Origin of the sequence: Gordonia amarae NBRC 15530 (genome assembly GCF_000241345.1) — a bacterium.
Lineage (GTDB): Bacteria > Actinomycetota > Actinomycetes > Mycobacteriales > Mycobacteriaceae > Gordonia > Gordonia amarae.
In genome coordinates this window covers 1-56,228 of the sequence record NZ_BAED01000052.1, presented here as the reverse complement: position 1 = coordinate 56,228, position 56,228 = coordinate 1, and the positions used below count along the sequence as shown (strand labels likewise).

The following is a 56,228-nucleotide window of genomic DNA, read 5'->3' as shown; positions in this document are numbered from 1 at the left end:
GTCCTGTGGACCAGGTCTATCCGGCCACCGGGCGGCGGGATGAGCACGGTCGCGGCATTGGACTGCGCCGACGGCAACACGCGCCGCACCGGATCGGCCCACGTGTGCCGGGCCAGGTTGAAGGTGCCCCAGTGGATCGGCATCATCACCGCATCGCCCACCGACGATCCCGACAGCATCCGGTGCACCGCGATCGCCTCCTCCGGGTTGAGGTGGATGTCGGGCCACAGCGGGTCGTAGGCGCCGATCGCGATGAGCGTCAGGTCGAACGGGCCCACCGCCGCGCCGGTGTCGGCGAAACGTTCGGTGAATCCGGTGTCGCCGGAGAAGAAGAAGCTGTGCGACGGCCCGCGGACCGCCCAGCTCGCCCACTGGGTGAGGTTGCGGTCGAGGAACCGGCCCGAGAAGTGGCGCGCCGGGCAGCAGGTGAAGGTCAGCGCCCGTTCGGCACGCCCGACCGTCAGCGTCAGCGACTGATCCCAGTCGGCCTGCCGGATGCGCTCCGGCGAGATCCCCCACGCCTCCAGATGCGCCCCGACGCCCAGGGGCGCCACGAACAGCACCTCGGGCCGGGTCGCGGCGATTGCGGCGATGGTCTCGTAGTCGAGGTGGTCGTAGTGGTCGTGGCTGATCAGGACGACATCGACCGCCGGCAGCGCCGCGACCGGGGCCGGGGCAGGATGCAGCCGGGCGGGCCCGACGAGTTCGCTCGGCGAACAGCGTCTGCTCAGTACCGGATCGGTGAGGATCCGCACCCCGTCGAGTTCAACGAGTACCGTCGCGTGCCCGAGCCAGGTGGCGGCCAGGTCGGCGCGGTCGTCGTCGAAACCCGGCGCGGTGAACGCCGGGGTGAGCACGCGCACCGAACGCATCGGCCTGCCGGGTCGGCGCAGCAGCTCCCGGAGCACCGACCCGTCGGACTCGATCGGGGGACTCGGCGGTTCGGCGTTGACGAAACGCCCGTGCCGCAGATGCGGCGAGCCCTCGACGTGCGGGCGGATCTGATCGCGTCCGGCGCCGAGCGCGCGGACCACCGGGACACCCGCCCCGGCCAGTCTCGACGCGGCACCGTCGGCGGCGTCGCGGGTGGCCGACGCGGCCGAGATCACGGCTCGCCGTGCCACCGCCGACGCGGCGCTCGATGAGGGGCTCGCTTTCATCCCGACAACATTAGCGCCGGGCGTCGTGGCCGCCGGGTTTCGACCCGCGCACCACGGTGAGATCCTGGCTCCGACTCGACGCGGGTCCGCCGTCCGCTGGTAGGCTCACACGGGCTGTCAGCGGCTGTAAGCATGCCCCGATGCCCCCGATGCGTCCACAGTGCCACCGAGAGTGAACCCATGACCCGCATGCCCGTCGAAGACCGCCGAAAGGCACTGGTCGAAGCGGCATTCGAGGTGATCGCCGAGCACGGCGTCGAGAACGCCACCACCCGCAGCATCTGCTCGCATGCGGGGATGCCGCTGGCGAGTTTCCACTACGCCTTCGAAAGCCGCGACGACCTGCTGCGGCGGGTGATGCTCACGATTCTGCCGGTGGCGATCGACGACTGGGTCGCCTCGATGCTGCCCCGCGCCGACAGCCCGCTGCACGGCCGGGCCGGACTCGAGAAGAACCTGCGCAAACACCTCGGGATGTTGCGTATGGTTCTCGAATCCGGTCCGGGCCGGATGCGCGCCTGTGTCTCATTGGCGTTGTACGCACACAATCACCCGCCGGTGGCGGCCGCGGCCAAGGAGATGTTCGAGAGCTTGTACACCATCGCCGACCAGGGGCTCGTCCAGGCTGCCCACAACATGGGTGTCCACTGGCTGCATCCGACAGATATCCTCGCCCAGCGCATCGTGGGTACGACCACCGCCGCCACCCTGGTCTACCTGGCCACCGGCGACACGGAAGTCGTCGACAACATCGTCGACGGCGCGATCGAGATGCTGATGAGTCATGTGGCCGACAACTGACCGCGCGACCGCATGGTGGCGGTCCGACCCCGACAGATACTGGCAGAGCATCGATGCCGCCGTGCGCGCCCACGGCTGTGACTCCCCCGTCGCAGTGCTCGACCTGACCGCCTTCGAACACAACGTGGCCGACCTGCGCCGCCGGGCCGGTGGTGTCCCGATCCGGGTGGCGTCCAAGTCGATCCGGGTGCGGTCGGTGATCTCCGAGATCCTTTCCCGGGACGGGTTCGCCGGGGTACTCGCCTACGACGTGTCCGAAGCCGTCTGGCTGGCAACCGAATCCGGCATCGGCGACGTGCTGCTCGGCTATCCGTCGGTGCGCCCGCACGCGGTGCGCGCCCTCATCGCCGACGACGTGGCCCGTTCCCGGGTCACCCTGCTCGTCGACTCCGCCGAACACCTCGACATTGTCGACGCCCTGGTCCCGCCCGCTCAGCGCGGCGACGTCCGGGTGGCCATCGATCTGGACGCCTCACTCAAACTGGGTGGCGGCCGTCTGCATCTCGGGGTGCGCCGCTCCCCCGTGCACAGCCCCGAGCAGGCCCGGACGCTCGCCGAAAGCATCGACAGGCGACCGGGTTTCGCGTTGGTCGGGGTGATGTCGTACGAAGCCCAGGTGGCCGGGATGGGTAACGGCGTGGCAGGCAAACCACTCACCAACGCGGCGGTGAAATTGCTGCAGCAACGGTCGATGGCCGAGCTCATCGAGCGGCGCACCGCGGCCATCGCGGCCATCAACACCGTCCGCGAACTGGAGTTCGTCAACGGCGGCGGCACCGGGTCCCTGGAGGTCACCGCCACCGATCCATCGGTGACCGACATCGCCGCGGGCAGTGGGTTTTTCGGCGGTCACCTGTTCGATTCGTACGCACACTTCCAGCCCGCCCCTGCGGTCGGTTTCGGTCTCGACGTGGTGCGGCTGCCCGCACCCGGCATCGCCACCTGCGCGGGCGGCGGCTGGATCGCGTCCGGGCCGCCCGGCGCCGACCGGCTGCCACTGCCGGTGTGGCCGGCGGGCCTGAAATACGTGGGCACCGAGGCTGCCGGTGAGGTGCAGACGCCGCTGCGCGGGGCCGGCGGGCTGACCGTCGGTGACCGGGTGTGGTTCCGGCACACCAAGTCCGGGGAGATTTGCGAAAGGGTCAACGAGGTGGTGGTCATCGCCCGCGACGCAGACGGGTCGGCCCGCGTCGTCGACCGGTTTCCCACCTACCGTGGTGAAGGGAAGTGTTTTCTGTGAGTCAGTCCACCGGGCAACGCTGGCACAACTGGGGCCGCACCGTCTCCTGCGCCCCGAGCCGTGTCGAATCCCCGTCCGACGCCCGGCAGGTTGCCCAGATCGTCACCGAGGCACGGGAATCCGGGAACACCGTGAAACCGGTGGGAGCCGGGCACAGCTTCACCTCCATCGCCGCCACCGACGACATCCGGCTGAGCCTGAGCAATCTGCGCGGGCTGTCCGGGGTGGACACCGACCGTAAACAGGTCACCCTGTACGCCGGTACGCACCTGCACGAGATCCCGGGACTGCTCGCACCACACGGACTTGCGATGGCCAACCTCGGAGATATCGACCGGCAGACCATCTCCGGGGCCATCTCCACCGGAACCCACGGCACCGGACTGGGTTTCGGCGGCATCGCCACCCAGATCGTCGGCGCGACGATCGTCACCGGCACCGGTGAGATCAGGACCGTCACCGCCGGTGACGGCGAACTGCGGGCGGTGGCCCTCGGTCTCGGCGCGCTCGGCGTGCTCGTGGAGGTCACGGTGCAGTGCGTCGACGCCTTCTGCCTGCGGGCCGAGGAACGGCCGAAACATGCCGACGAGGCGTTCAGCACCTTCCTCGATGAGGTTGCCGCACAGGATCATTACGAGTTCTACTGGTTCCCGCACACCAGCCAGACGCTCACCAAGACCAACACCCGGCTGCCCGCGGGCACCCCGGCAGACGGCCCGGGCAAGATACGCCGATACATCGACGACGAGTTGCTGAGCAACCACATGTTCCGGGTGCTGTGCGAAGCAGGGTCCAAGGCACCCAGGCTGGTCAAGCCGATCAACCAGCTCACCTCACGAGCCCTGTCGGCGCGCACCTTCACCGACATCTCCACCGGGGTGTTCACCTCCGAGCGCAACGTGCGATTCGGCGAGTCCGAGTTCGCCATCCCGCTCGAGGCCGTCCCCGACGCGCTGCGGGATCTGCGGAACATGATCGACCACAAAGGTTTCCGGGTCAGCTTCCCCATCGAGGTGCGGGCCGCCGGCGCCGACGACCTGCTGCTGTCCACGGCATCGGGCCGCAACAGCGGCTACATCGCGGTGCATCGTTACCACCGCGACGACCCGGCCGACTCGGCCGCGTACTTCGCCGGGTTCGAGGCCATCATGGTGGGCTACGGCGGCCGTCCGCACTGGGGCAAGCTGCACACCCGCGACGCCGCCTACTTCGCCGAGGCCTACCCGGGTTTCACGGAGTTCCTCGCGGTGCGCGACCGCTACGATCCGGACCGGGTGTTCGCCAACCCCTACCTGCGCAAGGTGCTCGGGGCCTGACCTTCCCCGGGCTGCGCGATCGGGTCACCGGGGCGACAATGGATTGATGCGCACCGTCCTCGACCAGCTCATCACCGGCCTGCCGGAGGGTCCGGTCGCGCTGGCGCGGATCGTGTCCGCCACCGGTTCCGCACCCAGCGCGGTGGGTACCGCGATGCTGGTCAGCGGCTCCGGCGAGGTGACCGGGTCGCTGTCGGCGGGCTGTGTCGACGCCGCCGTCATCGACTCCGCGGGCGAGGTGCTCGCGACGGGTGCGGCGGTGCTCGACGAATTCGGGGTCGACGAGTCCGGTGGTTTCGGTGTCGGGTTGCTGTGTGGCGGCACCATTGAGGTGTTCACCGAACGGGTGGACAGGTCCCGCTTGCCGATGCTGCACCGACTTCGCGACCTGATCGGAGCGGACTCACCCGTCGCCCTGGCCACGACGCTGTCGGAGTCGCCGGAGTGGCAGCTGAGGGAGACCGGCAACCGACCCGGGTGGCTCGGCCTGGACCGGGACATCGACGACCTGCTGGCCGCCGGACGGTCCGGGATCGTCGGTATCGCCGACTGCGACGACCCGGATGGCACGCCTCGCCCGCGTGCGCTGGTGCAGACCTTCGCCCCGCCGCGCCGCCTGATCCTGGTGGGCGCCAACGATTTCGTCCGCGAACTCGCCGCCCTGGGCAGGCAGCTGGGGATGCGGGTGACCGTCGTCGACGCCCGCCCCGTATTCGCCACCGCCGCACGCTTTCCCGCCGCCGACGAGGTGGCCGTGGAATGGCCCGACCGCTACCTGAGCCGGGAGATCGAGGCCGGCCGCATCGGTGCGTCGACAGCGGTGTGCGTCCTGACCCACGACACCAAGTTCGATGTGCCCGCGCTGATCGTGGCGCTGCGCGCCGCGGTCCCGCTCGGCTTCGTCGGCGCCCTCGGGTCGCGCCGCACCCACGACGACCGGCTGCGCCGCCTGCGCCAGGCCGGGCTCACCGACGCCGAACTGGCGCCGCTACGCTCCCCCGTCGGCCTCGACCTGGGCGGTCACACCCCGGCCGAGGCTGCGGTGTCGATCGCCGCGGAGATCATCGCCGACCGCAGCCACGCCACAGCGCAACCGCTGCACACACTTGCCGGCCCGATCCACCGCCGGTGAGGTTCAGCGGCCCTTGAATTCCGGCTTGCGTTTGGCGGCGCGGGCGGCCCTGGCCTCGGCCATGTCCTCGCTGATCCAGCAGCGCTGCATGGCCGCCACCCGCTCGGGTGCGGGCTCCTCGCGGGCCTCGGCGTTGAGCACGAGCTTGTAGTGCTGGAGGGTGAGCGGGGCCAGCTCGGCGATCTCGGCGGCCCACGCCTGGGCGGCCGCGAGATCACCGATGCGGTTGGTGAAACCGAGCTCGACACCACGCTCGGCGGACAGGGTCTCGCAGCCGATCAGGATATTGCGGGCCTGTCCCGCCCCCACCAGGGTGACCAACCGACGGATGGTCCATTCATCTACGGCCACACCGAGTTTCGCAGCGGGAATGGCCACCAGGGTGCCGGCTGAGAGCACCCGCAGATCGGCGGCCATCGCCAGTTGCAGCCCGGCGCCGATGGCCGCCCCGCTGACGGCGGCGATCACCGGCACCGGCACCGATTCGATCTTCTCCATCAGCGCCAGCAGATTGTCGAGGAACCCGAGATCGTAGACGGGGCCGGACAGGTCGGCCCCGGCGCTGAACACCGGCCCGCGACCGGTGAGCACGATGGCACGCGCACCCCCGTCGACGGCGGCGCTGAACGCGTCGGACAGCCCCGACAGCATGTCCTCGTTGAGTGCGTTGCGCTTCTCGGCGCGGTCGAGCTCGATGGTCACCACGGCATCGGTCTGGCTGCTACGAATCATGCACGCAGCCTACCGAGATGGGTGCCGGGCATGCCCGGTGGCGTCGGGTCCGGTACACAGGTGAGGGTGAGCGGCGAACGTGCGGACCATGTCGATGTGCTGATCATCGGCGGCGGACAGGCCGGCTTGTCGGCCGCGTACTTCCTGCACCGGCACGGCCTCGGCGACCGGTACCTGCTTGTCGACCACTCCCCCGGACCGGGCGGTGCCTGGCAGTTCCGTTGGCCCACACTCACATTGGCCGCCGCCAACCGAGTGCACGACCTGCCCGGGTACGGTCTGCAGGATGCGCTCGGCACCGACTGCGACGAACTGCCCGCCGCGAGTTCGGTCCCGAAGTACTTCGGCGACTACGAACAGCGGTTCGGTCTGCACGTCCGCCGCCCCGTCGACGTCCGTTCGGTGCGCCGGAACCCGCCGGGCGACGCTCTGCGCTACCACGTGGCCCTCGGCGGCGGCGCCGGCATGACCACCTCTACGATCATCAACGCCACCGGGACGTGGGACCGCCCATTCGTCCCATACGTAAGCGGCATCGACACCTTCCGCGGCCGGCAGCTGCACACCCACGACTACCGGCGGCCCGAGGACTTCGCCGGGCAGCGGGTACTGATCGTGGGTGCCGGGATCTCGGCCATCCAGTTGCTGATCGAGATCGCCCGGAAAGCTCCCGGCGTGGAGACGTTCTGGTGTTCGCGGCGCGAACCGGTGTTCACCGACGACCCGTTCACCCCGGAACAGGGCCGCGCGGCCGTCGCCAAGGTGGAGCAGCGGGTACGGGCCGGGCTGCCGCCCGCGTCGGTGGTGTCGGTGACCGGTCTGCACAACACGCCGTCGATCAACGCCGCCCGTGCCGACGGCATCCTGGCGTGGCGGCCGATGTTCACCGCCATCACCGAGACCGGGGTGCTCTGGGAATGCGCCGACGGGCCCGACGAGGAGCTCGCGGTGGACACCATCTTCTGGAACACCGGTTTCCGCAGCTCCCTCGATCACCTCGCACCCCTGCGCCTGCGGGCACCGGGCGGCGGCATCACGATGACCGGGCGGCTGGCCACCGTCGTCGCCGACGACCCGCATGTGCAGTTGCTCGGTTACGGCCCGTCCGCGTCGACGATCGGCGCCAACCGGGCCGGCCGGGCGGCCGCCGCACACGTCGCCGACCTCCTCGACACCCCATGAACGCGGAAGATCCGTGCGCGATACGCGCACGGATCTTCCGGACAGATGGTGACGGGCAGGCTCAGCCGACGCCCAGCAGGTCGATCACGAAGATCAGGGTCTTGCCCGACAACCGATGCCCGGCGCCTGCCGGGCCGTAGGCGAGGGCCGGTGGCACGGTGAGACGACGACGGCCGCCCACCTTCATGCCGGGGATACCCTCCTGCCAGCCGGGGATCAGCCGGGGCAGCGGGAAGTTGGCGGACTGACCGCGATCCCACGACGAGTCGAACTCCTCGCCGGTCTCGTACTCGACACCCACGTAGTGGACGTCGACGACGCCGCCGGGCTTGGCCTCGTCGCCGTCACCGACCACCAGGTCGACGATCTGCAGTTCGGCCGGCGCCGGACCTTCGGGGAACTCGACTACGGGCTTGGTCATGGCACTCTCCTTTGAGTTACGTGAAGTCGGAAAACATGAGGTCACAAACAAACACCACGCGCCGGGTGTGGCGCGTGGTGTTGGGTGACTAGCGGGCGCTGAGGTCGACGTAGTCGCGTTCGGTGTAACCGGTGTACAGCTGCCGCGGGCGTCCGATTTTGGTGGTCGGGTCCTCGTGCATCTCCCGCCAGTGCGCGATCCAGCCGGGCAGCCGGCCGAGCGCGAACAGCACGGTGAACATGCGGGTCGGGAAGCCCATCGCGCGGTAGATGACGCCGGTGTAGAAGTCGACGTTCGGGTACAGCTTGCGCGAGATGAAGTAGTCGTCGTTGAGGGCGACCTCTTCCAGGCCCTTGGCGATGTCGAGCAGGTCGTCCTGCACGCCGAGGGATTCGAGGATGGTGTCGGCGGTCTTCTTGACGATGGCGGCGCGCGGGTCATAGTTCTTGTACACCCGGTGCCCGAAGCCCATCAGCTTCACGCCGTCTTCTTTGTTCTTGACCTTGTTCATGAAGGCCTTGGTGTCGCCGCCGGACTGCTTGATGTCCTCCAGCATCTCCAGCACCGCCTGGTTGGCGCCGCCGTGCAGCGGGCCCCACAGCGCGTTGATGCCGCCGGAGATGGAGGTGAACAGGTTGGCCTGCGACGAACCGACGAGGCGGACCGTCGAGGTGGAGCAGTTCTGCTCGTGGTCGGCATGCAGGATGAACAGCATGTCGAGGGCCTGGGCGACCTTCGGGTCGACCTCGTACGGCTCGGCCGGGAAGCCGAACGTCATCCGCAGGAAGTTCTCCACCAGCGACAGCGAGTTGTCGGGGTACAGGAACGGCTGACCGGCCGACTTCTTGTGCGCGTAGGCGGCGATCGTCGGCAGCTTGGCCAGCAGCCGGATGGTCGAGAGCTCGACCTGCTCGGGGTCCTTCGGATCGAGCGAATCCTGGTAGTAGGCGCTGAGCGCGTTGACCGCGCTGGACAGCACCGGCATCGGGTGTGCGTTGCGCGGAAAGCCGTCGAAGAAGCGCTTGAGATCCTCGTGCAGCAGGGTGTGCCGCTGGATCTTGTTGGCGAAGTCCTCGAGCTGGGCCGGGGTGGGCAGCTCACCGTAGATCAGCAGGTAGCTGACCTCGATGAACGTCGACTTCTCGGCGAGCTGGTCGATCGGGATACCGCGGTACCGCAGGATGCCCGCGTCGCCGTCGATGTAGGTGATGGCCGACTTGGTGGAGGCCGTGTTGACGAACCCACCGTCGAACGTGGTCAATCCCGTATCCGCCAGCAGCTTGCCGAGCGCGATCGAATCGGTGCCCTCTGTTGCTTTGAGGATCGGGAGTTGCAGCTGTCCACCGGGGTAAGTGATGGAGGCCGTGTCGGTTGCCTGGTCGGCAGGGACTGTTTCAGCGGACACGCGATCCCCTTCTTGCATTGAAGTGAATTTTGTTGTGGCCCGGTAGGGACCATTGGGTACAACCTAGTCGGTTCTCAGCTCGCTCGCCCACGGAGGGTCCGCACCCGACCTGGAAACTGTAACGGCGGCGACCCGTCCGGCGAATGCGGCGACCTCCCGCCAGTCGTCGGCCGTGAGGGCGACAAGCCCCCGCGCCGACAGCGCCTCACGCAGATCCAGCGCGCGCACCAGTGCCCCCATGACGCTGTCACCGGCACCGATGGTGTCGGCGACGGCAACCTCACAGGCGTCTACCTGCACGGTGAAGCCGGGTGTGGTCACGGTGATCCCCTGCTCGCCGGCGGTGGTGACCACCGCACCGACCCCCGCGTCGAGCCACTGCGCGACCGTCGAACCGGACGGTCCCGCCTCAAGCCAGCGTTGATCCTCGTCCGACAGCTTGAGCACGTCGACGTCGGGCAGCCAGGAGGCGAACCGCCTCCGGTAGGCGTCATGGTCGCCGATGGCCGCGGGCCGGATGTTGGGGTCGAGCACCACCAGACGTCCCTGCGCGTGGGCGCGCCGCATCATCGCCTCGTACGCCGACGCGCCCGGTTCCAGCGCCAGCGACAGCGTCCCGAAGCAGACGGCCGCCACCGACGGCGCGAAGTCGCCCGGATCGGTCATCTGCCGGTCGGCGGTCGCGTCGAAGTAGAACGAGTACCGGGCGGAGCCGTCAGGACCGATCGTGGCCAGCGCCAGCGTGGTCGGCTCGGGTCTGCGGACCACTGGTCCGGTACCGACCCCGGCCGCTTCGAGGGCGGCGATGATCGCATCTCCGTAGGCGTCCTCGGACACGGCCGAGCAGAACGAGACGGCACCGCCGAGCCTGCCGATGGTGACCGCGACATTGAACGGGCCGCCGCCGAGCGCCGGCTGCAGGGGCGGCAGCGCACCGGTGCCGGCGACCGACGCGGCGGGCGTCAGCGGCGCTGATTGCACGACGTCGACCAGCGCCTCACCGCACACCACGATCTCGCGCACGCCCGACCCTTCTACTGCCTGTCCCCGTGCTGTCTGTGCCCCCGTACTTTCTGTTTCCCGCGCCCCATCGTGCCAGTAAGCCGGGGTGCGCGTGGCGAATTGGTGACGATCGGGTCAGGGCACGGGCGGTGGTGGTGCGCGGACACTACCCTCGGCGGTATGCGTGTACTGCCTGCGGGACCCGACGCGCTGCTGCTGGATTTCGGCGCGGAAGTCGATCCGGCGGCCGCGGGTGAACGTGCGCTGCGGGCCCTCACCGAGGCGCTGGCCACCGGTGCCCTGCCCACGATCCGGGATCTGATCCCCGGCGCGCACACCCTGCTGGTGCAGGCCGAATCCGGAGGCGGCGTCGACGATCTGGGGGTGCACCGCGCGCTGCGTTCGGTCACCGACGAGGTGACCGCGGCGGCCGATCCCGAGACCGTACCGATCCCGGTGCGCTACGACGGCGACGATCTGGAGGCCGTCGCCGGCCTCATCGGGGTCACCGCCGCGGAGGTGGCGGGCATCCATCAGCGCACGCTCTGGCAGGTTCGGTTCATGGGTTTCGCCCCGGGGTTCGGCTATCTGGTGCCCGCGCGTTCACCGGGTGCCGTCGACGTCTCACCGCACCCGTTCGATGAGGTGGGCCGCCGCCCGGAGTCACGCCCCCGGGTGCCCGCGGGATCGGTGGCGATCGCCGCCGGGTACAGCGCCGTCTATCCACGGCCGAGCCCGGGCGGCTGGTATCTGTTGGGGCACACCGACATCGAACTGTGGAATGCACACGCCGAGCGACCCGCACTGCTCACCCCGGGCTCGCTGGTGCGCTTCGTACCGGAGGACGGTCGGCCATGACATTGCACGTGCTGGCCACCGGGCCGCTCGCGACCGTGCAGGATCTCGGCAGGCACGGGCACGCCCATCTCGGTGTGCCCCGGTCCGGCGGGGCCGATCGCGGGTCGCTGCGGCTGGCGAATCGTCTTGTGGGCAACCCCGAGTCGGCCGCCGCCATCGAGGTGACCCTCGGCGGGCTGCGGGTGCGTGCCGACCGGCGCGTCCTCGTCGCCGTGACCGGGGCGGTGGGCACCGTCGCCGCCGACGGCGACCCCGTCGGCACCGGCGCCCGAATCGACCTGCCCGCCGGATCCGTGCTGAGCATCGGGACGCCCGTCGCCGGCTGCCGCAGCTATGTGGCGGTGCGCGGCGGTATCGACGTCGCGCCGGTGCTCGGTTCCCGCTCCACCGACATCCTGTCCGGTCTCGGCCCACCGGCGCTGTCCGCCGGCGATGTGCTGGATGTCGGCGACGAACAGGCCGAGCTGCCGTCTGTGTCGTCGGTGCCGATGGACTCACGGTTCGAGCGCATCACCGTCGTCGACCTGTTCGACGGACCGCGCCGCGACCTGCTCGCCGACCCGTCGTCGTTGTTCGACGGGCTGTGGGAGGTGGGTCCCGACAGCAACCGGGTGGGGGTCCGGCTGTCCCGGCCCGACGGCGCCGCCGAGCCGCCCGCCGTGCATCGCGACGATGCCGGCGAACTGGCCTCGGAGGGCATCGCGCACGGCGCCGTCCAGGTGCCCCCCAGCGGCAACCCGGTGATCTTTCTCGCCGACCATCCGGTGACCGGCGGTTATCCCGTGGTCGGTGTGCTCACCGCCCGCGGCCTCGACGCGGTGGCGCAGCTGGTGGCCGGATCCCTGATCCGGTTCCGCGCCGGCTGAGCGTCAGGCCCGGTGCCCGACCCGGTACCGGATGAACGACGGGATCAGCGCCGCGGCCACGAGGGTGGCGAGGATGACCCCGACACCGCCCATCGAGGTGGCCCAGGCGACCCCCACCGAGGCGGCCGCGGCGCCGTGCGCGACGTCGGCGATCCGCGGCCCGCCCGCCACCACCACGATGAACACGCCCTGCAGCCTGCCGCGTACCTCGTCGGTGGCGGCGGCCAGCATGATCGACTGCCGGAACGCCGACGACGCCATGTCGGCGGCGCCGCCGATCATCAGCAGAGCCAGCACCACCGGCAGGATCGGCAGCGCCGACCCGCCCGCGAACGCCACCGCCAGCCCGGCCCCGGCGACGGCCGCACCCCAGACGAGGATGCACACGATCACCGCCAGACCCTGCCGCCGCACTCTGCTCACCCAACCGGAGAACACCCCGCCCAGGACCGCGCCCGCCGAGATCGCGATGAACAGCAGCGCGAACGCCCAGCCACCCTCCTGCGGTCCGCCGAAGTTCTCGTGCGCCATCTGCGGGAACAACGCGCGCGGCATCCCCAGGATCATCGCGATCAGATCGACCACGAACGAGGCGAGCAGGATCTTCTCCCGCGACAGGTAGCGCAGTCCGTCGATCACCGACCGCAGACCCGCCGCCCTGGGTGCGTCGGTGTCCGGCTTCATCGACGGCAGGCGCAGGACCGCGAACAGGGTGGGCACCTGGAAGATCGTGTCCAGCAGGTACAGCACCGGAAAGCCGAGCGCCGGGATCAGGGCACCGCCGACGAGCGGCCCGGCGATGGCACCGGCCTGGGTCACCGTCATCGACAGACTGAGCGCCGCCGGCAGCTCCCGTGCGGGCAGCAGCCGGGGCAGGATCGCGGTACGGGTGGGCTGGTTGACCGCGAAGAACGCCTGCTGCACCGAGAACAGCGCCAGGATCAGCCACACATTGTCGATGCCCACGGCGGCCTGTGCCCAGAACAGCGCACTGCACGCAATGAGCCCGATCGTGGTGCAGATCAGCAGCACCCGGCGGTCCATCGCGTCGGCGAGCGCGCCGCCCCACAACCCGAACACGACCAGCGGCACCAGGCCGAACACACCGGTCAGACCCACATAGGCCGAGCTGTCGGTGATCAGGTAGATCTGGGCGGGCACCGCCACGATGGTGAGCTGCGCACCGACCACCGTGATGATGTTGGCCAGCCACAGCCGACGGAAGTCCGGGTTCTTCAGGGGTGCGGTGTCGGCGAGCAGTCCCGCCACCTCAGGGCTGCAATCGCTGTGCGTGCCAGCCGTCGTCGGTGAGGGTCAGTCGCACCCGGTTGTGCAACCGGTTGGCCCGGCCCTGCCAGAACTCGACCACTCGCGGCCGGATCCGATAGCCACCCCAGTTGCCGGGCACCGGAACCGGTGCGCCCGAATCGAATCCACCGAACCGCGCGGCCTCCTCGGCCGCCCTGTCCTCCAGATCGGTGCGGCTGCCGATGGGCCGGGACTGCGCCGACGCCGACGCCGACAACTGCGACCCGCGCGGCCGCTTGTTCCAGTACTCGGCCGTCTCCGCCGCGGACACCTTCTCGACCGGACCGCGCACATGCACCTGCCGTTCGAGTGCGATCCACGGGAAGGTCACCGCCGCGTACGGGTGTGCGGCCAGGTCGCGGCCCTTGTCGGAGTCGTAATTGGTGAAGAAGGTGATGCCGTCGGCGTCGGCCCCCTTGCACAGCACGGCCCGCGTGACGGGCAGGCCGTCTGCGTCGACGGTGCCGAGCACCATCGCGTTAGGTTCGGGGATGCGGGCGTCGAGCGCCTCATGCAGCCACACGTCGAACAGTTCGAGCCAGGGCGGGTCGCCGTGCAGCCAGCTCGGGTCGAGGTTCTCGCCGACTCCGTCGGCTCCGGCGGCCCGGTCGCCCTCGCCCGCGGTGGACGGGGTGCCGCCGCCGTATCCGACACGCAGGTTGGGCAGGTCGACGCGGAACCGGCGTGCGCCGGGCAGATCTTCGGTCACGTAGTGCCAGGTTACTCCCCTCACCGCGTGTGTCCGATCGGTGGAAGCCCGGCGCCGGACCTGGTTACAGTCGTCAGCAGGTGACACCCGCCGCAGCCCCGGCGGACAGCACAGGCCTGCAGCGATGCGGCCCCGACGTGACGAGGTGAGGGCCGATGCCCGCAAGTGTGCGCAAAGAATTCTCCGCCGAGGGATTCTCCGCCGGACTCGAGGGTGTCGTCGCCTTCACCACCGACATCGCCGAACCCGACAAGGACGGCGGCAACCTGCGCTACCGCGGCGTCGACATCGAGGATCTGGTGGAGAACAAGGTCACCTTCGCCGACGTGTGGGCGCTGCTGGTCGACGGGAAGTTCGGCGACGGGCTGCCGCCGGCCGAACCGTTCCCGCTGCCCATCCACACCGGCGACGTCCGCGTCGACGTGCAGGCCGCGCTCGCCATGCTGTCGCCCATCTGGGGGTACCGCCCGCTGCTCGACATCGACGACGCCACCGCCCGCGAGAACCTGGCACGCGCCTCGGTGATGGCGCTGTCGTATGTGGCGCAGTCGGCGCGCGGCATCTACCAGCCCGCGGTCCCGCAGCACATCATCGACGACTGCCCCACCGTCACAGCACGTTTCATGACCCGTTGGAAGGGTGACCCCGACCCGAAACACGTCGCGGCCATCGACGCCTACTGGGTGAGCGCCGCCGAACACGGCCTCAACGCCTCCACGTTCACCGCCCGCGTCATCGCCTCCACCGGCGCCGACGTCGCCGCATCGCTGTCGGGGGCGATCGGTGCGATGTCCGGGCCGCTGCACGGCGGCGCCCCCGCCCGGGTGCTGCCGATGATCGAGGAGGTCGAACGCACCGGCGACGCCCGCGCCCTGGTCAAGGGCATCCTCGACCGCAAGGAAAAGCTCATGGGTTTCGGGCATCGGGTGTACCGGGCCGAGGATCCCCGTGCCCGTGTATTGCGCCGTACCGCAAAAGAACTCGGCGTCCCCCGCTATGAGGTGGCCGCCGCCCTCGAACAGGCCGCGCTCACCGAACTCCGCGAACGCCGCCCCGACCGCGCCATCGAGACCAACGTCGAATTCTGGGCCGCGGTGATCCTCGACTTCGCCGAGGTCCCCACCCACATGATGCCCGCCATGTTCACCTGCGGCCGCACCGCCGGCTGGTGCGCCCACATCCTCGAACAGAAACAACTCGGCAAACTCGTCCGCCCGGCCGCCGTCTACACCGGCCCCGGCCCCCGCCGTCCCGAGGACGTCGACGGCTGGGTGCCGCGCTGAGCGAAGTGCGCTCACCGCACCTGCGCGTCCGACGTCCACCGTTTCGCCACCACACTATTTGGCTTGGTACACCGAACGCATTGCCGCAGAGCGCAAGTGACTCGACAGTCGGACGTAGCCGGTTTCGGTCGGGGACGCGTCGAGCTGGTCATCGATCACCCTGGACAGTGCCCAGCGCAGTTCGGTGCGCAGCTTCGCATCGCGCCGGGTGGCCGAGCACAGCACCGCGTACAGCGGGGTGAGGAGCGGGTAGCTTCCCGGGGCGCGTCCGTTCAGGAGCGTGAAATCGTCGACGATCGTGCCCGCGGTGTTCTTCGATCCGACGATCCGGACCGAATTCAGCGCGGGTTCGGTCGTCGCGGCGGTGAGCGGGACGGGGCCGGAACCGAAGTCGATCTCGGCCATCGGCAGGTTGCGGCGCAGCGACAGAGATCCGAGGTGAAGGAAGGAGATGGTGCCGGGGGTGGCGTCGACCGCGTCCCGCACATCACCCGGGTTGTAGATCTTGCCCGTGGTGGGGACGAACGAACTCGGTGCCAGTTCCCAGGTGGGGCTCGCCCGCACGCGCAGGAAGCGTTGCAGCGCACGCAGTTCGGCCGTCTCTCCGGTCCGCTGCACCCTGCTGATGTGGCTGTCCGGGAGTGTGGTGGACGGATTGAGCGCGACGATCTCCGGATCGTTCCACCTCGTGATGCGCCCCCCGAAAATGCCCGCCATGGTGGGAATGTCGAGGACCAGCCGATCGACACCGGGCAGGTTGTAGACGATCGCGAGCGGCGCGACGGCAAGCGGGATGTGCCGGACATCGTCGGCGCCGCAGTACTTGCGCGCCTTGTCCAGTTCCGGCCCGGTCAGCGGTGCGTCCGTCCCCAGGAATTGGGCCGCCCCGGTTCCGAAGGCGATGTCGCCGAGTACCGTCCCGGCCCCGATATATCTCAGCCCCGAGTCACCCGGACCCAAACTCCTTGCCGCACTGGTCATCGCACTGTTGAGCACTTCGGTACCCCAGCCGGCGACCCCGGCCGGACGCGTCGAGGTCTTGGAGCTCTCGCCACCGACGACCCGATCGAGAAGCACCGCCGTAACACACACGAGCACCATCACGCACACGGTGATCACGGCAGTCCGGCGACCGGCGGCCAACCTGTCGGACTCGGACCGGATCGGCTTCCGGAGCGCAGGCGTTCGGGGTGCCTGCATTCGGGACGGTGCGGTCTCGGCGTCCGTGGCTGGGATTGGCGCCTTCGTTTCGGAACACCTTGTCTCGGACGGATTGTCAAGGTAATCCCGGCCACGGGACGACTTCTTGAGGGAGACCTTCCGGATGCCGGGACCAGCCGGTGCGGGCCCGGGTGTCGCGATTGCCTCGCCGCCGGCCGCCGTGCGGATGGCCGCGGCGGCACCATCTGCACCGGAAACTCCAATATCGGGGACATCACCATCAGGGTCCACCGATTCCAGGCCAGACCGCAGCGCCGCCGCGAACTCCGCACAGGTGCCGAACCGGCCGGACCGGCTCTTGGAGAGCGCCCGGACGAGTACCGCGTCGGCACCGGCGAGTTCGGGACGTACGCTGCTGATGCGCGGTGCCGGGGACGACGCGTGCGCGATCCGCTGGCCGGCCTCGTCGGCGGCGGCGAACGGCGGACGCCCGGTGAGCAGTTGCCAGGCGACGGCGCCCAGCGAGTACTGATCGGATTCGGCGGTGCACCAGCCGCTGCTCGACACCTCCGGGGCCGCATACAGCCAGGCCCGCTCGTGGGTCGCGGGATCGGTCAGCCCCACATCGGTCAGCCCCACATCGGCGACCCGGCCCTTCTCGTCGCGGCGGACAACGATCGCGGCCGGGGTGAGGGTTCCGCGGACCTCGCCGGCGTCGTGCCGAGAGTCCAGGACGGCGGCGACCGCCTCGATGATGCGGGCGACGTCGGCGGCGGGCAGGGCGGAGCCGTCCAGCGGTCGGCCTCCCTCAGCACTCACGGGTGCTCACGCTACCTATGCCCGGAACGTCGCGGCCGATTGATCATCCGGCCGGACGACGGCCGGGTATTACCACATCGCCGGGGACCACGCCGGTCAGTGGCCCCGGCCACACCGGTAAACTGCATGGCCATGAGCGAAACCGCGACCGCGCCGATCACGATCCCCGCCGACCTGCTGCCGTCCGACGGACGGTTCGGCTGTGGGCCTTCCAAGGTCCGCCCCGAGCAACTGCAGTACCTCGTCGACACCGGAGCGTCGGTGTTCGGCACCAGCCACCGCCAGGCTCCGGTCAAGAACGTCGTAGGCGCGATCCGCGAGGGTCTGGCGCAGCTGTTCTCGCTGCCCGAGGGCTACGAGGTGGTGCTGTCCAACGGCGGCACCACCGCGTTCTGGGACGCCGCCGCGTTCGGCCTGATCGAGCGCCGCTCGCTGCACCTGACCTACGGCGAGTTCAGCTCCAAGTTCGCCACCGTGTCCAAGAAGGCCCCGTTCCTCGACTCGCCCGCGGTGATCTCCACCGACCCGGGCACCGCCCCCGACCCGGCCGCTCTCACCGCCGACGACTTCGGCGGCGTCGACCTGATCGGCTGGGCCCACAACGAGACGTCGACCGGTGTGGCCGTTCCCGTGCTGCGTCCGGCCGGCTCCGATGACGCCCTCGTCGCCATCGACGCCACCTCGGGCGCCGGCGGTCTGCCGGTGAACGCCGCCGACACCGACGTCTACTACTTCGCCCCGCAGAAGTGCTTCGCCGCCGACGGCGGTCTCTGGGTGGCGCTGATGAGCCCCAAGGCACTTGAGCGCATCGAGAAGATCGGCCAGACCGACCGCTGGGTGCCCGAGTTCCTGTCGCTGCCCACCGCCGTGGACAACAGCTCCAAGAACCAGACATACAACACCCCGGCCCTCGCGTCGCTGCTGCTGTTCCGCAACCAGATCGACTGGATGCTGGGCAACGGCGGTCTCGACTGGTGCGTCTCGCGCACCGCCGACTCCAGCAAGCGTCTGTACGACTGGGCCGACGCCAGCGAGTTCGCCACCCCGTTCGTGACCGACCCGGCGTTGCGCAGCCAGGTGGTGGGCACCATCGACTTCTCCGACGATGTCGACGCCGCGGCCGTCGCGAAGACGCTGCGCGCCAATGGTGTGGTCGACACCGAGCCGTACCGCAAGCTGGGCCGCAACCAGCTGCGCATCGGCATGTTCCCAGCGATCGAGCCCGACGACATCACCGCGCTCACCCAGTGCATCGACTACGTCGTCGGAAAGCTCTGAACCCGGGTATCCCCGAAACACCGGCTGAACCCGGACGGGTCTGGATTCTTCTGCACCGGCATGCCCCGGTGCCTGTAGCATCACCTATCACTGCAATCACATGCGGAATGAGGTGCGTGTCACCGGGCACCGGGGACGCCTGTCTGATCTAGGCTGGGTCCGATGCCCGTACTCAAGGTCATGGAGGAGGAGCAGATGCGTGAACTCCGCGTCGTCGGTGTCGACACCGACGGCAAACGTGTCATCTGCCAGGACCCTGAGACCACCGAGCGTTTCGTGATCGTCGCCGACGAGCGGCTCCGGGCCGCTGCCCGCGGCGACCTCTCGCGGCTGGGGCAGATCCAGATCGAGATGGAGAGCTCGCTGCGTCCGCGCGAGATCCAGGCCCGCATCCGCGGCGGGGCCAGCGTCGCCGAGGTGGCGGCGATCGCCGGCGTCACGATGGAACGCATCGAACGTTTCGCCCATCCCGTGCTGCTCGAACGTCAGCGCGCCACCGAGCTGGCCGCGTTGTCGCATCCGCTGCGTGAGGACGGCCCGTCGTCATACACGCTGTCGGAGACGGTCACCGAGGCGTTCAACGCCTTCGGCCACAACCACACCGACATCGACTGGGACGCCTGGAAGGGCGACGACGGCGAGTGGGTCATCCAGCTCATGTGGGTGGTCGGGCACACCGACTGCTACGCGCACTGGCGGTTCCGGCCGGGATCGCACGGCGGCCTCACCGATCCGCTCGACGAGCTGGCGTACGAGATCACCCACCCCGAGTTGATCACGCCGCGGCGCAGGTTGTCGCCGGTGGTCGTCGACCCGTCCGGCTCCGCGGTGGCACCCTCGATCGAGGATCGGCCGCAGCAGGTGCTGCCCGCTCCCCGCGCCGACGACCCGATCGCCGACACCACGGGAATCGGAGACGCACCGGCGGACGACCGCTCCGACGACGCGCCCGACCCGGACACGCCTGACCGGACCGAGACCGCCCAGTACGAGTCCGGCCGGGCCACACCGCCCACCCCGATCACCCGCGGCCGCACGTCCGCAGCCGACACCGCCGCATCAGCCGGCAACACCGACACCGGCCGGGACCGCACCGTTCCCGCGCCGGCAGCCTCTGCACCCGCCATCCCCGATCCCGGAGACCACGAGGAGCCTGCGCGCGATGACCATGGTGACGATGCCAAAGTGAAGCCGCGACGTAAATCCCGCACCCCGTCGGTTCCCGCCTGGGAGGACGTCCTGCTCGGCGTCCGCGGCAACGGGCACAGCTGAGCCGTGTCAGCCCGTGCCACAGCCGTCTGGTTCATCGACACACCGGATGCCACGGTCCGCATCCGCGAGGGACTGATCAACAGCTCCGACGACGCCGGCAGGCTCATCCAGTCGATCTACGGCGACAAGGTGCTGGTACCCGCCATCGAGACCGACCTCGCGACCGCGGCGGCGATGTCCGAATCGGATCCCGACTCGGTCGTGTACGCCGGCTCGTACGGCGGCCTGGCCGTGGTGGTGTGTTCACTGTTCACCACCGCACGGCCGTCGACGCTCACCAAGACGATCTCGGCCGTGCGCAACAGTCACGTGGTGACACTGCTGCACACCGATCCCGAAACCGCGCTGGGCGCCTTCGCCCGGTGGGAGGCGGGCACGCTGCGCCGGTCGTTCTCGGCCGACCCGGTGGACATCCACGAGGACGAAGGTCTTCCGTTCGTGTTCGAGCGGCCGTTCTGGGCGGGCGAGCATCCCATCTACTACGCGCCCGGCACCCAGCCGGAGCTGATGGCGCTGCCGTTCCATCCGCAGGAACTCGCCGAACAGGCCAACCGCGACTGGCTCGGTTTCCGGTTCACCCATCCGCTCGCCGACACCGACACCGATCCGGCGACCATCCCGGTCACCGGTTTCCGGGTCCGCCCCGCCGGGTACGTCCCGACCGAGGACGACCTCATCACCACCGTGCCCGCGCCGTTCCAGACGCCGGTGCCGGTGACACCTGCCGGCGCGCCGGGGTCGCAGGATCCCGGCAAGCCCAAGGGCCGTTTCCGCAAACGCTTCGGTCAGTACTTCGGCGTCTAGCCCAGCCGGGTTCGGTTTGTGGGCCCGCCCCGTTCTGGACGACGGAGTGAGCCGGGCGACGAAGGAGCCCGCGCGAACGACGGAGGAAGAACGGGGGTCAAGGGCCCACAAACCGAGGCCCGGCGCATATTAATGCGGGATGAACGTCAGGACGATGCCTGATCCCAGGCCTGCGAGCAGGCCGATGTAGCTGCCGGCGACCAGCCAGCGCCACACCGGACGCATCCGCAGGTCCCACAGCGTCCAGGCGATACCGACGGCGACGATGGCCATCGCGAGCCAGCCGAACCACCAGCGGATGTCGCCGATCAGTTCGTTGATCCCCACCAGCAGGCCGGCGTTGAACACGGCCAGCACGGTGGTGACGATCAGGCCGAGCGCCCACGGTGTCGGCTCGCCCGCCACGTGCCCGTCGTCGTCGGCCCAGCTCATTGACCGGCCCTGACCCGTTCGTAGAAGGCGATGGCGGCGGCGGTGGCCACGTTGAGGGAGTCGGTGCCACGGGACATGGGGATGCGGGCGCGGACGTGGCTGGCGCGCATCGCGGCCCGCGTCAGTCCGGGCCCCTCGGCGCCCACCAGGAACGCGACCTTGTCTCGCGGCGCCCCGGTCGCCGGGTCGATCAGCGCTTCCGCGAGTGCGGGGGAGGATGGCTCGGGTGTCAGCGACACGGTCTGAAAACCGTTGTCGTGCAGGATGTCCAGCCCTCCTGGCCAGTCGGCGACGCCCGCGAACGGCACGAGCAGCGCATGGCCCATCGACACCCGGACGCAGCGCCGGTACAGCGGGTCGGCACACCCGGCGCCGAAGAGCACCGCGTCGACGCCGAGCCCGGCGGCATTGCGGAAGATGCTGCCGATGTTCTCGTGGTCGTTGACGCCTTCGAGGACGGCGACGGTCCGTGCGCCGGCCAGCGCATCGGCCACATCGAGTGCCTGCGGCCTGCGGGCCACGGCGAGCACCCCGCGGTTGAGGTGAAAACCGACGACCCGCGCCATCACGTCGGCACTCGCCCGGTAGAACGGCACCCCCGCGAGCGACGGGTCCCGCAGGTCCGCCGACAGCTCGTGCAGCCGCTTGTCGACACCGAGGAAGGCGTGCGGGGCGAACCGGGAGGCGATCATCCGCTGGGCGACGAGTACTCCTTCGGCGATCACCAGGCCCTTGCCGACCCGGCCGCCGGGCAGGGCGGGCAGGTCCGGCCTGCGGTCGACCGAGTTGAGGTCGCGGAAGTCATCGACGCGCAGGTCGTCGGGGTCGTCGATGTCGATGACGGTCACCGACAGCCCCGTTGGGACCGGCTGCCGATCGAGAACGGACTCGGAGTCGGTCACCTCGGGAACGATTTCTGGGGTCGACACATGCTCAAGTGTGCCAAACGACTTGACAGGCTGTGACAACGTGGAGCGGTGAGCACCCCAGCATTCCCTTTCGAACTCCGCCGTGCCGGCGACGACGACTGGCCGGACATCTTCGTCAACGACGCCCGCGCGTTCCTGCAGCAGGGACCGCTGTCGGAGGCCGAGCAGGCCAGGGCCCGCGCCATGTTCGGCGATGTGGTGGTGGTGCGTGACCCGGAGATCACGGCCGGGCAGTCGCTGGCCGGGGTGGCGGCGTTCTTCCGCATGCGACTCACGGTGCCGGGCCCTCCCGCACCGGCCCCGGCGCCCGTCGCCCGGGCCGCGGGCCTGACGTGGGTGTCGGTGGCTGCGACGCATCGGCGCCGGGGCCTGCTGCGGGCGATGATCAGCGAGTTGTTCGATCAGTGGGAGGCGGAGGATTATCCGTTCGCGATCCTGACCGCGACGGAGGCGACGATCTACGAGCGCTACGGCTTCGGCCCGGCCGTCCTCGCCGACAGGTACACGATCAACCTCGACAAGGCGCATCTGCGGGCGGAGCAGGACAGGTCCGGCACCGCGCCGGTGGTGTTCGCCGATCCGGCTGACTTGGCGAAAGTTCTTCCTGCACTGCATGATCGGTGGACTCGGACGCGGCCGGGCGCGGTGCACCGGGACGAGTTCCGCTGGCGGACCATCGTGCCTGACGACAACGCCGAACCGTCGCAGGCGCAGCCGGGCGGGCATTATCTGCTGCACCGGGACGGCTACGCGCACTACCGGACCACCGAGGACACCGGCACCCATACCGCCCGCGCCGAGGTCGTCGAGTTCTTCGCGACCACCGACGAGGCGCATCGTGAGCTGTGGCGGGTCCTGCTCAACCTCGACCTGGTGACCGCTCTGACCGTGGACGTCCCCACCGACGACCCGCTGCCGCTGTCGGTGACCGACGTGCGGTCGGTGCGGACGACCGCCCGCAACGACAAGCTGTGGCTGCGGATCCTGGACGTCCCGGCGGCGCTGGAGATGCGCGGCTACCGGGGCGACCTCGACGTGGTGATCGAGGTCGAGGACCGGTTCCGGGGCCATGGCGGCACGTTCCGGCTGCAGGTGACCGGCGGCACCGCCCAGGTGTCCGAATCGACAGCTGAACCTGTTGTGCGCATGGATATATCGGTCCTGGGCTCGCTCTACCTGGGCGCCTTCACACCGTCGGTGATGGCGGCGGCCGGGAGGCTGTGGACGGCGGGACCGGACATCACCGCGGCACTCGATCGAGCGTTGGCGACCGACCGGGCGCCGTTCGCCGGAACGTATTTCTGACCGGCCGGGCTGCCGGCCGGTCAGTAACAACCGGGGATCAGGCGACCGGGACGATGACGGCCGGCGGCGGCGGGACGGTGCCCATCGACGCGCGGGGCGCGATCGCATCGACGTCGTCGGCGCTGCGGATGATCTTGTCCATGATGCCGACCACCCGCTGCAGCGTCTCACGCTCGTCCGGGCTCAGTTCGGCCAGCCGGCGGCTGAGCCATTCCTCACGGGCGGCGAGTTCCTCGGCGATCGCGTTGACCCCGCGCTCAGCCAGCGACACGATCGCCTGCCGGCCGTCGGTGGGGTGCGGATCGCGCCGGACCATGCCCAGCTCGGCCAGGGAGGCGATCACCCGGGTCATCGACGGCGGCTGGACCCGCTCGGCCATCGCGAGTGCGCCCGGCGTCATCGGCCCCTCGTGGTGCAGGGTGTTCAGCGCCGACAATTGAGTCAGGGAGACGGACTTGGTTCCCCGGCGGCCCCGCAGGCGACGAGCCAACCGGACAACAACCAGAGACAAGTCGCCCGGCAACCGGTCGGCGTCGTAATTCTCGTTCACGATGAACAGACTAATCGACAACGTCGATGCAACGTATCAAAGAATCTACCCAGAGCCGTTTTTAGCCCATAGAGGGGACCAAGTGCCCACGACACGCCCCGGTCATGTAGCCCGTGTGGTCGCTTGCTAATCGAACAGGTTTGAGATGGGTTCTCGGGCAAAGTAAAGCACGAACACCGCGGCCACCAGCCAGAGCAGCGGATGCACCGTTTTCGCCTTACCCGACGCGGCAGCCAGGACCACCCAGCTGATGAACCCGACGCCGATTCCGTTGGCGATCGAATACGTGAACGGCATCGTCACGATGGTCAGGAAAGACGGCAATGCGACGTCGAATCGGGTGAAGTCGATATTGCGCACCTGAGAAATCATCATGCCGCCCACGACAACCAGCGAAGGCGCCACCGCCTCGAGCGGAATGATGCTGTAAAGCGGCGTCAAGAACATCGCCACGAGGAACAGCCCGCCGGTGACCACATTGGCCAGACCGGTGCGCGCACCCTCGGCGATACCGGAGGCCGACTCGACGAACACCGTGTTGGACGAGGCCGACGCGGCACCGCCGACCACCGCGCCCGAACCCTCGACGATCAGTGCCCGGCCGATGCCCGGCAGGGCACCGTCCTTGTCGGCCAGACCCGCCTCCTGGCCGAGTCCGGTCATCGTGCCCATCGCGTCGAAGAAATTGGACAGTACGAGAGCGAACACCAGCGCGCAGGCGGCGAACACCGAGATCTGGCTGAACGCGCCGAACAGGTCGACGTCGCCCACCAGGCTCAGGTCGGGCAGCCCGCCGACGCCGTCGGGGATGTCGGGTACCGACAGGCTCCACCCGCCCTTGCCCGTCGCACCCGATCCGAGTCCCATGACGGACTCGACGATGATCGACACCACGGTCATGATGGCGATGCCCAGCAGCAGCCCGCCGGGAACCTTCCATACCACCAGGACCGCCATCAGCAGTACTCCGATGACGAAGATCAGTGTCGGCACGGTGGAGATGGAATTGCCCTCGGTGCCCAGTTGCACGGGCACCGTCGTGTTGGCGGCGTCGGGGACGCGGTGCACGAATCCGGAGTCGACGAGGCCGACGAAAGCGATGAAGCAGCCGATGCCCGCCGCGATCGCGGCCTTGAGTTCGGTTGGCACGGCGTTGAACACGGCGGTGCGGAAGCCGGTGGCGGCCAGCACCACGATGATGATGCCGTCGATCACCACCAGGCCCATCGCGGCAGGCCACGACATCTGCGGGGCGATGGTCACCGCGAGCAGACTGTTGATGCCGAGGCCGGCGGCCAGCGCGAACGGATAGTTGGCGACGATACCGAAGATGATCGACATGACGCCCGCGACCAGGGCGGTGACCGCCGCGACCTGATCGAGTTGCAGGAAGTGCCCGTTGGCGTCGGTGTTGTGTTCGCCGCCGAGGATGATCGGGTTGAGCACCACGATGTAGGCCATCGTGAAGAAGGTGACGAGGCCGCCGCGAACCTCGCGGCTCAGCGTCGATCCCCGTTCACTGATCTTGAAGAACCTGTTGAGAGCTCCGGTACCGGACCCACCCGGTGTCGGGGCGTCGAGCGCAGACGAGTCAGCCACAGGGGAAAGCTACCCTGATCGCATGGCCGATGCATCCAAGTCCCCCGAGATTCCGGAACTGCCCGCCGCGGTGCGCGCACCCGGCCCGGTGATCGTGGTGGGCATGGTGGCCTGGCTCGTGGCGACCGTCGTCGTGGCCGTCACCGGGGTGGGACCCGACCGCGCGCTCACCGTCTGCTGGGTGGGCCTGGCCGTCGGGGTGCTCGGCACCGTGATCGTGATGGTGCAGCGTGGCGCGGTCCGCCGGGGCGCCAAGGGCGCTCAGCTCGGGCTGGACTGACCTGGCGGCGCCAGACCGGTGCCGGCCCGGTCGTGGCGGGCGGACCAGAACCGGGCGGCGAGCACGCACACCAGCACCCACAGGGCGCCCAGCATCCAGCCGGCGATCACATCGGTGGCCCAGTGCACGCCCAGATAGACGCGGGTGGCGCCGATGACCGCCACCAGCACCGGAACCAGCCATAGCGCGCCGCGATGCGCACGCAGCCATGCCGACGCCGGGACCAGGGCGAATGCGGCCAGCCCGTAGACGACGGCGCTCATCATCGAATGTCCCGACGGGAACGAGAAGCTGTCGATGGCGACCAGCTTGGTGACGTCCGGCGGGCGTTGTCTGCCGAAGAAGTGCTTGAGACCGATCATCAGGCCCAGCCCGGTCAGCGCGCCGGCACCCATCATCACCGCGTCGGCACGCCGGCCCCGCAGGAGCACGAACACGGTGACGGCGACGGCCACCGCGGTGAGTACGAGCGTCGATCCGAGGTGGCTGATCACCGGGACGACGGCGTCACCGAAGCCTGTGCGCCGCTCGACCACCCAGTCGGTGATCTCCCGGTCGATCGTCATCGACGTCATCGCGACGGCTCCGCCGCCAGGTGGGTGATGCCGCGCTCGTCGACCCACCACCGCACGATGTGCTCGACACCGGTGTCCCGCAGCCGCACCCGCAGCGTGTCGTGGACCCTGACCTCGCCGTGGCCCGGCGCCCGCCCGGTGTCGGCCGCGAATGCCACGGCGACGGCATCGTCCCAGGTCGCCGCGGCTCCCTCGCCGACGACGTCGGCCCGCAGGCGATCCGAGGCCACCGGGAGGTCGAGGATGTCGGCGAGCAGCGCCGCGGCGCCGGTGTCCACCGGCAGACCGCACAGCACCACCTGCCGCGCGGGGAGCACACCGAGCAGCCACGGATGGTCGAGCACGACGGCCCCCGCACCCGCCGATCCGTCCATCCGGCGGACACCCGCGGGCACGTCCAGGTCGTCGACGGCGAAGGCACCCGACGCGCAGGCCGCCAGGATCGCCCCGTAGGCGCGGACCGCGACGCCCGGGTCGATCGTCCGCTCCGGATCGGCCAGCCGGTCGAGCAGCAGTCGCGCGTCGGCCGACGATTCGACGACGCCGCCGAGCGCGGGCGCCAGCAGGTCCGCGTGCGGGTGGTCGAGGGGGTCGAGAACGCCGGCCAGCCGCGGGTCGTCGGGCGACCGGTAATCGCCGAGGCGATGTCCGTCGACGCGGGCGTGGTGACGCAACCACCACGCCGTGTACCCGTCGCGGTCGGCGAGCAGCGGCGCCGTGCGGTCGTCGGTCGCCAACAGGCTCAGCGCCTGTGGCCAGCGGCCGGGGTCGACGAGGTCGAGGTCGCGCACCGCGCGCAGGGTCTGCGGCGGCTCCGGCAGCCCGTCCCACCAGAGGTCCTCGTCGGGCAGGTCGTGGTCGGCGGCCACCGGCAGGTCGTCGGTGACGATCAGGAATCCCCAGCCCGCGCCGAGTCTGCGTAACGTCCCGATACCGTGCTCGGCCACGAACTCCGGGTCGACGGTGCCGAACGGCGAGTCGTCGTGCAGGACCCCGGCGAGCGGGCTGCCGGGCAGCAGCAGTTCGTCGGCGCACACCCACTCCCCGTCCTGATCGGGCAACGGCAGGGTCGCAAGCCATTCGGGGGCAACGGCATCCGGGTCGGCGGTGAGCACACCGAGCACCTCGTCGACGAGGGTCTCGGTGCCGGGTTCCTCCGGATCGTCGGCGCAGGCCGCGACTGCCGCCCGCAGTTCCGGCAGGTCCAGCAGGTCGCCGGTCGGGATCACCTGCGCACCAAGGCGTTCCAGCAGCGGATGGACGGCACCCGGATCGGGGGTGCTGATCCAGGAGGCGCGGATCCCGGCTACCTGTGGCAGCAGCAGGCCCCGGGCGCCGAAGTTGAGCCGGCCGTCGGCCCGGGGCACCGGCAGCGCGCCCAGCGCCTCGGCCTCGTGCGGCCCGGACACCAACGGCGACAGCGCATCATAGAGCTGCCACCACCACCGGGCCGGGCGGTCGACCCCGGCCAGGCGGTCGGCGATATCGGCCAGGCCGATCTCGGTGATTCCCGCCGCGCGTAGTTCGGGAAGGTAGTACGGCACCGAGATATCCACGGCGGCAAGGCCACCCACCAGGTCGCCGAGAGCCTCGGCGAGTGGTTCGGTGAGGTCGGCGAACAGTGTCGCCCGCCGGGGCGCCACGTCCCCGTCGGCCACGGTGGGCAGCCACCTGCCCTCCGACACCGCGGCCACCACCGCCGACGTGAGCCGGGCATCGATCTCGTTGCGCGCCAGCCCCGGTCGCGGCACCAGCAGCGGCCGGCCCGACGCCGGCAGCGCCCGCATCAGTGCGACGTAGCCGTCGGCGATCCCGGACAGGTCGGCATCGGGATGCACCCGGCGGCGGTCCGGGGTCAGCGCCAGGTCCGTGATACACCTCGCGGGCAGGGATAATTCGATGTCCGTCGGGGTCGGTGCCCGCAGCACGTCGCCCGCCGCGACCACCACCTCGTGCGCCGGCCCCGTCTCGATCAGCCAGGACGCCGAACCACCGCGGGACACCAGCCAGGTGCGGTCGTTCCCGCCGGGCACCCGCACCGTGGCCACCTCGACCTCCGGCTCCTCGGGATGCGGTCGCCTGTCGATGACGAAACATGTTCCCGCGATGTCGATCTCGGCGAGCGCCGTCAGTTCGAGCAGCAGATCCGGTGCGTCCGCGACCATCCGGTCGAGCAGCGCGCCGGGGTCGATGCCGGTCCGCACGGTGAGCACGATCTCGGTGGCGTAGCCGTCGGCCGGACGCTCCCGCGACGGCCACGCCAGACGCAGCAGCGGCGCCCGGGCGACGGTGAGTCCGGCGTCCGCGCCGATCGCGGTGACCTGCTCCCACGTGCGGGCACGATCGAAGACCACCGAACCCGACAGCGAACGGATCTCCACGGTGTCGGCGACCGTCGCGGTGGCGGTGAACCCGACCCCGAAGCGCCCGACCACCGGCAGGGCATGCTCGTCCCCGTCATGCTCACCGCCGTCGTGTGTGCGCTCGGCCGATACCCCCTGCTTTGCCGATACCCTCAGGGCCGTCAGCGACCGCACCCCGGCCGCCGTCAGCGGTTCTCCGGTATTGGCGATGTGCAGTTCCCGGTCCGTCACCCAGACGGCGACGGTCCCCGGCACCCCGGCGGCCGCGGCGGCGTCGGCGCCGTTGGCGGCGAGTTCGGTGAACAGCCGGTCCCGGTAACCCACCGACACCAGGTCGGACTCGGCGGCGCAGTCCTCGAGGAGCCGGGTCGGCGAGACCTGCCACGACTCACAGATCGCCGCGCGCAGCCCGGCGGTATCGAACGGATCGGAACCCGGGCCCGCGCGCTCAGCGGCGCGCATCGGTCACTCGGCGGAGACGCGGACCGGGGTCTGCCCGATGGCGGCCTGCCGTACCGCCGTCGACACGATCTCCACCGCGCCGTCGTCATAGGCCTCGTAGGCGGGCGAACCGGCGCCGTGCGGTCCGGTGATATCGGAATGGGCGCCGCAGCCGTATTCGGCGGACACCACCCGGCCGTCGGCCGAGTACTCGTTGGCGCACACACCGAAACCGGCGCGCAGCGCACCCGCGAGCGGGATGTAGAAGCCGCATGAGCAGCAGGCGTGGCCCGCGGCCAGAGCCATCGCCGACGTCGGCCCGAACTCACCGTCGTACCAGCGTTGCGCCGCGTCGTCGCGACCCTCGCGGCTGAGCAGGCGCTTGCGGCCCAGACCCAGCTCGCCGATGGCCTGTGCGATGTCGTCGGGGTCGGTCTGTTCGCTCTCGGCGCGGAACTCGTCGCCGGTGTCGACCTGGCCGGGCACCAGCCGCGGATCGTCGGGTTCGGCGGCCAGGACGTCGCCGGGGGTCAGGTCACCGGCGGCGATCCGCTCGTTCCACGGCACCCAGGCGGGGGCGAGCAGCGAATCGCTGCCGGGCAGCAGCGCGATCTCGCTGACCGTGATCTCATCGGATCCGGGAGCACCGGCCAGCACCACGCACCACTGCCAGCCGCGGTAGCCGACCAGATCGGCCTCGAAATAGTGGGCGACGGCCCAGGTGCCCTCGGCGACGGCACCCCGGTGCGCGCCGGGCTGCGCACCGTCGTCGACCAGCGCCTCCCGCGCCTGCGCAACAGCGTCGAGAAGCCGGTCACCACCAGTTGGATCAGTCACCGTACCAGTGTGCAATACGGAGCGCTCCGCATTCCACTCGCGGCCCCGATGCGGCGCCGACGCGGACCTCCGTGCGCCCGCCGCGGGGCAACATCACCTACGTGGTTGCGGCATGCCGTCACACCTTTAGGGAACAATCGACAGTGTGAATCGACGCAACCGGCCGCCGCATCCCCGGCGCGAGGAATCCGGCCAGGCCACCACGGACGGTGATCGCCTCGGCCGGGCCGGACGGACGTCGAGCCTCGGCAGCACCACGAGACCCGGCAGTTCGTCTCCCGCCCCCCACAGCACCCCGACCACCCGCCCGTTCGACGAGCATCCGGGCGCGGTCAACTACCCGCCGGATCGCTCCGCTGACGGGTATCCGGCCGAGGCCACGCGGCGCAACTCCCGCCAGAGCGGACGCACCGGCACGGGCCGGGGCCCGGCCGACCAGGCATATCTGCCGCCGCCCACCCACAACCCGCACCTGTCGCCGTTGCACCACCGGCAGTCCCACGCTCGTCCGGGTGAGGAACCGACCGACCCGATCGCACCCGGTCAGCAACCGAACGGGCCGTCGACGAAGCCCACCGCCTCGCCGTCGAAGCTGACCGTCACCAGGGTGGCGGCGATGCGCGGCAAGTACTTCTCCAAGATGCTCGCCGACAAGGTGTATCAGGCGGCCACCGCCGACGGCGCCGACCGTTCCGGCATGACCGCGCTGACCATCCCGGTGATCACCAACTTCGCGGTCGACGCCGCGATGGCCGTCGCCCTGGCCAACACGCTGTTCTTCGCCGCCGCCACCGGCGAGTCGAAGGTCAGCGTGGCCCTGTATCTGGCGCTGACCATCGCCCCGTTCGCGGTGATCGCCCCGCTGATCGGTCCCGTCCTGGACCGGCTGCAGCGCGGCCGGCGCATCGCGATGGCCACCACCTTCGGCCTGCGCAGCCTGCTGGCGATCCTGATCATCACCAACAGCGACTGGAACTCCGCGTCCGGTCAGCTGCACTACGACCCGTGGGTGCTGTACCCGTGTGCGCTGGGCCTGATGGTGCTGTCCAAGTCGTTCGGCGTGCTCAAATCCGCGGTCACCCCGCGTGTGGTGCCGCCCGCGATCGACCTGCCCCGGGTCAATTCGCGACTGACCACCTTCGGCCTGATCTTCGGCACCATCGCCGGCGGCGCCGTCGCCGCCGTGTTCGAGATGCTGCTGTCCAAGCTGCTGCCCCTGCATCTGCCGGGCGCCCTGGTGTGGCTGTGCATCCTCGGCGTCGCCGGCGCCGTGTACTGCATGCGCATCCCGGCGTGGGTGGAGTCGACCGAGGGCGAGGTGCCCACCACCTTCTCTTATCACGGTGAACCCGCCACCTCGCCGCCCCCGCGCGACGACGCGCGCTTCACGCACGGCGCCGAAGGCACCGGCGCGGGTGCCGGCACCATGTCCGCACGCGGCAGACAGATGGCCGGCGCCATCGCGCAGACCATCCGTCAGCCGTTGGGCCGCGTGGTGGTGGCAGGGCTGTGGGGCAACGCCACGATCCGCGTCCTCACCGGCTTCCTCACCCTGTACATCGCCTTCTACGCCAAGGCGCAGGGCGAACAGTCCGGGCTCATGCAGCTCGCGGCCGTGGGCGCGGTCGGTGCCGCGGCGGGCGTCGGCAACGCCCTGGGCAACGGCCTCGGCACCCGCGTCGAACTGCGGAACCCGCCCCGCATCATCGTCATCGCCACCAGCTCGTGCTGCGCGATCGCACTGCTCGCGGCGCTGTTCGGGAACCTGTTCGGCGCGGTCGCCGCGGGCCTGGTGGCCTCGGGGATGAGCGCCATCGGCAAGGTGTGCCTTGACTCGACCATCCAGGACGGCCTGCCCGAGCAGTCCCGCGCGTCGGCGTTCGGGCGGTCGGAGACCGTCCTGCAGTTCGGCTGGGTGCTCGGCGCCGCACTCGGTGTGCTGCTGCCCACCACCCTGTCGATCGGTTTCGGCGTCGTCGCCGGGGTGATGGCGATCGGGACCGTGCAGACGATCCTCACCACCCGCGGATCGACGCTGGTCCCCGGTTTCGGCGGCAACCGGCCCGACTATGCTTCTGCGACCGGGGCCATCCACCGCCCCGAGGGAGCCCCGGGCACACATCCTCAGGGTCCCAGGGCCGCCCCGACCGACCGGATGCCCCCGGGTGACCGGACCCCCTCGACGGACCGGATGTCCCCGACCGACCGGGCGCGTCCGAGCACCCATCGCACCCATCCCACCGGCAGAAGAGGAAAACCCCGCACGTGAATCTCGGACAGCTGCGCAGTGGTGAACGCAAGGCGCTCGTGATCATCGCGGTGGTGGCCGTGGCCTTCGTGGCCATCGTCGGCGGCGCTGTGGCATTTCTCACCGACGGATTCACCGGACAGGACGAGGACGAGCATCCGCCGAAGGTGTCGCTGGCCGTGGGCGGGACGCTGACCCGCATCGAACCGGCACGCTGGTGCACCCTCGAACTCACCAAGTGCTCACCGGCCCGGATGGAAGAGATGAAGGTGCCCCGGGTGCCCGTTGAGGTGGGCGAATCAGTGGTGCTGTCGGTGCCGTCGTCGATCGCCGAGCGGCCGTGGAACGTGGTCGCCGAGTACCTGACCCCGCACGGCCCCACCCGCGACGGAGGTATCCGGACATCGGGCAGCACCTTCACGATGGTGCTGCACTCGCGCCCGGACTACATCCTCACCAACATCGAGATCCAGCTGCCGTCGATCAAGATCGACGCCGACGGCGTGCCGGTGGCCCGCGCGATCATCGCCGCGGACACCCGGCCCACCGAGTCCTACACCGGGGACTAGGCCTCCAGCTCGCGTGCCACGGCCCGAACGACCTCTGAGATGCGTTGTGCGGTCTTACGATCCGGGTAACGACCCTTGCGCAGGTCGGGCTGCACCTTGCCTTCGAGCAGGGTGATCAGGTCGGCCACCATGCCGTGCAGCTCGTCGGGGGTGTGCCGCTTGGCCTCTTTGCGGGCCTGGTTGCGGGCGGCTTCGCGGGTGTTGCGGGTGACGCTGGGTGCGGGGTCGAGAACGGTCACGTTGAGCGCCTGCGGACCGCGGCGGCCCGCGGCCATCCCGAACTCCACCTTCTGTCCGGGCTTGAGCGCCTCGACGCCCTCCGGGAGCGCACCGGCGCGGACGTACACGTCCTCGCCGCTCTCCTGCGACAGAAAACCGAAGCCCTTGTCCGCGTCGTACCACTTGACCTTGCCGGTAGGCACTGTGCTCACCCTCACCTGTGTCCGAAAAACCCTGCGCCCGAGGTGTTCGGACACAGTGAAAAGCGCCCGCTCCATCACAGATTCGGCTCCATGACTTCGAGCAAGGCGCATCGTCGCCACCAGTCTACCGGGCACCCGTACCCCCCGTCACGCCAATACCGCCGCCCCCAACGGTCACAGCCTGATGCCGGGCCACCCCACGGCTGTTCACGGTGTTCTACCGTGGTGGGTATGCACAGTGAGAGCACCGAACGCTCGCAGCGCACCCCGGTGGGACTGATCACCGCGGGTGTCGTCTTCGCGATCGGGATCGTCGCGGTCGTCGTGTTGTTCCTGACACCGGTCGTCGCCGACGGCAGCACGGCGCCGACATTCGTCTACCTGCTCACCATGTGCGCACCGCTCGGCTTTGTACTCGGCCTGATTTTTGCATTCCGTTCGGCACGGGAGATTCGGTGAGGATCGAAAGATGACACACACCACTGAAACGCCTTCGTCCAGGACACAGACACGACACCTGACGACCTTGGAACCCGCCGCGGATTCGGCGGTGCTGCGGCGCGCGTTCAGTTGCTTCCCGTCCGGTGTCGTCGCCATCTGTAGCCGCGTCGACGACGAACCGGTCGGGATGGCCGCGAGCGCTTTCACCACCGTCTCACTCGATCCGCCGCTGGTGTCGCTGTGCGTGCAGAACACGTCGACGACCTGGCCGAAGCTGCGGGGCGTCGCCGAGGTCGGGGTGAGCGTGTTCGCCAGCGAGCAGTCGGCCCTGTGCCGTCAGCTGGCCGGACCCGCGCACCTGCGCTTCGCCGGGATCGAACCGCTGCACACCGAGGCCGGTGCGGTGTTCGTGCCCGGCGCGGCGGCCAGCCTCTCGTGCACGCTGTACAACGAGATCCCGGCCGGCGACCACACCCTGGTGCTGTTGCGGATCAACGAACTCCACGCCGATCCCGGAGTCGAGCCGCTTGTGTTCCATGCCAGCGGGTTCCGCACTCTCGTGTCCCGCCCGTCCGAGGCCCGGGCCGGCGACGGGCCGTCGGGAACGTAGCCCGCTCACCGATGACCATCACCCCGCTCGGAATGCCACCGCTCCGCCGCATCGAGGCGAGTGCGGTACCGGCGCCTGCCGACGGCGCGGGGCTGATCGACCGCTACGGCAGAGTGGTCCGCGACCTGCGGGTCTCGGTGACCGACCGGTGCAATCTGCGCTGCACCTACTGCATGCCCGCCGACGGCCTGGACTGGCTCGGCACCGACGCCGTGCTGACCGCCGACGAGTTCATCCGGGTGATCACCGTGGCGGTGCGCGATCTCGGGGTGCGCAGCGTCCGCTTCACCGGCGGCGAACCGCTGCTGCGCCGCGACCTGGAGACGATCATCGCGGGTGTCGCCGCGCTGCGGCCGCGGCCCGAGATCGCGCTGACCACCAATGCCCTCGGACTGAGCCGCCGCGTCGACGGTCTGGTCGCGGCGGGACTGAACCGCATCAACATCTCGCTCGACACCGTCGACCCCGAACGGTTCGCCCAGGTCACCCGCCGGGCCCGGCTGCGCGACGTCATCGACGGACTGGCCGCGGCACGCGAGGCCGGCATCGGCACCATCAAGGTGAACGCGGTCGTCCCCGACCGGTCGGACCTGGCCCGGCTGCCGGAACTCGCGCGGTTCTGCCTCGACAACGGCTATCAACTGCGGATCATCGAACAGATGCCACTGGACGCCGATCACCGCTGGAGCAGGGCCCAGATGGTGACCGCCGACGACATCCTGGCCACCCTGCGCACCGAGTTCCCCCTCACCGACGACACCCGGCCACGCGGCAGCGCCCCGGCCGACACCTGGATCGTCGACGGCTTTCGGGCGGCGGATGGCGGACCAGCCCGGATCGGTGTGATCGCCTCGATCACCCGACCGTTCTGCGGCGACTGCGACCGGACCCGTCTCACCGCCGACGGCATGGTGCGCAACTGCCTGTTCGCCAACTCCGAGACCGACCTGCGGTCGATCCTGCGCGGCAGTGGCGGCACATCCACTGAGGTCGACGCCGCTATCGCGGCGGCGTGGCGGATCAACACCTGGGACAAGGCGCCCGGTCACGGTGTGAACGACCCCGGATTCCACCAGCCCGACCGTCCGATGTCGGCGATCGGCGGCTGAGACGATGCGGCTGACTGTCCGGTTTTTCGCTGCCGCGCGCGCGGCGTCGGGTACCGAGTCGACCGTCGTCGACATCGACCCGGCGATCACGCTCGGGGAGCTCGAGGATCTGCTCTCCGCGGGCAACGACGAACTGCACCGCGTGCTGGCCCGTTGCTCGTATCTGCGCGACGAGATCGCGTTCTGCGACAGGGCCGCCGGTGTCGGTGACTGCACGTCGCTCGACGTTCTCCCACCGTTCGCGGGCGGGTGACCTCACCTATTTCGTTGTGACTTTCATCACATCACGGCAAGATAACGAGACGGATACAAGTCGACTATCGACCCGTGAGCAGGGCGGACGCGATTTCCGTACCCAAAGGCCCTGGAACCATCCCTGAAAAACTTACGTCGACATGGGTGAATACCCGGAGCGAAAGCCGTAGTCTACGAATCGATCGTTCCACTAACGATCAACCGCACGAAACAAATACATAACGTCCGGACGGTCGCGCCGAGCCTCGCTCCACCCCCGGACGTGACACGAACTTTCAGGAGCGAGGACGGGGGACCCACCCTCATCACGAGACCGGGCATCGGACCACCGATGCCCTTGGGGTCAAGCCGGGTGCACGACACCTGGCCGAGCAACCTCTCGCTCGAACCCGACAGCTGACTTCGTAGGCGCGTGGAGAGAGGAATCTACACACCTATGTCCGGACGTCATCGCAAGCAGACAACCAGCACCGCCGGTAAGACCGTCGCCAAGGTCGCCCTCACCGGCGCCGTCCTCGGTGGCGGAGCGGCCCTCCTCGGCACCGGATCGGCCCACGCCGCCACCGACGCGGAGTGGGATCAGGTGGCTCAGTGTGAGTCCACCGGCAACTGGGCCATCGACACCGGCAACGGCTTCCAGGGCGGCCTGCAGTTCAGCCCCAGCACCTGGTCCGGCTACGGCGGCGGCGAGTTCGCCCCGAGCGCCAACCTGGCCACCCGCGAGCAGCAGATCGTCGTCGCCGAGCGTGTGCTCGCCGGCCAGGGCCCCGGCGCCTGGCCCGTCTGCGGAACGGTCCTGTCCGGCCCCACCCAGCGCAGCGCCCCCGAGGCACCCAAGCCCGCACCGCAGGCTCCCAAGGTGACCGTCCCGGACGCTCCGAAGGAAATCAAGAAGGTCACCGACAACCTGGCCAAGAACACCGGTGACGTCGAGAAGCGTCTCGACGAGGCCCTGAAGTCGCTGAACGTGCACCCCGAGATCACCAAGATGTGGGCTGCCGCCAAGAAGACCGGCTTCGAGCTCACCCCCGAGCAGATCGCCCTGTTCAACCAGCACGAGAGCCAGCTGCCCAAGTAAGCAGCGCTCCGCCACAACAGGGCGACACGCCCTCACATACAAAGGCCTCCGCACGTTGATGTTGTCCGTGCGGAGGCTTTTGCTATCCCGGACAGGCGCGCAGTGTGGAGAACAGCACCACTCAGGCGCAGCCGACCCATTCATCCGTGCCGTCGGCGAACGTCTGGTGCTTCCACACCGGCAACCGCGCCTTCACCTCGTCGACGAGACCCGCGCACAGCGCGAACGCCTCCCGTCGGTGATCGGCCGCCACCGCCACCACGAACGCCACATCCCCCACCGACAAGTCGCCTACCCGATGCGACACCGCCACCGCCCGGACACCGTCACCGGCGGCCGCGGTGACCTCCTCGACGACTGCGGCCAGCACCGAGGGGGCACTGGGATGCGCCGAGTACGACAGGGCGACCACGTCGTCATGGTTGCCGTCGTGATGGCGGACGATGCCACCGAATCCGACGACCGCACCCGCGGCACCGCCGGACAGGCCGGTCACCTCGTCCTCGTGCTCACGCTGGGAGATCGGTGCCTCGGAGACCGCGGTGCGGATCGGGACAGTCACGAGGTCGCCTCCGGGCGTGGATGGTCGCCTCCGGCGATCTGGTCGAGTGCGTGGTCGAGCACGGTCGCGAGCACCTCCAGCCCGTCGCGCACGCCGCCCGACGAACCGGGCAGATTCACCACGAGCGTGCGGTCGGCGATGCCGGCGAGGCCACGCGAGAGCATCGCCGTGGGCACCTTCGGTGCGCCGGCGGCACGAATGGCATCGGCGAGGCCCGGGATCTCGGCGTCGAGAAGCGGGCGCGTGTATTCGGGGGTGCGGTCGGTGGGCGAGAGTCCGGTGCCGCCGGTGGTGATCACCAGGTCGGCCTGTTCGAAGATCGCGGTGCGGATCGCCCCACCCACCGGTTCACCGTCGGCGACGACGGTACGTTCGGCGACGGTGAAGCCGCGCGCGGCCAGCCACTCCTCGATCAGCGGTCCGGTCTTGTCACGGTAGAGACCACGACTGGCCCGGGTGGAGGCCACCACCACGTGCGCGACCCGCCGGGGTTGTCCTGCTGCTGCGCTCATCGGGAGTCCTCACGGGGTGCGGTCGCGAAACCAGTCCCCCGACTTGCCCCCCGTCTTCGACAGCAGCCTGATGTTGTCCATCCGGGCGGCGCGGTCGACGGCCTTCACCATGTCGTGCAGCGTCAGGCCGGCCACCGCGACGGCGGTCAGCGCCTCCATCTCCACCCCGGTCTGACCGGACGTCGCGACGGTCGCGGTGACCGCGATGCAGTCGGTGTCGATGGTGAACTCGACGTCGACCGACGACAACGACAGCTGATGGCACAGCGGGATCAGCGAGTCGGTCCGCTTGGCGGCCATGATCCCGGCGATCCGGGCCGTCGCCAGCACGTCACCCTTCGGCAACTCACCGTCGACGAGCAGCCCGATCACCTCGGAGGTGGTGCGGAACGTGCCGCCGGCCACCGCACGCCGCCGCGTCGTCGCCTTGTCGCCGACGTCGACCATGCGGGCGGTTCCCGACCCGTCGATATGAGACAGGCTGGGCGTGTGCCCGGGGTCGCTCACCGTCGGATCAGCGATTGACGACGGTGTGCGACTGCACGAACGACAGGTTCTCCGCGGGCAGCGGGAACGTCACATCACCGAACGGCGACAGCGCACCGGGAACACTCGCGGCGAACTCGGAGACGGCGTGCTGATGGCCGCCCTCGTCGTCGACCGGCCAGCCGTTGTCGATGTAGTGATTCTTCTTCTTGGCGTGCTTGTTGTTGGCCACGACGGTCATTCTGCCATGAGCCCCCCGGGGCCGTGTCAGTAGAATCGGCCGAATGAGTGCGGATGATCAGCGCATCGGTCTGGCCGGGGATCTGGCCGCCCGATCCGACGACGAACTCGTCGCGCTGTTCATCGCCCGGCCCGATCTCGCGGCGCCCCCGCCCCAGGGTTCGGGGGTCCTCGGCCAGCGCGCGCTGTCGGCCGCGTCCATCACCCTCGCCGGCGAGGATCTCGACGTTCTGGCCGTCGCCGTCCTCGAACAGCTCGTCCGGCTCTCGACCCCCGATTCCGGTGTCCGCACCGTCCTTCCGGTGACCTCGACCGCGGTGGTCAAGGCTCTCGGCAAGCGCGCCGATCGTGCCGACGTGCTGAGCCGGATCGACACGCTGCGGCGGCGGGCGCTGGTGTGGGGCGGGCCGAAGGAACTGATGATCGGCGTGCACACCCCGGCGGCGCTGCCGTGGAAGGCGTTGCACCTGACCGGTCCGCTCGCCGGCCGCCCGACCGGCGAGATCCGCGCGCTCCTCGACGGTCTCGACGAGGGGCAAAGCGAGTTGCTCGGCACCCTCTCGCGCGGCCCGGCGCTGGGCCGGACCCGGGATGCCGCCGCCGACGCCGATCCGGCCCGCCCGATCCCCCGGCTCATCGCGCTGGGTCTGCTGGCGCGCGTCGACGAGCAGACCGTCGAACTGCCGCCGATGGTCGGGCAGTTGTTGCGCGGGGAGGCACCGATCCGCGCCGACGATCTGCGCCGGCCGGCACCGGAGGCCGCGACCTCGCGGTTCTCCGCCGCCGATGTGGAGGCCGCGGCCGGCGGTGAGGCGATCGAATTGCTCCGGCACACCACCACGGTCCTGCGGATCCTCGGGGCCGCCCCGGCCGCGATCCTGCGGTCCGGTGCGCTCGGCGTGCGGGAGCTGCGGCGTGTCGCGAAGGCCGCCGATCTCGATCCGCAGCGCGTCGGGCTGATCGTCGAACTGCTCTCGCACGCCCGGCTCATCGACTCCGGTCTGCCCGATCCCCCGCCGCCCGGCGACACCGGCGAGCAGTATTTCGCGCCCACCGGCGCCGCCGACGCATGGCTGCATCAGGGTCCGGACCGGCAGTGGTCGGTGCTGGCGTCGGCGTGGCTCGACATGCCGCGCAGACCCTGGCAGATCGGCGCCCCCGACCGCGACGGCAACGCGCTCGCCGCCCTGTCCGCCGACCTGTTCGACGCGTACGCAGCGGTGCAGCGCCGCACCATCCTGGAAACCCTCGCCGAGGCCGGCCCCGCGCGGGCTTGGGAGGTGACCGACCTGTGCGAGGTGCTGGTGTGGTCGCACCCGCGGCAGATGCGCAGGCTCACCCACCGCGTGGTGTCCGAGACGCTGCGGGAGGCACGTGAGGTGGGTCTGGTGGCGCACGGCTGCCTGACTGCGGTGGGCCGCACCGCCCTCGCACCCGACCGGCCCACCGACGACGCGGCGCTGGTCACCGCCATGCACAAGGCGCTGCCCGAGCCCGTCGATCATTTCCTGACCCAGGCCGACCTGACACTGATGGTGCCGGGGCCGATGACCCCGGAACTGGCCGAACAGGTCGAACTCGTCGCCGACCTCGAATCCGGCGGCGCCGCATCGGTGTACCGGATCACCGAGGCCACGGTGCGGCGCGCCCTGGACACCGGGCGCGGCAGCAGCGAACTCATCTCGATGCTCACCACGCATTCGCGTACCCCGGTCCCGCAGTCGCTCACCTATCTGATCGAGGACGTCGCCCGCAGGCACGGGCAGTTGCGGGTGGGTGTGGCGTCGTCGTTCGTGCGGTGCGAGGATCCGGCGACGCTGGCGGCGGTCCTGCGCAGCGACGTCGCGGGCCGCCTCGCGCTGCGGGCGCTGGCCCCGACGGTCGCGGTGGCGCACGCGGAGGTGCGGGAGGTGATCGAGGCGCTGCGCGGCGCGGGTTTCGCTCCGGCGGGCGAGGATTCGTCGGGTGCGCTGGTCGACCTGCGGGAAACCGGCAGCCGGGTCGGCGCGTCGCGGCGTCCGCGGCAGGCCACACCCCGCCGGGCCGCGGCCACCGAGGAACAGTTGCAGAAGGTGATCAGCCGGCTGCGGGCGAGCGACCGTGCCGGCGCCGTATCTTCCACCGGCACACAAGGTCAGCCGGTCCGCGCCACCGATGGTGGCGAATCGGCCACCGCCCTCATCCAGCTCGCGCTGCGCGCCGGCCGCAGGCTCCTCATCGGCTACGTCGACTCGCACGGGTCGGCCAGCAAACACGTGGTGATCCCCAAGACGCTGGGCGCCGGTCAGCTTCTCGCCGAGGAGGCCGGTGTCGATGACCCGCGCCAGTTCTGGCTGCACCGCATGACCAGCGTCGAACTCCTCGATTCCTGACGCATCGAAAAGCCTTGGACGGCATCGGTGTACGTGTCGTACGGTGATCTGCGCCCCGCACGAGGCGGGTGCACCAGAGTTCAGGAAGAGTCATGAATACCAGCTTTCCCGTGCCCCTCTCGGGCGCCAAGGCATCCACGCTGCTGTGGACGGACGAGGAGTCCATCGAGCATCAGGCTCGTAATCAGCTGCGCCGGGTGTCCGAGTTGCCTTGGGTGCACGGGGTCCGGGTGATGCCCGACGTCCACGTCGGCAAGGGCGCGACGGTCGGCTCGGTGATCGCGATGCGCGATGCCGTGTGTCCGGCCGCCGTCGGTGTCGACATCGGTTGCGGAATGTCGGCCGTACGAACCGATCTCACCGCCGACGACCTGCCCGACGACCTGTCGGGTATCCGGTCGGCGATCGAGGCGGCCGTGCCGGTCGGGTTCCAGTCGCACAAGACGCCGGTGAACGTGCGCACCCTGCGCGTCGGCCGGGGCTGGGACGCCTTCTGGGGCCGGTTCACCGACCTGCATCGCGGTGTGCGGCAACTCGATACCCGGGCCGGTAGGCAGCTCGGCACCCTGGGCGGGGGCAACCACTTCGCAGAAGTGTGCCTCGACGACGAGGGCGCGGTGTGGATAATGCTGCACTCCGGGTCACGGAACATCGGCAAGGAACTGGCCGAGCGGCATATGTCGGTGGCCGCGAAGCTGCCGCACAACGCGGACCTGCCCGATCGGGACCTGGCGGTCTTCCTCACCGGAACCCCGGAGATGGACGCCTACCGGCACGACCTGGACTGGGCGCAGGAGTACGCGGCCCGCAACCGGCAGGTGATGCTGGCGCTCATCTGCAACGCGATCCGCGACAGCTTCCCCACCCGCGCAGTGCGTTTCGACGATCCGATCAGCTGCCACCACAACTATGTGGCCACCGAGACGATCGACGGCCTGGAGCTGCTGGTGACCCGTAAGGGCGCCATCCGGGCCGGGGCCGGCGACCTCGGCCTGATCCCGGGTTCGATGGGCACCGGATCGTACGTGGTCCGGGGCCTGGGCAGCGAGCAGTCGTTCTTCTCCGCATCCCACGGAGCGGGGCGGCGGATGAGCCGGTCCAAGGCACGCAAGCTGTTCACCGAGGAGGACCTCATCGCCCAGACCCAGGGCGTCGAGTCCCGGAAGGACCGGGGTGTCGTCGACGAGATCCCGGCCGCCTACAAGGACATCAACGAGGTCATCGCCGCCCAGACAGACCTCGTCGAGGTCGTCGCCCACCTGCGCCAGGTGGTCTGCGTCAAGGGCTGACCCGGCCGCCCCGCACTCCTTGAGTGTGGGGCGGCTTCGTCGGTAACCCGGACAATGACAAGGTCCACGTGGCGCCCCCGGTGGCCAGGCAACCGGCGGATCTGGACAATGGATCGGGTGACCGATGGACCCCTGATCGTGCAATCCGACAAGACGCTGCTGCTCGAGGTGGATCACCCCGACGCGGGTGCGGCGCGGGCGGCGATCGCGCCGTTCGCCGAACTCGAACGTGCCCCCGAGCATGTGCACACCTATCGGGTGACACCGCTGGCGTTGTGGAACGCCCGGGCGGCCGGTCACGACGCCGAGCAGGTCGTCGACGCGCTGGTGAAGTATTCGCGGTACGCGGTGCCACAGCCGCTGCTGATGGACGTCATCGACACCATGGGCCGCTTCGGCCGACTGCAGCTGGTCAAGAACCCGGCGCACGGGCTGACGCTGGTGAGCCTGGATCGCGCAGTGCTCGTCGAGGTGATGCGCAACAAGAAGGTCTCCCCGATGCTGGGCGCGCAGATCGACGACGACACCGTCGTCGTGCACCCGTCCGAGCGGGGCCGGCTCAAGCAGGTTCTGCTCAAGATCGGTTGGCCCGCAGAGGATCTCGCCGGGTACGTCGACGGCGAGGCGCACCCGATCGCGCTGGACCAGACCGACTGGCAACTGCGTGACTATCAGGAGCTGGCCGCCGACTCGTTCTGGGCGGGCGGGTCCGGCGTCGTGGTACTGCCGTGCGGCGCGGGCAAGACGATGGTCGGTGCCGCGGCGATGGCGAAAGCCGGTGCCACAACACTGATCCTGGTCACCAACACCGTCGCCGGCCGGCAGTGGAAACGCGAACTGGTCGCCCGCACTTCGCTCACCGAGGACGAGATCGGCGAATACTCGGGCGAGCGCAAGGAGATCCGGCCCGTCACCATCGCCACCTATCAGGTGATGACCCGCAAATCGAAGGGCGAGTACAAGAATCTCGACCTGTTCGACTCCCGAGACTGGGGCCTGATCATCTACGACGAGGTGCATCTGCTGCCCGCGCCGGTGTTCCGGATGACCGCCGACCTGCAATCGCGGCGTCGCCTCGGACTCACCGCCACCCTGGTGCGAGAGGACGGCCGCGAGGGCGACGTGTTCAGCCTCATCGGTCCCAAACGCTACGACGCGCCGTGGAAGGACATCGAGGCGCAGGGCTGGATCGCACCCGCCGACTGCGTCGAGGTGCGCGTCACCCTCACCGACGAGGAGCGCCTGCAGTACGCGGTCGCCGAGAACGACACCAAGTACAAACTCTGCTCGACGGCGCACACCAAGGTGAACGTCGTCAAAGCGATCCTCGCCCAGCATCCGGGTTCGCAGACGCTGATCATCGGTGCCTACATCGACCAGCTCGAAGAACTCGGCCACGAACTCGACGCCCCCGTGGTGCAGGGTTCGACCCGCAACAAGGAACGCGAGATCCTGTTCGACCGGTTCCGCTCCGGCGAGATCTCCACGCTCGTGGTCTCGAAGGTCGCGAACTTCTCCATCGACCTGCCGGAGGCGTCGGTGGCGGTGCAGGTGTCGGGCACGTTCGGCTCCCGCCAGGAGGAGGCGCAGCGTCTCGGCCGGCTGCTGCGCCCCAAGAAGGACGGCGGGCAGGCCCACTTCTACTCGGTGGTCTCCCGCGACACCCTCGACGCCGACTACGCCGCCCACCGCCAGCGTTTCCTCGCCGAACAGGGCTACGCCTACCGCATCACCGACGCCGACGACCTCCTCGGCCCCGCCATCGGGTAGTTGTCGCCGACATGATCGGCTCACCGGGTTTCGAGGCTCGGTCGCTGGACGACCTCACACCTCAACCGACAAAGTGGTCGGCCTTCCCACCGGACGCCTCACCGGGATTCGAGGCCTCGACCGGCGAGGTGGTCGGCCTTCCCACTGGACGTAGCCGTCAAATCAACCACCAGCCGGTTGAGGTGTGACGAGCCGCTGGGCGAGGAGCCTCGAAACCAGGTAAGCCGACGATGTCGGCAACCCCAGGCGACCTACGCCTGACCCTGTTTCAACAAACAGTAGCCGACCTTGATCGGGCTGTCGTAGCTGATGGGCAGCTGGTTGCCCTCACAGTTCGGGGTGCCTTCGCTGCGGGTGGTGGCCTTGAAGATCGCTGATCCGTCCTTCGGGCCGGCGTCGCAGGCGACCTTCTGGTAGTCGGCGAGGATGCCGCTGCCCATCGGGATCTGGTAGCACCCGTCCTTCACGAAGTTGGGCGTGATGCACAGCCGCGACTTGTCGTCGAAGGTGAGGATCGAGTAGTTCTCGCTGGCGCACTTCTCGCCCTCTTTGAGCACCGAGGCCGCGTAGAACGTGAGCTTGTCGGCAGAGTCGCACGACGCCTTGTCGACGTCGACCTTGGTCTCCTTGTCACCGCCGCCGGAGACTGTCACACAGTCACCGATCTTCGCGTCGGCCGCCTTGCCGACCTTGGTGTCGTCGCCACCACTGCCGCACGCGGACGCGAATCCCACCACGGCGAGCGCCGCACACGCCGCCGAAACCCTTGTCAGCACTGTATTTTTCCGCATTCCCGTCCTAGCCCTCACCGATCAGCTCTGCCACTCGTCCGTCACTTCGGCCAAACAGTATCCCGCGGGTGTCGGCTTCGCCAGATAGAGCGGGGCCTGCCCGCTGTCGCAGGTCGGCCGCGACGACATCTTGGTCTCCACGCGCAGCACCCGGGCACCGGTCACCGTCGGTGCCGAACCGCACGGCGCGTCGTCGAAATCGGCGAGTGCGGTGTCGGTTTCGACAGTCGGGAACTGGTAGCAGCTCCCCTTCTGCATGATCGGCGCCAGGCACAGCACCTTGCCGTCCCGGTCGCCGCCCAGGCCGGTGAACCACAACTGCGAATAGTCGCCGCAGGCAGTACGGTCCTCGGTCTTGCTGACCACGGCGAAGTGAAAGTCGGTTGAACCGCAACTGACCTCGTTCGCCTTCACCGCGGAACCGGCCTCGCTGACGCGCAGACAGTCCCCGATCGCGACGTCGCCGGAATCGGCCACCTTGTCCTTGGTGGCGGCCACCACCGCGACGCCGAGCAGCGCGGCCACCAGCACCACACCGATGCCGAGCGTGATCCACAGCCCTTTGTGCGACTTCTTCGGTGGGGCCGGGTACGGAGCGCCGAATCCCGGAGCCTGACCGTACGGGGGCACCTGCCCGAACCCGGGCTGTTGCGGAGCCTGCCCATACGGATACGCCTGCCCGTATCCGGGCTGTTGCCCATACGGCTGCTGTCCCTGCGGCTGCTCGAACTGTGGCTGACCATATGGCTGCTGACCGTACGGCTGGGGCTGCCCAAACGCTCCGTGCTGTCCTGCCGGCGCCGGATAGCCACCGGGCTGCGGCGTTCCCCGCGGATCGTACGGTCCCGGGTAGCTGGGCGGTGGAGTGGTCACGTGCGTTCATGTTACCGGCCTCTAGCCTTGACACCATGAGCACCAACCCCCGCGCCGGCATGGTCGAACGCCTCGTCCCCTTCTCGACGACGATCTTCGCGGAGATGTCGGCGCTGGCGGTGGCGCACGACGCGATCAACCTGGGGCAGGGTTTCCCCGATACCGACGGACCGGCGTCGATGCTCGCCGCGGCGGTCGAGGCGATCAACGACGGCCAGAACCAGTACCCGCCCGGCATCGGGGTGCCGTCGCTGCGGCAGGCGGTGGCCCGGCATCAGCGCGAGCATTACGGTCTCGACTACGACCCGGACACCGAGGTGCTTGTCACCGTCGGTGCCACCGAGGCCATCGCCGGCGCGATCGTCGGGCTGGTGGAGCCGGGCCGCGAGGTGGTGATGGTCGAGCCGTATTACGACTCGTACGCGGCGACGGTCGCGATGGCGGGCGGCGTCCGACGCACGGTGCCACTGGTCCCGGACGGCGACGGTTTCCGCCTCGACCGCGACCGCCTCGCCGCGGCGTTCACCCCGGCGACCTCGGTGATCCTGGTGAACTCGCCGCACAATCCGACGGGCACCGTGCTGTCCGACGACGACCTGGCCGAGATCGCCCGGCTGTGCATCGACCACGATGTCGTCGCGGTCACCGACGAGGTGTACGAGCACCTGCTGTTCGACGGCCGGACGCATCGTCCACTGGCCACGTTCCCGGGAATGCGCGAACGCACCCTGCGGATCTCCAGCGCCGCCAAGACCTTCAACTGCACCGGCTGGAAGGTCGGCTGGATCAGCGGCCCACCCGAACTGGTGGCGGCGGCGCGGGCGGCCAAGCAGTTCATGAGCTATGTGGGGTCGGGGCCGTTCCAGCCGGCCGTCGCGCACGCCCTGGACACCGAGATGACCTGGGTCACCGAGTCAGCCGTGCGCCTGCAACATCAGCGCGATCTGCTCGCCGCGGCCCTGACCGACGCCGGTTTCGGGGTGCACCGCAGCGAGGCCACCTATTTCATCTGCGCCGACCCCCGCCCGCTCGGTTTCGATGACGCCGCGCAGTTCTGCCGTGAGCTGCCCGCCACGGTCGGTGTCGCCGCCGTCCCGGTGAGTGCGTTCGTCGACGACCACGACTCCTGGCGCCACCTCGTGCGCTTCGCCTTCTCCAAGCAGGAACATGTCATCGCCGAGGCCGCCGACCGCCTGCGCAAGCTGCGCCCCCACTGACACCGACGCACCGATCCCGCAATTCGCACACATTTTCGATGGGTCTGCTACGGTGGTGCCATGGCCACCGGCATCCAGGGTTCGCTCTTCGCCGATGCTCCGGCACTCGGTAGCGACAGCGGATTACGTTCTCTCACCGCGGGTCTCACCCGCCGCGAGCTGTCCGGCGGCGCCTGGGTCGAGGTGCGTCCGGGCTGGATCACTGGCGCCGACGCACTGTTCGACGACCTGCGCGGCTCGGTGCCGTGGCGGGCGGAACGTCGCAGGATGTACGACCGCGTCGTCGACGTGCCGCGGCTGGTCGCGCACTACCAGCACGACGAGCGGCTGCCGCACCCGTTCCTCGACGAGGCTATCGGCGCGCTGAGCGCCCACTATCGCGACGAACTCGGCGAGGATTTCGCCACCGCCGGCCTTGCCCTTTACCGCGACGGCTCGGATTCCGTTGCCTGGCATGGTGATCGGTTCGGCAAGGGCGCCACGCACGACACGATGGTGGCCATCGTGTCGCTCGGTGCGCCCCGGCACCTGCTGCTGCGTCCTGCCGGTGGCGGCGCGTCGCTCAAGTTCACCCTCACCTCGGGCGACCTGCTGGTGATGGGCGGCAGCTGCCAGCGCACCTGGGAACACGCCGTCCCCAAATCCCCCGGCGCGGGCCCCCGCATGAGCATCCAGTTCCGTCCCCTCGGCGTGTGGTGAGACGAACGTGGAATTACCGTCTTACACGGTGAAATCGATGCCGGTGAGGCGTTCGGATTCGCGCCACAGGCCCTCACGGATGGCCTTGTCCTTGGCGCGGGGCGCGTACCCGGACTTGACCGGGGCACCACGCAGACCGAACAACTGCTTGGGGCCGAAGAACGTGCCGGACGGGGCGTCGGGGGTGGTGGCGGCCAGCAGGGTCGGCAGGGCACCGTCGGCGGACGACTGGCCGATCGGCAGCACGGTGAGCTTCATGAGCGGCCCGTAGATGCTCTCGGTGTGCCCCGTCAGCGACGTCGACGCGATACCCGGGTGGGCGATGAACGACTTCTTGTCCGAACCGGCGTCGCTCAGGCGTTTCGCCAGTTCCAGCCCGAACATCAGATTGGCCATCTTGGAGTCGCCGTAGGCCTGCCAGCGCCGGTAGATCCGTCGTTCCCAGTTGAGGTCGCCCAGGTTGATACGGCCGAGCAGGTGCATCCCCGACGACAGGGTGACGACGCGGTCGGTGATCTTGGGCAGCAGCAGCGCGGTGAGCGCGAAGTGACCGAGATGGTTGGTCCCCATCTGCGATTCGAAGCCCTGCGCGGTGCGGCGCAGCGGGACCGCCATGATGCCCGCGTTGTTGATCAGCACGTCGGCGCCCTCGACGGTGTCGGCGAAGGCACGCACCGAGTTGAGGTCGGCCAGGTCGAGTTCGCGGACAGTGGCCGCGGCACCGATCGCCGCCGCGACGTCGTCGGCCTTGGCCGTGTTGCGGCAGGCGAGCACCACCTTCGCGCCGTGGCGGGCCAGCGCCTTGGCGGTCTCGGCACCGAGACCGCTGTTGGCCCCGGTGATGATCACCGTACGGCCGCTCTGATCGGGAATGTCGTCGGCGGACCACGGCTTTCGCGAGGGTTCAGTCATATACGTAGGGTACGGCGCGCCGGACGCAGAATCGACGACAGCATTTCCGACAGCGTCGGCGGATCGTGCGGCAGGAACTCGACCGGCATGAACAGTTCGGTGGGTTCCTCGCGGCCGCGCACCACCCGGGTGCCCACCGACCGCCAGTGCCGGGCCTCGCCCTCGGACGCGTGCACCGCCGCCGCGTTGGCCAGGACGGAGCCGTTGACGGTCTTGGCCAGGTCCGACAGCCGGGCACACTCGTTCACCGGGTCGCCGATCACCGTGTACTCGTAGCGACGTTCGGAGCCGATATTGCCGGCGAAGGTGGTGCCGAAACACACCCCGATCCCCCACTGGATGGGCAGTTCGCCACGCAACTGCCGGGCCAGCTCACGGGCGGCGGCCAGTGCCGCCGCGGCCGGATTGGGGTGCTCGACGGGCGCACCGAACACGGCGAGCGCGGCGTCGCCCTCGAACTTGTTGATCAGCCCGTTGTGCCGGGTCACCACCTCGTCGACGATCGTGAAGAAGGCGTTGAGGACCTCGGCGGTCTCGCGCGGGTCCTGGTGTTCGGCCATCGACGTCGACCCGAGGATGTCGACGAACAGCACCCCGACGTCGGCCTTGGTGCCCGACCTGCCCCGGCCCGAGATCATGGCGCGTTCGGCGACGGTGTCGCCGACGTGCCGGGCGAACAGGTCGCGCACACGTTCGCGTTCCTCGAGCCCTTCGACGAGGTCGTTGAAGCCGTGTTGCAGCACACCGATCTCGGAGGAGTCGTAGACGGCGACGCGGGTGTCGAACTCGCCCTGGTCGACCTTGAACAGTGCCTGCCGCAGTTCCATGAGCGGGTCGGCAATGGACCGGGCGACCAGCGCGATCACGCGGCTGCCCGCGGTGACGGCGACGATCGCGAGGATCACGGTGGCCCAGTCCATGCGGCCGTGCGGGCGGGGCAGGATGTCCAGGCCGCGGCCCACGTTGAGAATGATCAGACCCACCAGCGGCACCGACGAGCCGACCGCCCAGGCGGCGAGCAGCCGGGCCCGCACGCTCTGCATCGCGTGGGTGGCCGGATAGTCGTGCAGGGCGACGACGGCCAGCGGGCGCAGGGCACGCTCGGCGAACAGGAAGGTCAGCGACCCGCTCGACAGCGCCGCCAGCAGGAACGCGACGGTCACCCCGATGATCCGGTCCGCCGTCACGCGTTCGGCGACGAGGATGTACACACCGACCGCGCAGAACCAGGCCGTGACGGTGGCCAGCACCTGCCCGAACGGAACGTGCTGGACCGCCTTGCGCCGATCGTGGTCGGCGATCGAGCCCGTGCGGAACCAGCGCACCTGCGGACTCAGCATCGCCAGCCCGAAGACCACGTTCAGCACCAGGCCGACGAGGACAGCGGCGACGATCGCCGGAAAATTGGACGCGCCGATCGTGGTGTCGTAGGTGAGCACACCGCCGTTGAACGCCAGTTGTACCAGCAGGAAGGTCTCGATACTGATGGCGGCGTTGCTGAGGACGATGACCACGATGGAGATGACCGTGGCCCGCTTGGCCAGCCGGTTGCGGGTGGCGATGTCGAGGCTGCCCCAGTCGACGACGGGTTCTGAGCTCCAGAGCAGGGCTGCGATCTGCCGGCCGAATGCCGACCGTTGCATCGGGCGCCTGGAGGCAGCCCAGCGCGGCGCCACCATGCGCCCTCCTCGCGTGCCCGTTGTCAGTAGCCGGTGCCGGGGTAAACGACTACCCGTAGTAGGAGCGTACCCAATCACCGGACCGCCCGGTGATCCATGCAACCCACCGGGTTGCGTGGCGCCCTACGCCACGATGATCTCACCATGCGATCACCGCGACGCGGGCGGATTCACCCGGGGAGACGCAGATCGGCCGGCGGCGCCGAAGGCAGCCACCGGCCGAGCAGGGGTAACGCGGATCAGGCGCCGAGTCCGGCCTCGATCGCCAGGGTGATGGTGATCTTGTCGCCGACGACCACGCCGCCGCCCTCAAGCGGCATCTCGAAGTCGACTCCGAAGTCCTTGCGGCTCAGGACGGTCTTGGCCTCGAAACCGGCGACCGGACCGGCGCCCATGCCGGGGTTGACCCCGTTGAACTCCAGTTCCAGGCTGACCGGCTTGGTCACACCCTTGAGGGTGAAGTCGCCTTTGAGGACGTAATCGTCGCCGTCGGCCTCGACGTCGGTGGAGACGAAGGTGGCCTTGGGGAACTTCTCGGCGTCGAAGAAGTCGGCCGACTTCACGTGGCCGTCACGCTGCTCGTTGCGGGTGTTGATGGAGTTGACGTCGATCTCGGCCTGCACCGACGGGGTGCCGTCCTCGGCGACGGTGACGGTGCCGGAGAAGACATCAAAGGTGCCCTTGACCTTGCTGACCATCAGGTGCTTGACGGAGAAGCCGATCTCCGAGTGGACGGGGTCGATGGTCCAGGTGCCGGCGGGGATGGGAGCGGTGACGGTCATGGGGGATGTTCTCCTTCTGGGTTGTGATTCGGACTCGCGGTCCGTGATCTTCACTCACTGTAAACGGACTCCGGTCCGATTACATTCCCCTCGGGAAAGATTTTTTTGCACAGTACGGTGGAGACGGACTGTGCACCGCAAAATCGGCGAGAGGAACCGCGTGCAGCCCCCTGCCATAGCCGTCGAGAACCTCACCAAACGATTCGGCGCGTTCACCGCCGTCGACAATCTCAGCTTCACCGTCACCACGGGCCGGATCACCGGCTTCCTCGGCCCCAACGGGTCGGGCAAGACCACCACGCTGCGCATGCTGCTCGGCCTGATGCGGCCCACCTCTGGACGCGCAATCATCGGCGACCGGCCCTACGAGGCCATCCCCCGGCCCGCCGGTGTCGTCGGCGCCGCGCTGGAGGCGTCCAGCTTCCATCCGGGACGTACCGGGCTCGGGCACCTGCGGATGCTCGCCCCGCAGGTCGGCGTCGGCGACGCCCGCTGCCGCGAGATCCTCGACTTCGTCGGACTCAGCGACGCCGTCACCAAGCGGGTCGGCGGCTATTCGATGGGTATGCGCCAGCGTCTCGGTCTGGCCGCAGCCCTGCTCGGCGACCCCCAGATCATCATCCTCGACGAACCGACCAACGGCCTCGACCCGCAGGGCATCGTGTGGATCCGCGAACTGCTGCGGTCGCTGGCCGCGCAGGGCCGCACCGTGCTGGTGTCCAGTCATGTTCTCGGCGAGGTCCGCAGCACCGTCGATGACGTGGTGGTGATCGGCGGCGGCAGACTGCTGCACGCGTCGTCGCTCACCGACTTCGAAGGACTTGCGCGGCAAGGGGTGGGCGTGCGCACCCCCGCACCCGAGAAGCTGCTCGCCCTGGCCGAGGAACGGCGGTGGCCCATCTCCGAGGGACCCGCGGGGTTCCGCATCGACGACGTGGACTCGGCCACCATCGGGTCCGCCGCGTACGCCGCGGGCATCGAGCTGCACCAGCTCACCGACATCGGCGGCGACCTGGAGACGGTGTTCCTGCAGTTGACCGCAGGCACCGACCGGTCGGGGGGCACCGACCGATCCGGCACACCGGTGGGGGTCGCACAGTGAAAAGCGCATTGCTGGCCGAGTACCGCAAGTTCACCTCCACCCGCATGTGGTGGATCCTGCTGATCGGCCTGATCGCCTACCTGGGTTTCGTGGGTCTGGCGATGGCATTCTCGATGACCGTCGACAACGACGACGCCGACGCCACGACGCTCACCGGTGCCGCGCTGGCCCGGTCGATCTACGCCCTCGTCTCCCCCATCGGCTACGTGTTCCCGCTGGTCATCGGTTCTCTCGCGGTGACCGCCGAGTTCCGGCACAAGACCATCACCGCCACCCTGCTGGTGGAGCCGCGGCGCAGTGTGCTGCTGGGTGCCAAGCTGCTCGCGGGCATCCCGATGGGTCTGGTGTATGGCGTGGCCGCCACCGCGACCGTGGTGCTCACCGCCGCGCCGGTGCTGGCCTGGCGCGGCGACGGCGCGTTCCTCGGCGAGACCGAGACCATCAAGGTGATCGTGTTCTCGGTGATCGTGATGGCGCTATGGCTGATGATGGGTGTGTCGATCGGCTCGGTGCTGTCCAATCAGGTCGCGGCGATCATCGTGCTGCTGGCGTTCACCCAGTTCGTCGAGCCGATCGCCCGCGTCGCCCTCGCCCAATTCGACGCGACGGAGTCGGTGGCCAAGTTCCTGCCGGGAGCCTCCGCCGACGCACTCATCGGGTCGAGTTTCTACGCCAACACCGGCGGCACCGCCATCGAACTGCTGTCCCGCCCGGCGGGCGCGGCGATGATGATCGCCTACATCGTGGTGCTGGCCGTGATCGGCCGGGTCACCACGTTCAAGAAGGACATCGGCTGACGCTAGTCCGTTTCCAGGTCGGCCAGCGCCGCCCGCCCCAGCGCGAAGGCACGGTTGCTGTTGGGGACGCCGGCGTACACCGCCGTGTGCAGCAGCACCTCGGCGATGGTGTCGGCTGACACCCCGGCGCGCAGGGCGGACCGCAGGTGCATGTCGAGTTCGTGTTCGTTGCCCACCGCGGTGAGGATCGCGATGGTCAGCAGGCGCCGCTGCTCCTGGTCGAGGCCCGGCCGGCACCAGATGTCGCCCCATGCGGTCCGGGTGATGAAGTCCTGGAACGGGGCTGTGAACTCGGTGATCGTGGCCGTCGACCGGTCGACGTGGGCGTCGCCGAGCACGCTGCGGCGCATCGCGTCACCCGCGGCGTGGGCGGCCTCCCGGCCCGGCAGGTAGCCGTCGGGGACGTTGATGTGGGCGCGCAGCAGGGCACACACGCGGCCGGCCTGTTCGACATTGGCCAGGTGCGCGGCCGGGTCGAGGGCGACCATCCGGGCACCCTGGATCCCGTCGGCGAGTTCGGCCATCACCGACGGCGGTGTCGACGGGTCCTGCTCGCCCGCGATCACCAGGGTGGGGGCGACGATCCGGCCCAGGTCGGCGCGCGAATCCCACAGCGCGAGGGCCTCGCAGCAGGCGGCGTAGCCCTCATCGGGGGTACCGGTCACCATCGCCAGATGCCGGGTGATCAGGTCAGTGTCGCGGGCCGCGAGCCCGGCGGTGAACCAGCGGCCGACGACGGCGTCGGCGATCGACTCGGTGCCGTCGGCGCGCACGGCCGCGGCCCTCTCGGTCCAGCTCGCGGCCTCACCGAACTTGGCGGCGGTGCACAGCAGGGTCAGTGACCGCACCCGCTCGGGCCGGGTGATGGCCAGGTGCTGGGAGACCGCACCACCGAGCGACAGCCCGACCAGGTGCGCCGAGTCGACGCCGAGTTCGTCGAGCACGGCCAGCACGTCACCGGCGAGGTCACCGACGGTGTACGGGCCGTCCGGAACCGGCGAGCCGCCGTGCCCGCGGTGGTCGACGGTGACCACCCGCGCCCACGCCGACAGCGCGGCCACCTGCGGCCCCCACATGTCCCGGGTGGAGCCGAGCGAGCCGAGCAGCACCACCACAGGTGCGTCGTCGGGGCCGGTCACGTCATAGGCGGGCAGGATCGGGGTCACGGTCTCTCCTCAGAGGTCGTCGGGGTCGGGAGCCGAGAGCACACGGTCGACAATGCCACCGGCATGGCCGAGATAGCCGGCCGGGTCGAGCAGTTCACGCACCGTCGCCTCGGGCAGGAACTCGGTGATCGCCTCGGCGTCGGCCAGGTCGAGTCCCGCGGCGCAGACCGCGGTGACGCGCGCGCGGGCGTCGGGGGTGTGTTCGGCGAGGGCGACAGCCACCCGCTCGGCCAGCAGCGCGCCGTGCGTGACCTGCAGATTGCGTGCCATCGCGTCGGGATGCACCCGCAGGTCGATGAGGCTGTCGGCGAGGCGCGCGGCGGCGCCCGCCGCGGTGCGCAGCAGGTCGGTGAGCGGTTCCCATTCGGCGTGCCAGGGGCCTGCGGCGCGCTGGTGTTCCTGCTCCATCGACGCCAGCACCGACGCCACCAGCGCCGGTACGCGACGGGCCCCGGCGCGGGCGGTGATCGCGGCCACCGGATTCTGTTTGTGCGGCATCGCCGACGACCCGCCCGAGGCGGCCTCGGTGACCTCCCCGATCTCGGTGGCCGCCAGCCACACCACATCGCCGGCGATCTTGCCGATCTCCCCTGCCGCCGCGCCGACGGCACCGGCAAGCAGCCCCAGCGGGGTGCGATCGGTGTGCCAGGGCACGAGCGCGCGCGGTAGCCCGAGTTCGTCGGCGAGGGCGTCGGCCACGTCGAAGCCGTGCGGGGCGAGCGCGGCCAGGGTGCCCGCGGCCCCGCCGAACTGCACCGGCAGCGCCGACACCTGCCGCGACACCTCGGCGCGGGTGCGGCGCAGCCCCGACAGCCACGACGCCGCGACCGCCCCGAACGTGGTGGGCAATGCCTGCTGGCCGAGCGTCCGCGCCACCATCGGGGTGTCGCGGTGGGTGCGGGCCAGGTCGGCGCACGCCCGTTCGGCGCGCGTCAGGTCGGTCACGAGCAGTGTGCCCGCGCGGCGCAGCAGCAGCACGAGGGCGGTGTCGAGGATGTCCTGGCTGGTGGCGCCGCGATGCACGTGCGCGGGCGGCACGTCCGGGTGCAACGCGGCCAGCGCCGACCGCAGCACCCCGACCAGCGGGATCACCGGGTTGCCGCCGGCCATCGCCGCCGCGCCGAGCGCGGCCGGGGTCAGGCGCGGATCACCGGCCTCGCGCAGGACAGTGATCACCGTGTCGATACGGGTGGCCGAGCCCTGCGGGATCACCCCCACCGCGGCCTGCGCCCGCGCGAGCGCGGCCTCGACGGTCAGCAGGGCATCCACCCACGACGCGTCGTCGAGCACGGCGGCCGCACCGGACGCCCCGAAGATCGGATCGAAGAGTTCACCTCGGGTTCCGGACACGGGACTCCTTCGCACGGTCGGTGACGGCTGTCGGGTTCGGTTCTATCAGGGCGGGCCCGGTTACAGCGTGAAGAACGGCGTCTCGCCCGAACCCGCGTCCTGCACCCGGATCTCGACGCGGTAGCCGGCGTCGGTACGGGCCGCGATGAGCCGGTGCCGGTCGGCTTCGGAGACCTGCGCCAGCACCGGGTCGGCGCCGTGGGCGTCGGTGTCCTCGGGAAAGTAGATCCGTGTGAAGAGCCGGTCGAGGGTGCCGCGCGCGAACACCCCGACGTTGATGTGCGGGGCCTGTCCGGGCAGCGCCCCCGGTTTGACGGTCCGGATGGTGGTGAAGCCGTCGTCGCCCGCGAACGCCCGGGCCAGGTGGCGGAACCCCGCCGGGCTGACCGGCTGTGGTCCGCGCGGGTCGGAGTCGCCGAGGTGCCCGGCAGCGTCGGCCTGCCACGTCTCGAACATCGCGTCGGCGATGGGGGTGCCGCCGCCGTCGTAGGCGATCAGGGTGATCTCGACGGCGCCGGTACCCTCGGGGGCGGCCTGCCAGGCGTCCTCCCAGCCGGGGTGCAGCCCGATGTGGACGTACGGCCCGACCGTCTGCGACGGGGTCAGCCCGGTCGGGACCTCGTCCTGCGCACGGCTGAACACGGGGTACCGCGGGGCGTCGGGATTGCCGGTGTCGATCATGCTCAGGCCTCCTCGAAGGGGGTTGCGGACGCGCCGCGCAGGACGATGTCGAAGCGGAAACCAAGCGCCCAGTCGGGGCGGGTGGCGTCGTAGTCGAAGGTGGCGATCATGCGTTCACGGGCCGCCTCGGGAACCGCGTTGTAGATGGGGTCCTGG

General features: G+C 69.7%; 55 protein-coding genes, 1 pseudogene and 1 riboswitch (1 of these 57 running past the window's edge). Of the genes and pseudogenes, 27 read left to right on the top strand and 29 right to left on the bottom strand.

Translation table 11 applies throughout. The features are described from left to right. Window positions 1-1,160, bottom strand: the 5' portion of a protein-coding gene (locus GOAMR_RS15060) for an MBL fold metallo-hydrolase (RefSeq protein ID WP_083836973.1). 46 nt of this gene lie to the left of the window's left edge; the window shows 1,160 of its 1,206 coding nt (coding positions 1-1,160); its start codon is at window positions 1,158-1,160; its stop codon lies beyond the left edge, outside the window. A gap of 180 nt (window positions 1,161-1,340) precedes the next feature. Here GOAMR_RS15060 and GOAMR_RS15055 point away from each other — a divergent pair, with 180 nt between their 5' ends. From GOAMR_RS15055 to GOAMR_RS15040, 4 genes are read left to right on the top strand one after another with little or no spacing between them, the layout of a single operon-like run. Further along, window positions 1,341-1,961 (top strand): TetR/AcrR family transcriptional regulator, encoded by a 621-nt coding sequence (locus GOAMR_RS15055; protein ID WP_005189497.1) that lies wholly within the window; start codon window positions 1,341-1,343, stop codon window positions 1,959-1,961. Further along, window positions 1,945-3,201, top strand: a complete 1,257-nt coding sequence (locus tag GOAMR_RS15050; protein WP_005189494.1) for an amino acid deaminase/aldolase — start codon at window positions 1,945-1,947, stop codon at window positions 3,199-3,201. Before GOAMR_RS15055 ends, GOAMR_RS15050 begins: the two co-directional genes overlap by 17 nt. Next, window positions 3,198-4,517: a D-arabinono-1,4-lactone oxidase gene (locus GOAMR_RS15045; RefSeq protein WP_005189492.1), complete on the top strand. Its 1,320-nt coding sequence runs from the start codon at window positions 3,198-3,200 to the stop codon at window positions 4,515-4,517. The genes GOAMR_RS15050 and GOAMR_RS15045 overlap by 4 nt, the downstream gene beginning before the upstream one ends. A gap of 46 nt (window positions 4,518-4,563) precedes the next feature. Then, window positions 4,564-5,649: an XdhC family protein gene (locus GOAMR_RS15040; RefSeq protein ID WP_005189489.1), complete on the top strand. Its 1,086-nt coding sequence runs from the start codon at window positions 4,564-4,566 to the stop codon at window positions 5,647-5,649. A 3-nt stretch (window positions 5,650-5,652) separates the two neighbouring features. Here GOAMR_RS15040 and GOAMR_RS15035 read toward each other — a convergent pair whose 3' ends face one another. Next, window positions 5,653-6,381, bottom strand: coding sequence for an enoyl-CoA hydratase (locus tag GOAMR_RS15035; RefSeq protein ID WP_005189487.1), 729 nt, complete (start codon window positions 6,379-6,381; stop codon window positions 5,653-5,655). A gap of 30 nt (window positions 6,382-6,411) precedes the next feature. Here GOAMR_RS15035 and GOAMR_RS15030 point away from each other — a divergent pair, with 30 nt between their 5' ends. Continuing rightward, window positions 6,412-7,563: an NAD(P)-binding domain-containing protein gene (locus GOAMR_RS15030; RefSeq protein ID WP_040515425.1), complete on the top strand. Its 1,152-nt coding sequence runs from the start codon at window positions 6,412-6,414 to the stop codon at window positions 7,561-7,563. Window positions 7,564-7,624: 61 nt separating this feature from the next. Here GOAMR_RS15030 and GOAMR_RS15025 read toward each other — a convergent pair whose 3' ends face one another. The 3 genes from GOAMR_RS15025 to GOAMR_RS15015 form a co-directional block, all read right to left on the bottom strand. After that, window positions 7,625-7,984, bottom strand: coding sequence for an FKBP-type peptidyl-prolyl cis-trans isomerase (locus tag GOAMR_RS15025; RefSeq protein ID WP_005189480.1), 360 nt, complete (start codon window positions 7,982-7,984; stop codon window positions 7,625-7,627). An 88-nt stretch (window positions 7,985-8,072) separates the two neighbouring features. Further along, window positions 8,073-9,389, bottom strand: a complete 1,317-nt coding sequence (locus GOAMR_RS15020) for a citrate synthase (protein ID WP_005189479.1) — start codon at window positions 9,387-9,389, stop codon at window positions 8,073-8,075. 63 nt (window positions 9,390-9,452) lie between these two features. Then, a complete protein-coding gene (locus GOAMR_RS15015; protein ID WP_005189478.1) occupies window positions 9,453-10,412 on the bottom strand; it encodes a carbohydrate kinase family protein in 960 nt (319 codons plus the stop codon). Between the two features lie 159 nt (window positions 10,413-10,571). Between GOAMR_RS15015 and GOAMR_RS15010 the strand changes: the two genes are divergently transcribed. Both GOAMR_RS15010 and GOAMR_RS15005 read left to right on the top strand, forming a co-directional pair. Beyond that, on the top strand, window positions 10,572-11,249 hold the full coding sequence (locus GOAMR_RS15010; RefSeq protein ID WP_005189476.1) for a 5-oxoprolinase subunit B family protein: 678 nt from the start codon (window positions 10,572-10,574) through the stop codon (window positions 11,247-11,249). After that, a complete protein-coding gene (locus GOAMR_RS15005; RefSeq protein ID WP_005189473.1) occupies window positions 11,246-12,115 on the top strand; it encodes a 5-oxoprolinase subunit C family protein in 870 nt (289 codons plus the stop codon). The genes GOAMR_RS15010 and GOAMR_RS15005 overlap by 4 nt, the downstream gene beginning before the upstream one ends. A gap of 3 nt (window positions 12,116-12,118) precedes the next feature. Here the strand turns inward: GOAMR_RS15005 and GOAMR_RS15000 are convergent, their stop codons facing one another. Together GOAMR_RS15000 and pdxH are read right to left on the bottom strand one after the other, a co-directional pair. Next, window positions 12,119-13,384 (bottom strand): MFS transporter, encoded by a 1,266-nt coding sequence (locus GOAMR_RS15000; protein WP_005189471.1) that lies wholly within the window; start codon window positions 13,382-13,384, stop codon window positions 12,119-12,121. A gap of 1 nt (window position 13,385) precedes the next feature. Continuing rightward, window positions 13,386-14,132 (bottom strand): pyridoxamine 5'-phosphate oxidase, encoded by a 747-nt coding sequence (pdxH, locus tag GOAMR_RS14995; RefSeq protein WP_050942746.1) that lies wholly within the window; start codon window positions 14,130-14,132, stop codon window positions 13,386-13,388. Window positions 14,133-14,287: 155 nt separating this feature from the next. On the opposite strand from pdxH, the gene GOAMR_RS14990 reads away from it, so the two are divergent. Next, window positions 14,288-15,415, top strand: coding sequence for a citrate synthase 2 (locus tag GOAMR_RS14990; RefSeq protein WP_005189465.1), 1,128 nt, complete (start codon window positions 14,288-14,290; stop codon window positions 15,413-15,415). Window positions 15,416-15,469: 54 nt separating this feature from the next. Here the strand turns inward: GOAMR_RS14990 and GOAMR_RS23700 are convergent, their stop codons facing one another. Further along, complete coding sequence (locus tag GOAMR_RS23700; RefSeq protein ID WP_005189463.1) at window positions 15,470-17,395, bottom strand: substrate-binding domain-containing protein; 1,926 nt, start codon at window positions 17,393-17,395, stop codon at window positions 15,470-15,472. 132 nt (window positions 17,396-17,527) lie between these two features. On the opposite strand from GOAMR_RS23700, the gene serC reads away from it, so the two are divergent. The 3 genes from serC to GOAMR_RS14970 all read left to right on the top strand — a co-directional run bounded on the left by serC (window position 17,528) and on the right by GOAMR_RS14970 (window position 20,749). Next, the gene (serC, locus tag GOAMR_RS14980; protein ID WP_040515446.1) at window positions 17,528-18,673 is read left to right on the top strand and encodes a phosphoserine transaminase; all 1,146 of its coding nucleotides are present in this window, start codon (window positions 17,528-17,530) and stop codon (window positions 18,671-18,673) included. A gap of 195 nt (window positions 18,674-18,868) precedes the next feature. After that, a complete protein-coding gene (gene sepH / locus GOAMR_RS14975; RefSeq protein ID WP_040515445.1) occupies window positions 18,869-19,945 on the top strand; it encodes a septation protein SepH in 1,077 nt (358 codons plus the stop codon). A gap of 3 nt (window positions 19,946-19,948) precedes the next feature. Beyond that, window positions 19,949-20,749 carry a DUF6928 family protein gene (locus GOAMR_RS14970; RefSeq protein ID WP_005189454.1) on the top strand — a complete coding sequence of 267 codons (801 nt, stop codon included), beginning with the start codon at window positions 19,949-19,951 and terminating at the stop codon, window positions 20,747-20,749. Between the two features lie 129 nt (window positions 20,750-20,878). On the opposite strand, the gene GOAMR_RS14965 is transcribed toward GOAMR_RS14970, so the two are convergent. Both GOAMR_RS14965 and GOAMR_RS14960 read right to left on the bottom strand, forming a co-directional pair. Continuing rightward, the gene (locus GOAMR_RS14965) at window positions 20,879-21,181 is read right to left on the bottom strand and encodes a DUF2537 domain-containing protein (RefSeq protein WP_005189452.1); all 303 of its coding nucleotides are present in this window, start codon (window positions 21,179-21,181) and stop codon (window positions 20,879-20,881) included. After that, a complete protein-coding gene (locus GOAMR_RS14960) occupies window positions 21,178-22,083 on the bottom strand; it encodes a TrmH family RNA methyltransferase (RefSeq protein WP_005189448.1) in 906 nt (301 codons plus the stop codon). Before GOAMR_RS14960 ends, GOAMR_RS14965 begins: the two co-directional genes overlap by 4 nt. A gap of 75 nt (window positions 22,084-22,158) precedes the next feature. Here GOAMR_RS14960 and GOAMR_RS14955 point away from each other — a divergent pair, with 75 nt between their 5' ends. Then, window positions 22,159-23,415, top strand: coding sequence for a GNAT family N-acetyltransferase (locus tag GOAMR_RS14955; RefSeq protein WP_005189445.1), 1,257 nt, complete (start codon window positions 22,159-22,161; stop codon window positions 23,413-23,415). Between the two features lie 37 nt (window positions 23,416-23,452). On the opposite strand, the gene GOAMR_RS14950 is transcribed toward GOAMR_RS14955, so the two are convergent. Further along, window positions 23,453-23,965 carry a MarR family transcriptional regulator gene (locus tag GOAMR_RS14950; protein ID WP_050942745.1) on the bottom strand — a complete coding sequence of 171 codons (513 nt, stop codon included), beginning with the start codon at window positions 23,963-23,965 and terminating at the stop codon, window positions 23,453-23,455. Between the two features lie 126 nt (window positions 23,966-24,091). Then, window positions 24,092-25,564 (bottom strand): NCS2 family permease, encoded by a 1,473-nt coding sequence (locus tag GOAMR_RS14945; protein WP_005189439.1) that lies wholly within the window; start codon window positions 25,562-25,564, stop codon window positions 24,092-24,094. Window positions 25,565-25,586: 22 nt separating this feature from the next. On the opposite strand from GOAMR_RS14945, the gene GOAMR_RS14940 reads away from it, so the two are divergent. Continuing rightward, window positions 25,587-25,844 carry a DUF2530 domain-containing protein gene (locus GOAMR_RS14940; protein ID WP_005189437.1) on the top strand — a complete coding sequence of 86 codons (258 nt, stop codon included), beginning with the start codon at window positions 25,587-25,589 and terminating at the stop codon, window positions 25,842-25,844. Here GOAMR_RS14940 and GOAMR_RS14935 read toward each other — a convergent pair. Genes GOAMR_RS14935 through GOAMR_RS14925 form a run of 3 tightly spaced genes read right to left on the bottom strand, consistent with a single transcriptional unit; the run spans window position 25,826 to window position 30,060 of the window. Then, the gene (locus GOAMR_RS14935; protein ID WP_040515422.1) at window positions 25,826-26,419 is read right to left on the bottom strand and encodes a phosphatase PAP2 family protein; all 594 of its coding nucleotides are present in this window, start codon (window positions 26,417-26,419) and stop codon (window positions 25,826-25,828) included. The genes GOAMR_RS14940 and GOAMR_RS14935 overlap by 19 nt on opposite strands. Continuing rightward, a complete protein-coding gene (locus GOAMR_RS14930; RefSeq protein WP_005189431.1) occupies window positions 26,416-29,244 on the bottom strand; it encodes a sacsin N-terminal ATP-binding-like domain-containing protein in 2,829 nt (942 codons plus the stop codon). The genes GOAMR_RS14935 and GOAMR_RS14930 overlap by 4 nt, the downstream gene beginning before the upstream one ends. Window positions 29,245-29,247: 3 nt before the next feature. Continuing rightward, window positions 29,248-30,060 (bottom strand): DUF3027 domain-containing protein, encoded by an 813-nt coding sequence (locus GOAMR_RS14925; RefSeq protein ID WP_005189429.1) that lies wholly within the window; start codon window positions 30,058-30,060, stop codon window positions 29,248-29,250. Window positions 30,061-30,205: 145 nt separating this feature from the next. On the opposite strand from GOAMR_RS14925, the gene GOAMR_RS14920 reads away from it, so the two are divergent. Beyond that, window positions 30,206-32,329, top strand: a complete 2,124-nt coding sequence (locus GOAMR_RS14920) for an MFS transporter (RefSeq protein ID WP_005189425.1) — start codon at window positions 30,206-30,208, stop codon at window positions 32,327-32,329. After that, the gene (locus GOAMR_RS14915) at window positions 32,326-32,877 is read left to right on the top strand and encodes a DUF2771 family protein (RefSeq protein WP_005189424.1); all 552 of its coding nucleotides are present in this window, start codon (window positions 32,326-32,328) and stop codon (window positions 32,875-32,877) included. Before GOAMR_RS14920 ends, GOAMR_RS14915 begins: the two co-directional genes overlap by 4 nt. Here GOAMR_RS14915 and GOAMR_RS14910 read toward each other — a convergent pair. Then, window positions 32,874-33,299 carry a cold-shock protein gene (locus GOAMR_RS14910; protein WP_040515421.1) on the bottom strand — a complete coding sequence of 142 codons (426 nt, stop codon included), beginning with the start codon at window positions 33,297-33,299 and terminating at the stop codon, window positions 32,874-32,876. The genes GOAMR_RS14915 and GOAMR_RS14910 overlap by 4 nt on opposite strands. 231 nt (window positions 33,300-33,530) lie before the next feature. On the opposite strand from GOAMR_RS14910, the gene GOAMR_RS14905 reads away from it, so the two are divergent. The 5 genes from GOAMR_RS14905 to GOAMR_RS14885 all read left to right on the top strand — a co-directional run bounded on the left by GOAMR_RS14905 (window position 33,531) and on the right by GOAMR_RS14885 (window position 36,792). Beyond that, entirely contained in the window at window positions 33,531-33,758 is a 228-nt protein-coding gene (locus GOAMR_RS14905) for a hypothetical protein (protein ID WP_040515439.1), read from the top strand. A gap of 10 nt (window positions 33,759-33,768) precedes the next feature. Continuing rightward, a complete protein-coding gene (locus GOAMR_RS14900) occupies window positions 33,769-34,350 on the top strand; it encodes a flavin reductase family protein (RefSeq protein ID WP_050942744.1) in 582 nt (193 codons plus the stop codon). 11 nt (window positions 34,351-34,361) lie between these two features. Continuing rightward, the gene (moaA, locus tag GOAMR_RS14895; RefSeq protein WP_005189416.1) at window positions 34,362-35,459 is read left to right on the top strand and encodes a GTP 3',8-cyclase MoaA; all 1,098 of its coding nucleotides are present in this window, start codon (window positions 34,362-34,364) and stop codon (window positions 35,457-35,459) included. 4 nt (window positions 35,460-35,463) lie between these two features. Beyond that, window positions 35,464-35,712: a hypothetical protein gene (locus tag GOAMR_RS14890; protein ID WP_005189414.1), complete on the top strand. Its 249-nt coding sequence runs from the start codon at window positions 35,464-35,466 to the stop codon at window positions 35,710-35,712. 246 nt (window positions 35,713-35,958) lie between these two features. Continuing rightward, window positions 35,959-36,141: riboswitch (cyclic di-AMP (ydaO/yuaA leader) on the top strand. A gap of 9 nt (window positions 36,142-36,150) precedes the next feature. After that, entirely contained in the window at window positions 36,151-36,792 is a 642-nt protein-coding gene (locus GOAMR_RS14885) for a transglycosylase family protein (RefSeq protein WP_005189411.1), read from the top strand. 121 nt (window positions 36,793-36,913) lie between these two features. Here GOAMR_RS14885 and GOAMR_RS14880 read toward each other — a convergent pair whose 3' ends face one another. The 4 genes from GOAMR_RS14880 to GOAMR_RS14865 are packed head-to-tail and all read right to left on the bottom strand — an operon-like array spanning window position 36,914 to window position 38,593. Next, window positions 36,914-37,354: a molybdenum cofactor biosynthesis protein MoaE gene (locus tag GOAMR_RS14880; protein WP_005189408.1), complete on the bottom strand. Its 441-nt coding sequence runs from the start codon at window positions 37,352-37,354 to the stop codon at window positions 36,914-36,916. Then, window positions 37,351-37,866, bottom strand: coding sequence for a MogA/MoaB family molybdenum cofactor biosynthesis protein (locus GOAMR_RS14875; protein ID WP_005189407.1), 516 nt, complete (start codon window positions 37,864-37,866; stop codon window positions 37,351-37,353). Before GOAMR_RS14875 ends, GOAMR_RS14880 begins: the two co-directional genes overlap by 4 nt. A 9-nt stretch (window positions 37,867-37,875) precedes the next feature. Continuing rightward, a complete protein-coding gene (gene moaC, locus GOAMR_RS14870; protein WP_005189406.1) occupies window positions 37,876-38,373 on the bottom strand; it encodes a cyclic pyranopterin monophosphate synthase MoaC in 498 nt (165 codons plus the stop codon). Window positions 38,374-38,380: 7 nt separating this feature from the next. Next, window positions 38,381-38,593, bottom strand: a complete 213-nt coding sequence (locus GOAMR_RS14865; protein WP_005189405.1) for a hypothetical protein — start codon at window positions 38,591-38,593, stop codon at window positions 38,381-38,383. Between the two features lie 43 nt (window positions 38,594-38,636). On the opposite strand from GOAMR_RS14865, the gene GOAMR_RS14860 reads away from it, so the two are divergent. From GOAMR_RS14860 to GOAMR_RS14850, 3 genes are all read left to right on the top strand, one after another. Further along, entirely contained in the window at window positions 38,637-40,964 is a 2,328-nt protein-coding gene (locus tag GOAMR_RS14860; protein WP_005189403.1) for a helicase-associated domain-containing protein, read from the top strand. Between the two features lie 92 nt (window positions 40,965-41,056). Further along, window positions 41,057-42,253 carry an RtcB family protein gene (locus tag GOAMR_RS14855; RefSeq protein ID WP_005189401.1) on the top strand — a complete coding sequence of 399 codons (1,197 nt, stop codon included), beginning with the start codon at window positions 41,057-41,059 and terminating at the stop codon, window positions 42,251-42,253. A gap of 117 nt (window positions 42,254-42,370) precedes the next feature. Continuing rightward, the gene (locus GOAMR_RS14850; protein ID WP_005189395.1) at window positions 42,371-44,023 is read left to right on the top strand and encodes a DNA repair helicase XPB; all 1,653 of its coding nucleotides are present in this window, start codon (window positions 42,371-42,373) and stop codon (window positions 44,021-44,023) included. Between the two features lie 251 nt (window positions 44,024-44,274). Here the strand turns inward: GOAMR_RS14850 and GOAMR_RS14845 are convergent, their stop codons facing one another. Then, window positions 44,275-44,814: a hypothetical protein gene (locus tag GOAMR_RS14845; protein WP_244427424.1), complete on the bottom strand. Its 540-nt coding sequence runs from the start codon at window positions 44,812-44,814 to the stop codon at window positions 44,275-44,277. A gap of 21 nt (window positions 44,815-44,835) precedes the next feature. Continuing rightward, window positions 44,836-45,687, bottom strand: coding sequence for an LppU/SCO3897 family protein (locus GOAMR_RS14840; RefSeq protein WP_005189389.1), 852 nt, complete (start codon window positions 45,685-45,687; stop codon window positions 44,836-44,838). A gap of 35 nt (window positions 45,688-45,722) precedes the next feature. On the opposite strand from GOAMR_RS14840, the gene GOAMR_RS14835 reads away from it, so the two are divergent. Both GOAMR_RS14835 and GOAMR_RS14830 read left to right on the top strand, forming a co-directional pair. Then, complete coding sequence (locus GOAMR_RS14835; RefSeq protein WP_005189387.1) at window positions 45,723-46,904, top strand: pyridoxal phosphate-dependent aminotransferase; 1,182 nt, start codon at window positions 45,723-45,725, stop codon at window positions 46,902-46,904. A gap of 60 nt (window positions 46,905-46,964) precedes the next feature. After that, window positions 46,965-47,603: an alpha-ketoglutarate-dependent dioxygenase AlkB gene (locus tag GOAMR_RS14830; RefSeq protein WP_005189384.1), complete on the top strand. Its 639-nt coding sequence runs from the start codon at window positions 46,965-46,967 to the stop codon at window positions 47,601-47,603. A 21-nt stretch (window positions 47,604-47,624) separates the two neighbouring features. Here GOAMR_RS14830 and GOAMR_RS14825 read toward each other — a convergent pair whose 3' ends face one another. The 3 genes from GOAMR_RS14825 to GOAMR_RS14815 form a co-directional block, all read right to left on the bottom strand. Beyond that, window positions 47,625-48,515, bottom strand: a complete 891-nt coding sequence (locus GOAMR_RS14825; RefSeq protein ID WP_040515416.1) for an oxidoreductase — start codon at window positions 48,513-48,515, stop codon at window positions 47,625-47,627. Next, window positions 48,512-50,194 (bottom strand): adenylate/guanylate cyclase domain-containing protein, encoded by a 1,683-nt coding sequence (locus GOAMR_RS14820; RefSeq protein WP_005189380.1) that lies wholly within the window; start codon window positions 50,192-50,194, stop codon window positions 48,512-48,514. The genes GOAMR_RS14825 and GOAMR_RS14820 overlap by 4 nt, the downstream gene beginning before the upstream one ends. 239 nt (window positions 50,195-50,433) lie before the next feature. Continuing rightward, the gene (locus GOAMR_RS14815) at window positions 50,434-50,976 is read right to left on the bottom strand and encodes a YceI family protein (RefSeq protein WP_005189377.1); all 543 of its coding nucleotides are present in this window, start codon (window positions 50,974-50,976) and stop codon (window positions 50,434-50,436) included. Window positions 50,977-51,136: 160 nt separating this feature from the next. On the opposite strand from GOAMR_RS14815, the gene GOAMR_RS14810 reads away from it, so the two are divergent. Together GOAMR_RS14810 and GOAMR_RS14805 are read left to right on the top strand one after the other, a co-directional pair. After that, a complete protein-coding gene (locus tag GOAMR_RS14810; RefSeq protein WP_005189367.1) occupies window positions 51,137-52,078 on the top strand; it encodes an ABC transporter ATP-binding protein in 942 nt (313 codons plus the stop codon). Continuing rightward, a complete protein-coding gene (locus tag GOAMR_RS14805; protein WP_005189364.1) occupies window positions 52,075-52,875 on the top strand; it encodes an ABC transporter permease subunit in 801 nt (266 codons plus the stop codon). Before GOAMR_RS14810 ends, GOAMR_RS14805 begins: the two co-directional genes overlap by 4 nt. A 2-nt stretch (window positions 52,876-52,877) precedes the next feature. Here the strand turns inward: GOAMR_RS14805 and pcaDC are convergent, their stop codons facing one another. The 4 genes and pseudogenes from pcaDC to GOAMR_RS25625 form a co-directional block, all read right to left on the bottom strand. Beyond that, window positions 52,878-54,041 carry a bifunctional 3-oxoadipate enol-lactonase/4-carboxymuconolactone decarboxylase PcaDC gene (pcaDC, locus tag GOAMR_RS14800; RefSeq protein ID WP_005189355.1) on the bottom strand — a complete coding sequence of 388 codons (1,164 nt, stop codon included), beginning with the start codon at window positions 54,039-54,041 and terminating at the stop codon, window positions 52,878-52,880. Window positions 54,042-54,050: 9 nt separating this feature from the next. Further along, the gene (pcaB, locus tag GOAMR_RS14795; RefSeq protein WP_005189352.1) at window positions 54,051-55,391 is read right to left on the bottom strand and encodes a 3-carboxy-cis,cis-muconate cycloisomerase; all 1,341 of its coding nucleotides are present in this window, start codon (window positions 55,389-55,391) and stop codon (window positions 54,051-54,053) included. A gap of 60 nt (window positions 55,392-55,451) precedes the next feature. Then, window positions 55,452-56,072 carry a protocatechuate 3,4-dioxygenase subunit alpha gene (gene pcaG, locus GOAMR_RS14790; RefSeq protein WP_005189349.1) on the bottom strand — a complete coding sequence of 207 codons (621 nt, stop codon included), beginning with the start codon at window positions 56,070-56,072 and terminating at the stop codon, window positions 55,452-55,454. 2 nt (window positions 56,073-56,074) lie between these two features. Continuing rightward, window positions 56,075-56,228: pseudogene (locus tag GOAMR_RS25625) on the bottom strand (protocatechuate 3,4-dioxygenase subunit beta); the annotation flags it as partial.

What these genes read in the sequence shown, in the direction of transcription:
- GOAMR_RS15055 (WP_005189497.1), top strand. Translation starts at nt 1,341, where the DNA reads ATGACCCGCATGCCCGTCGAAGACCGCCGAAAGGCACTGGTCGAAGCG.
- GOAMR_RS15050 (WP_005189494.1), top strand. Translation starts at nt 1,945, where the DNA reads ATGTGGCCGACAACTGACCGCGCGACCGCATGGTGGCGGTCCGACCCC.
- GOAMR_RS15040 (WP_005189489.1), top strand. Translation starts at nt 4,564, where the DNA reads ATGCGCACCGTCCTCGACCAGCTCATCACCGGCCTGCCGGAGGGTCCG.
- GOAMR_RS15035 (WP_005189487.1), bottom strand. Translation starts at nt 6,381, where the DNA reads ATGATTCGTAGCAGCCAGACCGATGCCGTGGTGACCATCGAGCTCGAC.
- GOAMR_RS15030 (WP_040515425.1), top strand. Translation starts at nt 6,412, where the DNA reads ATGCCCGGTGGCGTCGGGTCCGGTACACAGGTGAGGGTGAGCGGCGAA.
- GOAMR_RS15025 (WP_005189480.1), bottom strand. Translation starts at nt 7,984, where the DNA reads ATGACCAAGCCCGTAGTCGAGTTCCCCGAAGGTCCGGCGCCGGCCGAA.
- GOAMR_RS15010 (WP_005189476.1), top strand. Translation starts at nt 10,572, where the DNA reads ATGCGTGTACTGCCTGCGGGACCCGACGCGCTGCTGCTGGATTTCGGC.
- GOAMR_RS15005 (WP_005189473.1), top strand. Translation starts at nt 11,246, where the DNA reads ATGACATTGCACGTGCTGGCCACCGGGCCGCTCGCGACCGTGCAGGAT.
- GOAMR_RS14990 (WP_005189465.1), top strand. Translation starts at nt 14,288, where the DNA reads ATGCCCGCAAGTGTGCGCAAAGAATTCTCCGCCGAGGGATTCTCCGCC.
- serC (WP_040515446.1), top strand. Translation starts at nt 17,528, where the DNA reads ATGAGCGAAACCGCGACCGCGCCGATCACGATCCCCGCCGACCTGCTG.
- sepH (WP_040515445.1), top strand. Translation starts at nt 18,869, where the DNA reads ATGCGTGAACTCCGCGTCGTCGGTGTCGACACCGACGGCAAACGTGTC.
- GOAMR_RS14965 (WP_005189452.1), bottom strand. Translation starts at nt 21,181, where the DNA reads ATGAGCTGGGCCGACGACGACGGGCACGTGGCGGGCGAGCCGACACCG.
- GOAMR_RS14940 (WP_005189437.1), top strand. Translation starts at nt 25,587, where the DNA reads ATGGCCGATGCATCCAAGTCCCCCGAGATTCCGGAACTGCCCGCCGCG.
- GOAMR_RS14935 (WP_040515422.1), bottom strand. Translation starts at nt 26,419, where the DNA reads ATGACGTCGATGACGATCGACCGGGAGATCACCGACTGGGTGGTCGAG.
- GOAMR_RS14930 (WP_005189431.1), bottom strand. Translation starts at nt 29,244, where the DNA reads ATGCGCGCCGCTGAGCGCGCGGGCCCGGGTTCCGATCCGTTCGATACC.
- GOAMR_RS14905 (WP_040515439.1), top strand. Translation starts at nt 33,531, where the DNA reads ATGCACAGTGAGAGCACCGAACGCTCGCAGCGCACCCCGGTGGGACTG.
- GOAMR_RS14900 (WP_050942744.1), top strand. Translation starts at nt 33,769, where the DNA reads ATGACACACACCACTGAAACGCCTTCGTCCAGGACACAGACACGACAC.
- moaA (WP_005189416.1), top strand. Translation starts at nt 34,362, where the DNA reads ATGACCATCACCCCGCTCGGAATGCCACCGCTCCGCCGCATCGAGGCG.
- GOAMR_RS14890 (WP_005189414.1), top strand. Translation starts at nt 35,464, where the DNA reads ATGCGGCTGACTGTCCGGTTTTTCGCTGCCGCGCGCGCGGCGTCGGGT.
- GOAMR_RS14885 (WP_005189411.1), top strand. Translation starts at nt 36,151, where the DNA reads ATGTCCGGACGTCATCGCAAGCAGACAACCAGCACCGCCGGTAAGACC.
- GOAMR_RS14875 (WP_005189407.1), bottom strand. Translation starts at nt 37,866, where the DNA reads ATGAGCGCAGCAGCAGGACAACCCCGGCGGGTCGCGCACGTGGTGGTG.
- GOAMR_RS14865 (WP_005189405.1), bottom strand. Translation starts at nt 38,593, where the DNA reads ATGACCGTCGTGGCCAACAACAAGCACGCCAAGAAGAAGAATCACTAC.
- GOAMR_RS14860 (WP_005189403.1), top strand. Translation starts at nt 38,637, where the DNA reads ATGAGTGCGGATGATCAGCGCATCGGTCTGGCCGGGGATCTGGCCGCC.
- GOAMR_RS14855 (WP_005189401.1), top strand. Translation starts at nt 41,057, where the DNA reads ATGAATACCAGCTTTCCCGTGCCCCTCTCGGGCGCCAAGGCATCCACG.
- GOAMR_RS14845 (WP_244427424.1), bottom strand. Translation starts at nt 44,814, where the DNA reads ATGCGGAAAAATACAGTGCTGACAAGGGTTTCGGCGGCGTGTGCGGCG.
- GOAMR_RS14835 (WP_005189387.1), top strand. Translation starts at nt 45,723, where the DNA reads ATGAGCACCAACCCCCGCGCCGGCATGGTCGAACGCCTCGTCCCCTTC.
- GOAMR_RS14830 (WP_005189384.1), top strand. Translation starts at nt 46,965, where the DNA reads ATGGCCACCGGCATCCAGGGTTCGCTCTTCGCCGATGCTCCGGCACTC.
- GOAMR_RS14825 (WP_040515416.1), bottom strand. Translation starts at nt 48,515, where the DNA reads ATGACTGAACCCTCGCGAAAGCCGTGGTCCGCCGACGACATTCCCGAT.
- GOAMR_RS14820 (WP_005189380.1), bottom strand. Translation starts at nt 50,194, where the DNA reads ATGGTGGCGCCGCGCTGGGCTGCCTCCAGGCGCCCGATGCAACGGTCG.
- GOAMR_RS14815 (WP_005189377.1), bottom strand. Translation starts at nt 50,976, where the DNA reads ATGACCGTCACCGCTCCCATCCCCGCCGGCACCTGGACCATCGACCCC.
- pcaG (WP_005189349.1), bottom strand. Translation starts at nt 56,072, where the DNA reads ATGATCGACACCGGCAATCCCGACGCCCCGCGGTACCCCGTGTTCAGC.